This window comes from Arthrobacter sp. NPDC056493 (assembly GCF_042795115.1).
In the GTDB taxonomy this organism is placed as follows: domain Bacteria; phylum Actinomycetota; class Actinomycetes; order Actinomycetales; family Micrococcaceae; genus Arthrobacter.
The window spans coordinates 1-56,434 of the sequence record NZ_JBHTSL010000006.1 but is presented as its reverse complement, the minus strand read 5'-3'; the positions used below and the strand labels follow the sequence as shown (position 1 = coordinate 56,434).

At 65.2% G+C, this 56,434-nt stretch carries 54 protein-coding genes (1 of these 54 cut by a window edge); 32 read left to right on the top strand and 22 right to left on the bottom strand.

Annotated features, from left to right (window positions below; all coding sequences use genetic code 11):
- The 5 genes from ACFQ50_RS04200 to ACFQ50_RS04180 form a co-directional block, all read left to right on the top strand.
- A protein-coding gene (locus ACFQ50_RS04200) for a DUF222 domain-containing protein (RefSeq protein ID WP_377994259.1) crosses the window boundary here: on the top strand, positions 1 to 1,661 show its 3' portion. It extends 16 nt beyond the left edge of the window; 1,661 of the gene's 1,677 nt are visible here — the last part of the coding sequence; the start codon falls outside the window, past its left edge; the stop codon is at positions 1,659 to 1,661.
- Between the two features lie 133 nt (positions 1,662 to 1,794).
- Positions 1,795 to 1,980, top strand: a complete 186-nt coding sequence (locus tag ACFQ50_RS04195; protein WP_307103089.1) for a hypothetical protein — start codon at positions 1,795 to 1,797, stop codon at positions 1,978 to 1,980.
- Between the two features lie 368 nt (positions 1,981 to 2,348).
- Positions 2,349 to 3,161, top strand: coding sequence for a helix-hairpin-helix domain-containing protein (locus tag ACFQ50_RS04190; protein ID WP_377994258.1), 813 nt, complete (start codon positions 2,349 to 2,351; stop codon positions 3,159 to 3,161).
- A 154-nt stretch (positions 3,162 to 3,315) separates the two neighbouring features.
- Positions 3,316 to 5,130: a ComEC/Rec2 family competence protein gene (locus ACFQ50_RS04185; RefSeq protein ID WP_377994257.1), complete on the top strand. Its 1,815-nt coding sequence runs from the start codon at positions 3,316 to 3,318 to the stop codon at positions 5,128 to 5,130.
- The gene (locus tag ACFQ50_RS04180) at positions 5,120 to 5,305 is read left to right on the top strand and encodes a hypothetical protein (RefSeq protein ID WP_377994256.1); all 186 of its coding nucleotides are present in this window, start codon (positions 5,120 to 5,122) and stop codon (positions 5,303 to 5,305) included. The genes ACFQ50_RS04185 and ACFQ50_RS04180 overlap by 11 nt, the downstream gene beginning before the upstream one ends.
- Before the next feature lie 469 nt (positions 5,306 to 5,774).
- On the opposite strand, the gene ACFQ50_RS04175 is transcribed toward ACFQ50_RS04180, so the two are convergent.
- The 6 genes from ACFQ50_RS04175 to ACFQ50_RS04150 form a co-directional block, all read right to left on the bottom strand.
- Positions 5,775 to 6,638: an aldo/keto reductase gene (locus ACFQ50_RS04175; RefSeq protein WP_377994255.1), complete on the bottom strand. Its 864-nt coding sequence runs from the start codon at positions 6,636 to 6,638 to the stop codon at positions 5,775 to 5,777.
- 457 nt (positions 6,639 to 7,095) lie between these two features.
- Positions 7,096 to 8,073, bottom strand: a complete 978-nt coding sequence (locus tag ACFQ50_RS04170; protein ID WP_377994254.1) for an ROK family protein — start codon at positions 8,071 to 8,073, stop codon at positions 7,096 to 7,098.
- 1 nt (position 8,074) lies between these two features.
- Positions 8,075 to 8,914: an alpha/beta fold hydrolase gene (locus ACFQ50_RS04165; RefSeq protein WP_377994253.1), complete on the bottom strand. Its 840-nt coding sequence runs from the start codon at positions 8,912 to 8,914 to the stop codon at positions 8,075 to 8,077.
- A complete protein-coding gene (locus ACFQ50_RS04160) occupies positions 8,914 to 9,750 on the bottom strand; it encodes a sugar phosphate isomerase/epimerase family protein (protein WP_377994252.1) in 837 nt (278 codons plus the stop codon). The genes ACFQ50_RS04165 and ACFQ50_RS04160 overlap by 1 nt, the downstream gene beginning before the upstream one ends.
- On the bottom strand, positions 9,750 to 10,817 hold the full coding sequence (locus tag ACFQ50_RS04155; RefSeq protein WP_377994251.1) for a Gfo/Idh/MocA family protein: 1,068 nt from the start codon (positions 10,815 to 10,817) through the stop codon (positions 9,750 to 9,752). Before ACFQ50_RS04155 ends, ACFQ50_RS04160 begins: the two co-directional genes overlap by 1 nt.
- Positions 10,818 to 10,911: 94 nt before the next feature.
- Positions 10,912 to 12,912 carry a glucose PTS transporter subunit IIA gene (locus tag ACFQ50_RS04150; protein WP_377994250.1) on the bottom strand — a complete coding sequence of 667 codons (2,001 nt, stop codon included), beginning with the start codon at positions 12,910 to 12,912 and terminating at the stop codon, positions 10,912 to 10,914.
- 193 nt (positions 12,913 to 13,105) lie between these two features.
- On the opposite strand from ACFQ50_RS04150, the gene ACFQ50_RS04145 reads away from it, so the two are divergent.
- Positions 13,106 to 14,251: a glycerate kinase gene (locus ACFQ50_RS04145; protein WP_377994249.1), complete on the top strand. Its 1,146-nt coding sequence runs from the start codon at positions 13,106 to 13,108 to the stop codon at positions 14,249 to 14,251.
- A gap of 82 nt (positions 14,252 to 14,333) precedes the next feature.
- Positions 14,334 to 14,612 (top strand): HPr family phosphocarrier protein, encoded by a 279-nt coding sequence (locus ACFQ50_RS04140; protein WP_377994248.1) that lies wholly within the window; start codon positions 14,334 to 14,336, stop codon positions 14,610 to 14,612.
- Between the two features lie 51 nt (positions 14,613 to 14,663).
- Here the strand turns inward: ACFQ50_RS04140 and ACFQ50_RS04135 are convergent, their stop codons facing one another.
- Both ACFQ50_RS04135 and ACFQ50_RS04130 read right to left on the bottom strand, forming a co-directional pair.
- Positions 14,664 to 15,866: an ROK family protein gene (locus ACFQ50_RS04135; protein WP_377994247.1), complete on the bottom strand. Its 1,203-nt coding sequence runs from the start codon at positions 15,864 to 15,866 to the stop codon at positions 14,664 to 14,666.
- A gap of 120 nt (positions 15,867 to 15,986) precedes the next feature.
- Positions 15,987 to 16,835: an HAD-IIB family hydrolase gene (locus ACFQ50_RS04130; RefSeq protein WP_377994246.1), complete on the bottom strand. Its 849-nt coding sequence runs from the start codon at positions 16,833 to 16,835 to the stop codon at positions 15,987 to 15,989.
- A 413-nt stretch (positions 16,836 to 17,248) separates the two neighbouring features.
- Between ACFQ50_RS04130 and ACFQ50_RS04125 the strand changes: the two genes are divergently transcribed.
- Together ACFQ50_RS04125 and ACFQ50_RS04120 are read left to right on the top strand one after the other, a co-directional pair.
- A complete protein-coding gene (locus ACFQ50_RS04125; RefSeq protein ID WP_377994245.1) occupies positions 17,249 to 17,404 on the top strand; it encodes a DUF4177 domain-containing protein in 156 nt (51 codons plus the stop codon).
- A 100-nt stretch (positions 17,405 to 17,504) separates the two neighbouring features.
- Positions 17,505 to 17,918: a hypothetical protein gene (locus ACFQ50_RS04120; RefSeq protein ID WP_377994244.1), complete on the top strand. Its 414-nt coding sequence runs from the start codon at positions 17,505 to 17,507 to the stop codon at positions 17,916 to 17,918.
- Positions 17,919 to 18,059: 141 nt separating this feature from the next.
- Here ACFQ50_RS04120 and ACFQ50_RS04115 read toward each other — a convergent pair whose 3' ends face one another.
- The 3 genes from ACFQ50_RS04115 to ACFQ50_RS04105 all read right to left on the bottom strand — a co-directional run bounded on the left by ACFQ50_RS04115 (position 18,060) and on the right by ACFQ50_RS04105 (position 19,300).
- Positions 18,060 to 18,302, bottom strand: coding sequence for a hypothetical protein (locus ACFQ50_RS04115; RefSeq protein ID WP_377994243.1), 243 nt, complete (start codon positions 18,300 to 18,302; stop codon positions 18,060 to 18,062).
- 91 nt (positions 18,303 to 18,393) lie between these two features.
- On the bottom strand, positions 18,394 to 18,774 hold the full coding sequence (locus ACFQ50_RS04110) for a hypothetical protein (RefSeq protein WP_377994242.1): 381 nt from the start codon (positions 18,772 to 18,774) through the stop codon (positions 18,394 to 18,396).
- A gap of 202 nt (positions 18,775 to 18,976) precedes the next feature.
- A complete protein-coding gene (locus tag ACFQ50_RS04105) occupies positions 18,977 to 19,300 on the bottom strand; it encodes a hypothetical protein (RefSeq protein WP_377994241.1) in 324 nt (107 codons plus the stop codon).
- A gap of 302 nt (positions 19,301 to 19,602) precedes the next feature.
- Between ACFQ50_RS04105 and ACFQ50_RS04100 the strand changes: the two genes are divergently transcribed.
- Positions 19,603 to 20,043 carry a hypothetical protein gene (locus tag ACFQ50_RS04100; RefSeq protein ID WP_377994240.1) on the top strand — a complete coding sequence of 147 codons (441 nt, stop codon included), beginning with the start codon at positions 19,603 to 19,605 and terminating at the stop codon, positions 20,041 to 20,043.
- A 97-nt stretch (positions 20,044 to 20,140) separates the two neighbouring features.
- Positions 20,141 to 20,764, top strand: coding sequence for a hypothetical protein (locus tag ACFQ50_RS04095; RefSeq protein WP_377994239.1), 624 nt, complete (start codon positions 20,141 to 20,143; stop codon positions 20,762 to 20,764).
- 137 nt (positions 20,765 to 20,901) lie between these two features.
- Here ACFQ50_RS04095 and ACFQ50_RS04090 read toward each other — a convergent pair whose 3' ends face one another.
- The 3 genes from ACFQ50_RS04090 to ACFQ50_RS04080 form a co-directional block, all read right to left on the bottom strand.
- Positions 20,902 to 22,230, bottom strand: coding sequence for a hypothetical protein (locus ACFQ50_RS04090; protein WP_377994238.1), 1,329 nt, complete (start codon positions 22,228 to 22,230; stop codon positions 20,902 to 20,904).
- Positions 22,231 to 22,389: 159 nt separating this feature from the next.
- Positions 22,390 to 23,001 carry a hypothetical protein gene (locus ACFQ50_RS04085; protein WP_377994237.1) on the bottom strand — a complete coding sequence of 204 codons (612 nt, stop codon included), beginning with the start codon at positions 22,999 to 23,001 and terminating at the stop codon, positions 22,390 to 22,392.
- Positions 23,002 to 23,549: 548 nt separating this feature from the next.
- On the bottom strand, positions 23,550 to 23,822 hold the full coding sequence (locus ACFQ50_RS04080) for a DNA gyrase subunit A (RefSeq protein WP_377994236.1): 273 nt from the start codon (positions 23,820 to 23,822) through the stop codon (positions 23,550 to 23,552).
- 758 nt (positions 23,823 to 24,580) lie between these two features.
- Between ACFQ50_RS04080 and ACFQ50_RS04075 the strand changes: the two genes are divergently transcribed.
- The gene (locus tag ACFQ50_RS04075; protein WP_377994235.1) at positions 24,581 to 25,516 is read left to right on the top strand and encodes a ComEC/Rec2 family competence protein; all 936 of its coding nucleotides are present in this window, start codon (positions 24,581 to 24,583) and stop codon (positions 25,514 to 25,516) included.
- Entirely contained in the window at positions 25,453 to 26,466 is a 1,014-nt protein-coding gene (gene holA, locus ACFQ50_RS04070) for a DNA polymerase III subunit delta (RefSeq protein WP_377994234.1), read from the top strand. The genes ACFQ50_RS04075 and holA overlap by 64 nt, the downstream gene beginning before the upstream one ends.
- A gap of 148 nt (positions 26,467 to 26,614) precedes the next feature.
- On the opposite strand, the gene rpsT is transcribed toward holA, so the two are convergent.
- Together rpsT and ACFQ50_RS04060 are read right to left on the bottom strand one after the other, a co-directional pair.
- Complete coding sequence (gene rpsT, locus ACFQ50_RS04065; protein ID WP_111903413.1) at positions 26,615 to 26,875, bottom strand: 30S ribosomal protein S20; 261 nt, start codon at positions 26,873 to 26,875, stop codon at positions 26,615 to 26,617.
- Between the two features lie 185 nt (positions 26,876 to 27,060).
- Positions 27,061 to 27,642, bottom strand: a complete 582-nt coding sequence (locus ACFQ50_RS04060; RefSeq protein ID WP_377994233.1) for a type II toxin-antitoxin system PemK/MazF family toxin — start codon at positions 27,640 to 27,642, stop codon at positions 27,061 to 27,063.
- A 182-nt stretch (positions 27,643 to 27,824) separates the two neighbouring features.
- On the opposite strand from ACFQ50_RS04060, the gene lepA reads away from it, so the two are divergent.
- Complete coding sequence (lepA, locus tag ACFQ50_RS04055; RefSeq protein ID WP_377994232.1) at positions 27,825 to 29,678, top strand: translation elongation factor 4; 1,854 nt, start codon at positions 27,825 to 27,827, stop codon at positions 29,676 to 29,678.
- A gap of 36 nt (positions 29,679 to 29,714) precedes the next feature.
- On the top strand, positions 29,715 to 30,944 hold the full coding sequence (gene hemW, locus ACFQ50_RS04050; protein ID WP_377994231.1) for a radical SAM family heme chaperone HemW: 1,230 nt from the start codon (positions 29,715 to 29,717) through the stop codon (positions 30,942 to 30,944).
- A 22-nt stretch (positions 30,945 to 30,966) separates the two neighbouring features.
- Here the strand turns inward: hemW and ACFQ50_RS04045 are convergent, their stop codons facing one another.
- Positions 30,967 to 31,386 carry a DUF4870 domain-containing protein gene (locus tag ACFQ50_RS04045; protein ID WP_377994230.1) on the bottom strand — a complete coding sequence of 140 codons (420 nt, stop codon included), beginning with the start codon at positions 31,384 to 31,386 and terminating at the stop codon, positions 30,967 to 30,969.
- Positions 31,387 to 31,520: 134 nt separating this feature from the next.
- Positions 31,521 to 32,375: a DUF3097 domain-containing protein gene (locus tag ACFQ50_RS04040; RefSeq protein ID WP_377994229.1), complete on the bottom strand. Its 855-nt coding sequence runs from the start codon at positions 32,373 to 32,375 to the stop codon at positions 31,521 to 31,523.
- Between the two features lie 213 nt (positions 32,376 to 32,588).
- On the opposite strand from ACFQ50_RS04040, the gene hrcA reads away from it, so the two are divergent.
- Genes hrcA through ACFQ50_RS04025 form a run of 3 tightly spaced genes read left to right on the top strand, consistent with a single transcriptional unit; the run spans position 32,589 to position 35,558 of the window.
- Complete coding sequence (hrcA, locus tag ACFQ50_RS04035; RefSeq protein WP_377994228.1) at positions 32,589 to 33,602, top strand: heat-inducible transcriptional repressor HrcA; 1,014 nt, start codon at positions 32,589 to 32,591, stop codon at positions 33,600 to 33,602.
- A 58-nt stretch (positions 33,603 to 33,660) separates the two neighbouring features.
- A complete protein-coding gene (gene dnaJ, locus ACFQ50_RS04030) occupies positions 33,661 to 34,785 on the top strand; it encodes a molecular chaperone DnaJ (protein WP_377994227.1) in 1,125 nt (374 codons plus the stop codon).
- A 2-nt stretch (positions 34,786 to 34,787) separates the two neighbouring features.
- Positions 34,788 to 35,558: a 16S rRNA (uracil(1498)-N(3))-methyltransferase gene (locus ACFQ50_RS04025; RefSeq protein ID WP_377994226.1), complete on the top strand. Its 771-nt coding sequence runs from the start codon at positions 34,788 to 34,790 to the stop codon at positions 35,556 to 35,558.
- A gap of 122 nt (positions 35,559 to 35,680) precedes the next feature.
- Here ACFQ50_RS04025 and ACFQ50_RS04020 read toward each other — a convergent pair whose 3' ends face one another.
- Positions 35,681 to 36,598, bottom strand: a complete 918-nt coding sequence (locus ACFQ50_RS04020) for a GerMN domain-containing protein (RefSeq protein WP_377994225.1) — start codon at positions 36,596 to 36,598, stop codon at positions 35,681 to 35,683.
- A gap of 345 nt (positions 36,599 to 36,943) precedes the next feature.
- On the opposite strand from ACFQ50_RS04020, the gene ACFQ50_RS04015 reads away from it, so the two are divergent.
- The 5 genes from ACFQ50_RS04015 to ACFQ50_RS03995 all read left to right on the top strand — a co-directional run bounded on the left by ACFQ50_RS04015 (position 36,944) and on the right by ACFQ50_RS03995 (position 42,514).
- On the top strand, positions 36,944 to 38,044 hold the full coding sequence (locus ACFQ50_RS04015) for a PhoH family protein (protein WP_377994224.1): 1,101 nt from the start codon (positions 36,944 to 36,946) through the stop codon (positions 38,042 to 38,044).
- Positions 38,028 to 38,501 (top strand): rRNA maturation RNase YbeY, encoded by a 474-nt coding sequence (gene ybeY / locus ACFQ50_RS04010; protein ID WP_377994223.1) that lies wholly within the window; start codon positions 38,028 to 38,030, stop codon positions 38,499 to 38,501. Before ACFQ50_RS04015 ends, ybeY begins: the two co-directional genes overlap by 17 nt.
- Positions 38,498 to 39,841, top strand: a complete 1,344-nt coding sequence (locus ACFQ50_RS04005) for a hemolysin family protein (RefSeq protein WP_377994222.1) — start codon at positions 38,498 to 38,500, stop codon at positions 39,839 to 39,841. Before ybeY ends, ACFQ50_RS04005 begins: the two co-directional genes overlap by 4 nt.
- Entirely contained in the window at positions 39,825 to 40,784 is a 960-nt protein-coding gene (era, locus tag ACFQ50_RS04000; RefSeq protein WP_331569399.1) for a GTPase Era, read from the top strand. Before ACFQ50_RS04005 ends, era begins: the two co-directional genes overlap by 17 nt.
- Positions 40,785 to 40,930: 146 nt before the next feature.
- Complete coding sequence (locus ACFQ50_RS03995; protein ID WP_377994221.1) at positions 40,931 to 42,514, top strand: LCP family protein; 1,584 nt, start codon at positions 40,931 to 40,933, stop codon at positions 42,512 to 42,514.
- Between the two features lie 92 nt (positions 42,515 to 42,606).
- Here ACFQ50_RS03995 and ACFQ50_RS03990 read toward each other — a convergent pair whose 3' ends face one another.
- Positions 42,607 to 44,559: a M13 family metallopeptidase gene (locus ACFQ50_RS03990; protein ID WP_377994220.1), complete on the bottom strand. Its 1,953-nt coding sequence runs from the start codon at positions 44,557 to 44,559 to the stop codon at positions 42,607 to 42,609.
- 250 nt (positions 44,560 to 44,809) lie between these two features.
- Between ACFQ50_RS03990 and leuA the strand changes: the two genes are divergently transcribed.
- The 3 genes from leuA to ACFQ50_RS03975 all read left to right on the top strand — a co-directional run bounded on the left by leuA (position 44,810) and on the right by ACFQ50_RS03975 (position 48,214).
- Positions 44,810 to 46,549: a 2-isopropylmalate synthase gene (gene leuA / locus ACFQ50_RS03985; RefSeq protein ID WP_377994219.1), complete on the top strand. Its 1,740-nt coding sequence runs from the start codon at positions 44,810 to 44,812 to the stop codon at positions 46,547 to 46,549.
- A 76-nt stretch (positions 46,550 to 46,625) separates the two neighbouring features.
- Positions 46,626 to 47,390, top strand: a complete 765-nt coding sequence (gene recO / locus ACFQ50_RS03980) for a DNA repair protein RecO (protein WP_377994218.1) — start codon at positions 46,626 to 46,628, stop codon at positions 47,388 to 47,390.
- A 2-nt stretch (positions 47,391 to 47,392) separates the two neighbouring features.
- A complete protein-coding gene (locus tag ACFQ50_RS03975) occupies positions 47,393 to 48,214 on the top strand; it encodes an isoprenyl transferase (protein WP_377994217.1) in 822 nt (273 codons plus the stop codon).
- Between the two features lie 53 nt (positions 48,215 to 48,267).
- On the opposite strand, the gene ACFQ50_RS03970 is transcribed toward ACFQ50_RS03975, so the two are convergent.
- Entirely contained in the window at positions 48,268 to 49,239 is a 972-nt protein-coding gene (locus tag ACFQ50_RS03970; protein WP_377994216.1) for an alpha/beta hydrolase, read from the bottom strand.
- Positions 49,240 to 49,327: 88 nt separating this feature from the next.
- Between ACFQ50_RS03970 and ACFQ50_RS03965 the strand changes: the two genes are divergently transcribed.
- Positions 49,328 to 50,392 (top strand): quinone-dependent dihydroorotate dehydrogenase, encoded by a 1,065-nt coding sequence (locus tag ACFQ50_RS03965; protein WP_377994215.1) that lies wholly within the window; start codon positions 49,328 to 49,330, stop codon positions 50,390 to 50,392.
- A 99-nt stretch (positions 50,393 to 50,491) separates the two neighbouring features.
- Here the strand turns inward: ACFQ50_RS03965 and ACFQ50_RS03960 are convergent, their stop codons facing one another.
- Positions 50,492 to 51,082: a DUF3043 domain-containing protein gene (locus tag ACFQ50_RS03960; protein WP_377994323.1), complete on the bottom strand. Its 591-nt coding sequence runs from the start codon at positions 51,080 to 51,082 to the stop codon at positions 50,492 to 50,494.
- Between the two features lie 129 nt (positions 51,083 to 51,211).
- On the opposite strand from ACFQ50_RS03960, the gene ACFQ50_RS03955 reads away from it, so the two are divergent.
- The 5 genes from ACFQ50_RS03955 (at position 51,212) to ACFQ50_RS03935 (ending at position 56,392) form a co-directional block, all read left to right on the top strand.
- Entirely contained in the window at positions 51,212 to 52,654 is a 1,443-nt protein-coding gene (locus ACFQ50_RS03955; protein ID WP_377994214.1) for a dipeptidase, read from the top strand.
- A gap of 160 nt (positions 52,655 to 52,814) precedes the next feature.
- Positions 52,815 to 53,204 (top strand): iron-sulfur cluster assembly accessory protein, encoded by a 390-nt coding sequence (locus ACFQ50_RS03950; protein ID WP_306923786.1) that lies wholly within the window; start codon positions 52,815 to 52,817, stop codon positions 53,202 to 53,204.
- Between the two features lie 185 nt (positions 53,205 to 53,389).
- Complete coding sequence (gene coxB, locus ACFQ50_RS03945) at positions 53,390 to 54,262, top strand: cytochrome c oxidase subunit II (RefSeq protein WP_377994213.1); 873 nt, start codon at positions 53,390 to 53,392, stop codon at positions 54,260 to 54,262.
- Positions 54,263 to 54,272: 10 nt separating this feature from the next.
- The gene (gene ctaD, locus ACFQ50_RS03940; protein WP_377994212.1) at positions 54,273 to 55,994 is read left to right on the top strand and encodes a cytochrome c oxidase subunit I; all 1,722 of its coding nucleotides are present in this window, start codon (positions 54,273 to 54,275) and stop codon (positions 55,992 to 55,994) included.
- Positions 55,991 to 56,392 (top strand): cytochrome c oxidase subunit 4, encoded by a 402-nt coding sequence (locus ACFQ50_RS03935; RefSeq protein WP_307028704.1) that lies wholly within the window; start codon positions 55,991 to 55,993, stop codon positions 56,390 to 56,392. The genes ctaD and ACFQ50_RS03935 overlap by 4 nt, the downstream gene beginning before the upstream one ends.
- Positions 56,393 to 56,434: the final 42 nt, after the last annotated feature.

Genomic DNA, 56,434 nt, shown 5'->3' with positions numbered 1-56,434 from the left:
CTGCTGCGGAGGTGTTGGAGGCTATTGGTGCCTCTGCCTTAGCGCTGGCCGCCGAGCTCCGCGGGCTGGCTGATCCTGCCCCGGACGCGGTTCCGCTGCAGGATCATGTGGACCCTCTTGGGGAGCAGGCGGATACGTTCCTGGGCGGCCTGACGAAAGTGGCCGGGTTGGAAGCCCGGCTTGCGGCGGTGAAGGTGCAGTTTGCCGCAGGTTACGCCACGGCGGATGCGGCGATGGCGCCCCCGGCTCAGAAGCCGCAGGACGTTGCCGTGCGGCAGATGTCCGTGACGGCGGAGGTGGCCGGTGCGCTGACCATCAGCGAAGGAGCGGCAGCGCGGTTGCTGGTTGAATCGAGCATGCTGAGCACGGATCTGCCGCTGACGCTGGCGGCTTTGCGGGCGGGGAGCATTTCCTGGCAGCACGCCCGGGCCATGTGCGACGAAACCGACGGGCTGGATCGGGCGGCTGTGGCGGCGTTGGAGGCGCACTTCCTGGATCCGGATGCTCCCAACCGGGCCCGGGGTTGCCCGGCCGGGGAGCTGACCCCGGCGAGGTTCCGCGCCAAGGCACGGTATTGGCGGGAACGGCATCATCAGGACAGCATCGAAACCCGGCACCGCAACAGTGTGAAGGACCGGCGCCTGGAGTACCTCCCGGCCCGGGACGGCATGGCCTGGCTCTCGGCGTTCCTGCCCGCGGACCAGGCCGCCGGGATCTGGAACCGCTCCACCGCCGCCGCGCGCGCAGCCCAGGGCCCGACCGAGACCCGGACCCTGAGCCAGCTGCGGGCCGATGTCTTTTCCACCGGCATGCTCGGTCCCGTTTCGGGGATTGACGGCACGGGCGCAGCATTCTTCGCCGGCCCGGTGCCCGCAGGTGTTGGGGCCGCAAGTCTTGGGGCGGCGGGGGACGGGCCCGCTGCTGATGTGCCGTCCCCGAGGGCGCAGGTCCTGGTCACAGTGCCGGTTTTTTCGCTGCTCGGCGTGACCGACGAACCAGCCACACTCGACGGCTACGGGCCGATCCCGCCGTCGATGGCCCGCCGGCTCGTCGCCGACGGCGCGACGTCGTTCCTGCGCGTCCTGACCGATCCGCGGGACGGGGCTCCGCTGGAGATCGGACGCACCAGCTACCGGCTCACCAAGCCGATGCGTCAATGGCTGCGGCTCCGCGATGCGCGGTGCACGTTCCCGGGCTGCAACAACCACTCCCTGGACAACGACGCCGACCACATCCTGGCCTGGGCAGCCGGCGGCGGCACCGGCGTCGCCAATCTTGGCCAGCCGTGCCCGAAGCATCACCGCCTGAAACATACGACGGCGTGGAGACCGGTCGGCGCCACGCGCGAGAGCCCGCCCGGCTGGATCTCACCCGCGGGACGGTCCTACCCGGCCGAATACCAGGACTGGGAACCACCCCACTGGCCAGACAGCCTCGGACCGGACAGCCTCGAACCAGACAGCTACGAGCCCGACAGTCACGAGCCCGGCAGGCCCGACGGCTTCGACAGCTACCCAGACGTGGGCGGTTACCAGTGCCCCGAACCTTCGGAAGCTCCAGATGACATTGACGGTGGTGAGAGCTCGACGGCCTTCGACGGCGTTGAACCACCGCTGCCCGTGGATCCGTGGCCCTACTGGTCATCGTCAGCAGCAGCCTAAGAGGACGCCTGCCTTGTCAGGCCCGCGGCCCCAACACCCCGGCAGGCGGGGCATCCAAACTGTTGCCGCATGCCACGGCTAGCAGTGTCTGCTCGCCGGTAGTACAGTCTCCCCACCGAGCAAGGAGGCTCCCATGTCCATGCAAGTCCACCACGTCGCCCAGCTGGACCGGGATGTGGCCGACGAAGTCACAAAATGGCTGAAGTACCTGAAGGGCCAGGTGACCAGCGTCCAGTTCCTCACCACCACCATTCCTGATCCCAAGGAGCCGGAGAAGTGGCGTGTGCAGTACGAGGCGTACATCACCTACCAGCGGTAACGGCGCTGTGCACATGGCGCAATCCACATAGGGCATCACGGGACTGTCGGAAGGACTGACCGTTTCCTAGCGTGGTGAATATGTCACGCCGGACCGCTGGAGCCTCAGCCAGTGCTCAGCCGCGCGCTGGCGAGAGACGCCCAGGCGAGGGGCGCTCCAGGAGTGGACTTGGCTCCGTGCAGGCGAGTTCAACAGATGGGCGGGCGGCCAGAAGGCTCGCCGCCACCCTCGGACCGCCTACCACGTCCTGCCCTACCGGTGATGGAGAGCCCACACTGCAGCCGGACGGTGGCACCACGGGACTGCTGGACGCGGGAACGGCAGGCGGCTTTACCTATGGCCGCCAAGCCGGTTCCGCCGGGTCTGCGGTGCCAGGCGAAGTAGCCGAACCTCGGTTCCGGTGGCGCCTGGGCATCCGTGCAGCGGCATTGGTGAGCGTGCTGTCGCTGATTGCAGGGGCCTTGATCTGGTGGCAGGTGGCTGCCAACGGACCCGAAGTCCTTCCGCTCAGCACCGTGACCCACGGTGGGGCCGAGAATCCGGCCGCCGGTCCCTCTGACCAGGGGAGCAAGCCGGACAGCGGCGGCCCGGACAGCAGTGCGCCGGACAGTGACGGGAACGATTCCCACGGGAAAGATGCCGAGGGGACCGACAGCAACGGGACAAAGAGTGCCGGAGCGGCCGGGATCGTCGTGGTGCATGTCGCCGGGGCGGTGAAGAAGGCCGGAGTGGTCCGGCTCCAGCGGGGAAGCAGGGTACATCAGGCCATCGCCGCCGCCGGGGGAGCCCGCCCAGAGGCCGACCTCGATCGCCTCAACCTCGCCTCCCTCTTGGAAGATGGCCAGAAAATCTCCGTACCACGCCGCGGTGAGCCGTCGCCGGCCGGCACGTCCGGTGCTGCACCAGCTGACAAATCCGCCCCGGCCGGCACATCAGGATCGGCCGCCGAAGCCGATGGAAACGGCGGGTCTGCAGGCGACGGTGCCGGCGGCAAGATCAACCTCAACACCGCCACCGTGGAAGAACTCGGCGAGTTGCCGAGGGTTGGGCCGGTGCTGGCCCAGCGCATCGTCGACTGGCGCACACAGCAGGGCCCCTTCAAGTCCCCTGAGGAACTGGACGCCGTCGACGGAGTCGGCCCCAAAATGCTGGAAACGTTGCTCCCGCTGGTGACCGTCTGACATGGAGGGCAGGAACGGACGACCGCCCAGCCGATGGCACCGCTATGTCCAGGCGGCCGTGGACTTCCCAAGGGCCGACTCGGCGCCCGCTGATTCCGGCTCCGGCGATGCTGCCCCTGCTGAATCCCTACCGTCACAGCCGCCGTCCCGTCCTATGCCAGGGGGTGCCCTCGCCCAGAAGATCCGCGCCGACATCCGCCGTCGGTTGCTGCCGGACGGACAGGACACGGCCGCAGCCGAACCGAACCGGCGCCGGACCGACCTTCGCCTCGCCCCGGCCGCACTGCTCGTGTGGGCGGCGACCGTCTCGGGCCCATGGCTGACACCAGGCATCCTTTTGCTTGTGTGGGGCAGTCTCGCCGCGTGCGCCGGAGTGCTGCTCGCCATGCTTCTGCGGAGGAAGAAGGCCGGAGGACACTGGCGGCGCAGTTTCCTGACCACCCTGACGGCATCACTCATGCTTGCCGCAGCATCAACTGCCCATTCTGCAGTGTCGGCGGCCCAGCGCCACGACGAACACATGGCAGGACTGATCGCCGCGCGTGCATCAGTTGTGGCGGAAGCCGAGATCACCGGAGCTCCGCGAGCCCTCAAGACGCCTGGCCCCTCCGGGCGTGCCGAACGCTGGGCTGTCGGGGCGGTAGCCCGGTCATTGACGTCGGGAGGTCAGGTTACGCATGCCCATCTGCCGGTGGTTATCATCGGCGGCCAGGAGTGGCAGCGCGTCGGCGCCGGCCAGCTGCTCCGGGTCACCGGAAAGCTCCGGCCTCCGGACGCCGGCCGGGTGGAAGCGGCGATGTTGAGTGCGTCATCACCTCCGGTCCGGCTTGCAGCAGCGCAGGACTGGCAGCAGGCACCGGCCGTCCTGGGCAAACGGTTCGCCTCGGCGTCGGCCTGGCTGGCCCCTGACGCGCGGGGACTTCTCCCCGGTATGGTCACGGGCGATACCGGCGGCCTCAACGAAGAGCTCGAGACAGCCATGAAAACCGTGGGCCTTACTCACCTGACGGCGGTGTCGGGCGCCAACTGCAGCCTGATACTCGGCGCACTGCTGTTGGCGGCACGTTCGCTGCGCCTGGCCAGGATTCCGGCGGCGGCCGTCGCCCTCGCAGGCCTCGGCCTGTTTGTTCTCATGGTGGGTCCCGACGCCAGCGTGCTCCGGGCGTCGCTCATGGGAGCGGTCGCTGTGGCGGCCTTGGCAGGCGGCCGGGCCGGCCGCGGACTGAGTTTCCTTTGCCTGGCGGTGATTGCCCTGCTCCTCGTTGCGCCGGAGCTGGGCGTCAGTTTCGGGTTCCTCCTGTCCGTCCTGGCCACGCTGGGAATTATTGTGCTGGGCCGCAGCGTCATGGGCTGGATTCCGGCGAGGGTGCCGCGCTGGGCGGCTGCAGCTGTAGCCGTGCCGCTTTCAGCCCAGGTCCTGTGCGGCCCCGTCATGGTGGTGCTGCAGCCACAGTTCTCCACCTACTCACTGCTGGCCAACGTGCTTGCCGCCCCGCTCGTAGCGCCGGTTACCGTCCTGGGTACGGCTGCCGTGGCCATCCTGCCCATCGCGCCGTGGCTGGCAACCGTCCTGATCGGCGTTGCCGGCTTCTTTGCCGGGGGTGTGGCAGCCATCGCCCGGTTCGCCGCCGGTCTTCCCGGTGCCGCGCCGCCCTGGCCGGAAGGGGTGTTCGGGTTGCTGACCATGCTGCTGTTCTCCGTTGTGACATTGCTCGCCGTGTGGATGGCTGCCCATCCCGCCGGAACCATCCGCCTCGTGTTGACCACCCACCACCTGACAGCCTGTCTGCTTGACCGGGTACTGGACGGGAAGCCCCAACGGCCCGGCCCTCCTGGCTGGACTGTCCGCGGCTTGGTGCAGCCGGTGCCGGTGCGCCGTGGCAGGCTTAGAGTCTGCAATTCAAATCCGGGGAGGTCCCAGGTTCCTCCAGAACCTCGATCCGCTTCAGCCAGGCCAGGTGGCCCCTGATCCCGAGCCTGAGTGCCTTACGTTCTGCGCCTGTGGTGTCGTCGTCCTGAGGCAGGCGGGGCATCCGGAAGCCGGGCTCCCGGATGCGCGCCAGCACGGCACCGACGACGACCTGATCCAGATGCTCTGGTCGCATGCTGACGTGGAAACCTCCAGCCCCGCTGCCAGGCGGTAGCGGGGAGCGGAGGTTTTCCTGGGACCGATGCCGGTCTTGCGCTTGCCGGGGTTCTGCGCGCCGATCCTGACACCTGCACCGCAGATGCCGCAGACGGCGAGTGCGCTGAGCAGGTGTCGCGGCGGACGGCCCCTGCCTCGTCCCTCCGGTACCTGCGCTCCGCTGTGCATGCAGTCAAGTTTCGCCGATGAGGTGAGAACCCTGCGCCATAGGCGGCGCGATCCAGAGCATTCGTTCGTCACGTGCTGTGGGTCATGCGCGCTTTCTTTTTCCGTTTCCCCGGACGGAACTCTATTTCTGGCCGGGGACCACGTCCTCGTGCCAGCCGGACTCGACCAAGCCCTCGCCTCCGGAAGCTTCCCAGTCAAATCCGCGACGGCGATGGCCGACGAATAGGCGACGCACGTTTCGGATTACTGGTTGGGGACCCTGTGGGTGCTATTGGGCGACTCTGGTGGCTTGGTTGCCGTCAGTCAGTGAGGTTGTTGATGGCTGTGTATTCCTCCGGGGCGAGGACTATTTTTGCGGCGGCCATGTTTTGTTCGAGGTGTTTTGTTGAGGTGGTGCCCGGGATGGGCAGGACTTTCGGTGACCGGTGCAGTAGCCAGGCGAGGGCGAGCTGGCTCGAGGCACGGCTGTATCTTTTGGCCAGTGTATCCAGTGGGCCGCCTGGTGATGTGAGCTTTCCTGTGGCTAGCGGATACCAGGGGATGAATGTGATGTTGTTCTGTTCGGCGTAGTTGAGGACGTCTTCGGAGCGGCGATCAAGCAGGTTGAACTGGTTCTGTACGGTGGCGATGGGAGCCACGTGTCTGGCGGCCTCGATTTGTTCAACGGTGACTTTGCACAGGCCGATGTGGCGGATCTTTCCCTCACGTTGAAGCTCTGAGAGAACCCCGACTTGGTCTTCGAGCGGCACTTTGGGATCGATTCGGTGAAGCTGTAGAAGATCAAGGCTATCCAGTCCCAGGAAGCGGAGACTGAGTTCAACTTGCTGGCGAAGATATTCGGGCCTTCCCAGTGCTGTCCACTGGCTGGGTCCTTGTCTGGATTGTCCGACCTTTGTCGCAATGATGAGGTCATTCGCGTAGGGCGAGAGTGTCTTATGTATGAGCTGGTCCGTGGCAAAGGGACCGTACGAGTCCGCAGTGTCGATAAACCTGACGCCCAATTCGACTGCCCGGAGGAGTACTTGGGCTGCGGCCTCGGGGTCGGCAGGCGGTCCCCACTCGCCGGGTCCCGTGAGTTGCAGCGTTCCGAATCCGATACGGGGCGTGACGAGGTCGCCGCCGATCGACACAATCTGTGGGGCAGCTACGGTCTGTTGCGGCATGGGGTGTCCAATCTAATCGGTGGCTCCTGCCCGTGTGAGTTGAGGTCTTGGGGGGCGGCGACCGCCGGCCTGTCGGGGCCCACGGTTCTGGCAGAGCATGACGGCATCGTTGAGGGAATGATGGGGTGCGGCTACTGAAGGTATCGGAAAGCGCTCCACGTTGAAGAGACAACTTTGCAGCCGGCAACATGACGTGCCCCGAAGCTCGGAAGGGCGCCCCGTCCGGCCTTGCGGAAGAAAGCCTTGCCGCCGCATGCGATGCATACGAGGTGTGACCGCCGTTGATTGATGCCCTGTTGTCCCAGGGCTTTGAATTCGTCGACCTTCCACTCTCTCTTGTCGGCCAGGCACAGGACCAGTCTCATGGCGGCTCCTCCTCCTTCAATGCGCTGGCGGGGCCAGCGTCCGCGTGTTTCTTTTGCAGGGCTGGAAGGGTGTCACGCTGTGGCAGTTCCCTTCAGGTCGCGGGCTCGCCGGCGTCAGCTGTGGTCCCGATCGCTGCCTTCCTTGCCGTGATTGCGGCGCCGTGCAGCCCCGCGTCGTCGCTGAGTTCGGCGTGCACGATGCGCGGGATGGGGTAGCCGTCGCGGGCGAGCGAGCCGTTCAAGGCCCTGGTGAGTGGGCACCAGAGCGGTTCGCCTGCCTGGGACACACCGCCGCCGATGGCTATCACTTCGGGGTCGAGCATCCTGACCAGGTTGGCGACGGCTTCGCCCACCATGGTTCCGGCGTCGTGCATCAGTTGGAGGCAGATCGGGTCCCCGGCAGCAGCGAGTTCCGCCACGAGTCTGGCGGTGACTGGGTGGTTCGCTGCCGCTGCTGTAAGGCGGGGTGAGCTTGTGGTGCGCAGCAGTTCCGTGGCGTGTGCGGCGATGGCGGTTCCGGAGGCGTAGTGTTCCAGGCTGCGGGACACCCCGTGGCCTGGTGCCCGGACTTGGATCCTGCCGAATTCGGTGGCGGCGCCGCGGTGCCCGGTGATGAGTTGTCCTCCGGCGATGATCCCGCACCCGATTCCGGTGCTGATGGTGACGTAGCAGAAGTCCCGGGTGCCGCGTCCGGATCCCAGCTGCCATTCGCCGATGGTGGCGGCATTGGCGTCGTTAACGATCCCGATAGGAAGGGCAATTCGTTCCTGGAGCTGTTGGCGCAGTGGAAATGCATCGAAGACGCCGATGTTCGGGGCGTCCCTGATTGCTCCGGTTGCCGGGTTGACGGGGCCCAGCGCACTGATGCCGATCGCCCGCAACTGTCCGTCCGCGAGCTTTTGGGCGCGTTCGATCTGGTGGACCATTTCGTTGACCACCGCGGCGGCACCCCTGGGCGTTGGCACACTCCACCGTTCCAGCAGCACGGATCCGCTGAAGACGGCGGTGCGCAGTTGTGTACCGCCCAAGTCCAGCGCAACGACGTCCGGCACGCCCCCCAAGGCTGTCATCTCAGACGTTCTCCCAATCGGTGCTCTCGACGAAACCTGAAATGGCCGCGTTGACCTCAGCCATGAACGACTCGGAGCTGCGGTCCTTGCTGGTCACCTCAACGAGCCGGGCCGCCGGGATCACATCGGCGTAGGCCTTGGCGATGTCCCACGGATGGAAGGGGTCGTCCAGATGCCCCACGACCAGCGTGGGCGCCGCGATGCCGGCCCAGTCATCCCGGCTGCTTGACGGCGCCCCGACGGGAAAGCGCCGGAGGACCGCCGCGTTGATGGCCGCGCGGGGACGGGTGACCTGGTGGCGGAGGGACTGGGCGGCGGATTCGGATTCGGCTTCCACGCCTTGGTAGAGCTGGCTGGCAAGGAGCCGGCTGAGTGCCTCGTCCGGCTCGTGCTGTTCCAGCAGGTCGGCGATCAGCTGGTAGGCGGTGACGTTGCGCTCTGCCTGGCGGTGTTCCAGCCAGGCCGGGCGGCACAGTACCAGCCCTGCGACCCGCCCGGGGTACCGGAGGGCGACGTTCAGTGCGGTGCCGGCGCCAAGGGAGATACCGCCGACGATGAACTTGCTGAATCCGAGTTCGTCTGCCAGGGCGACCACGTCGTCGGCGAAGGCGTCGAAGGAGCATCGCCCGTCACCGACGATGTCGCTGCTGGACCCGTGGCCGCGCGCGTCCATAGAGACCAGCGTCGTGCGTTCGAGCTGCCTGATGTAGCCGAGGGGCTGGCTCCGGTCCCCGCCCATGCCGTGCTGGAAGATGAACGGGAGGCGGCCGGGGGAGGGGGTGGCCGCCTGGACCGTCTGGTGTTCGAGTCTGGCGCCGTCGTCCCGGATGAGTCTGGGCATCAGACGGTGACCTCCAGTTGCTGGCGGAGCAAGCCGACGCCGGAACTGACTGCGGACTCGGGGAGGCCGTGCATGACCAGTGCCCCGTTGTACCCGGTGGCGGCAAGACCGGTGAGGATGGCCTTCCACGGCAGGGCGCCCTGGCCAGGTGCGACGGCGTCGCGGCCGGGGACGAGTTCCTTGGCGTGGGCCAGTACGATATCGGGGCCCAGGACCTTGAGTGCGCTTACGATGACCGGAACGGTGGTGGCCACGGACAGGTCGGCTGTGTCCAGGATGTTCGCGGCATCGAAAACAATTTTCAGCGCCGGAGAACCGATCTCGTCCAGCATTTTGCGGGCAAGGTCAGCGTTGGACACCACGTTGGTGTGTTCCGGTTCGAAGGCGACAACGATGCCCGCAGCCTCGGCGAGCCGGGCAAGCTGCGTGAGAGAATCGCGTGAGTCTGCCCAGGCTTCCGGGGTCGCATTGTCCGGGTGGTGCCGCCACATGTCCTCGGCGTCGCGGCTGCCACTGCACAGGGTGATCACCGGGATGCCGAGTTCGACGGCGACGCGGACGAGTTCCGGGAACCGGCTGATGCCCGTGCTGCGGACGGCCGGGTCCGGGTGTGCGGTGTTGAAGGTGCCCGAGATCGCGGCAAGCCGGACGTTGTGGTCAGCTGCGGCGGACCGGATCCGTTCGATCGTGTCCGCGCCCACTTGTTCCGGCACGGTTGGAACGCCCGCGATGGAGAGGTTGTACTGGACCGCGGTGATGCCGGCTGCCGCGACCGCAGCCATGTTCTCCTCGATGCCGGCGGCTTCGAAGGTCTTGGCGAAGATTCCGATTTCCATCAGACGGCTCCCGCGACATCGGCAAGGCGGACCCAGTCGCCGGATTCGACGGAGCGGGCCAGGGCGACCATGCCGCGTACGCTGGCGAGGCCGTCGACGGCCGTGGCGCCGCGGGGGGTTGATCCCGTGCGGGCGGCGTGGGCAAGGTCTTCGAGCTGAAGGCGGAACACGTTCGCGTCGGCGCCGATGGGCTGGTGGAACATGTCGTCCTTGGCTGAGAAGGCCTGGACCTCGGCCGCCTTGAAGTACCAGGGGTTGTGGATCTTACCGATGACGCTGCCTTCGCTGCCGTAGACCTGGAAGCCTTCCCACCAGTCCATGCGCACGGCCAGGGTGAGGTCGAGCTGCCCGAGGCAGCCGTTTTCGAATTCGACGTCGAGGAACCAGCAGTAGGTGCCCGCCTTCGTGGACAGGCGCGCGCGGATCGCGGCGATGGGGCCGCCGAGGTAGCGGGCGGTGTCCAGCAGGTGGCTGCCGTGCCCGAGGACGTAGTAGCGCTGGCGGTTTGCCTTGGGGTCGCCGGCGGGGCGGCGGGCCGAGGCGCTGTGCTCGATGAGGGGACGGATGGTGTCGGTGACGGCGTAACGGTAGGTGGAGTCGCAGTACCAGTGCTTGAGGCCGATCAGCTCGCCGATTTCGTCGCGGATGAAGTCGTGGGCGTAGGCGATGCCCGGGTCGTAGCGCTTCTCGTGCCCAACCAGGAGAACCTTGCCGCTTTGCTTCTGTGCGGCCACCAGCTCTTCGGCTTCCTCGACGGCGACGCCCATGGGCTTTTCGACGAGGACGTGTTTGCCGGCTTCCAGTGCCCGGATGGCCAGCGGCACGTGGAACTGGTCGGCCACGGCAACGACGACGGCGTCGACGTTTTCGTCGTTGAGCATCTTGTCGTAGTCGTCGAAGGAGGTGGTGGGCTGGTGGATCAGGGTCATGCGGTCGCGCAGGTCATCGGCGGCGTCGCAGATTGCGTAGAGCTCAACGTCTTTGGACTTGCGGGCGGCGGGGAAGTGCGCGGCCTGGGCGATGTCGCCGGCGCCGAGGACGCCGATCCGGAAGGGATTCTCAATCATGGATTTTCCTGTCTTCGGGAGGGGTTGATGGATGATGTCCCGGAGGAAACCGGCGCCGTCGCGTCGGGCGCTTCGGCGCCGGTTCCTTGGGTGGTCAGACGGCGACCGGGGCCGCGAGGCTGTAGCGGCCGGCGGGGGTGGTTCCCGCTTCGGCCGGGCCTGAGATGACAGAAAGTCCCTCGGCCGCCTTCTTGGTCGTGATCACCACCGGAGTCACCGTGGAGTATCCGGCTGCTGTGATCACGTTAAGGTCCACGTCGCAGAGCAGGTCGCCTGCGGCTACCTGGTCGCCCTTGGACACGTGGGCGGTGAAGCCCGCGCCCTTGAGGTTGACGGTGTCCATGCCGATGTGGATCAGGACGTCCACCCCGGCCTCGGTGCGGATGCCGTAGGCGTGGCCGGTGGGGAAGACTGTCACGACTTTGCCGGACACTGGGGATACGAACCGGCCGTCGGTGGGATCGATCGCGAAGCCGTCGCCCAGTGTTCCGGCGGCGAAGACCGGATCGGGGACCTCGGAGAGCGGGATGACGGTTCCATTGGCCGGGGCAAGGAGTTCCTGCTGTTCAGCGGCGGGGGAGTCCGCAGCCGCAGCGGGGTTCTCCGGTGTCTGGAGGTGGTTGCCCTTGGATTTGCGGCCGAAGATCCCCGAGTTCGGGCCTTCGTACCCGAGCGTCGTGATCGTCAACATGGAGACGAGGAACGCGACGCCGATGCCGATGGCGTACAGGGGGATGTTGTTGAAGGCCGGGATGGTCAGCAGGGAGGTGAAGAGGAAGGCGTTGGTGGTGACGCCGCCGCCCAGGCCCATGATGAACGCGCCGGCGATGCTGCCGGCGAGGATCGCGGGGATGGTGCGCTTGGCGAAGCGCAGGTGGACGCCGTAGAGGGAGGGTTCGGAGATTCCGCCGAGCAGGCCCGCCGTGAGGGCGCCGCCGGCCACCTGTTCCATCTGGGCGTTCTTCCGGCGGACCGAAATCAGGAGCACACCGGCGGTAACGCCGAAGCAGCCGAAGTTCCATGCGCCCATGGGGCCCTGGATGAAGTCGTACCCGAGGGTGGAGATGTTCAGGAACATGATCGGCACCACTGACCAGGCCGTACCGGTGATCACCAGGAAGGGGTAGAGGGCGCCGACCAGCACGGCGAAGATCAGCGGAGAGAAGCCGTTGACGGTGACGAAGAGGTTGCCGATGCCGCTGCCGGCGTAGACGCCCAGGGGCGCAAGGATGAAGGCGGTGACGGGGATCATGACGAGCATCGAAAGGAACGGAACGAAGATGACCTGGAGGTTGCTCGGGATCACCTTGCGCAGGAGCGTGTAGAGCGGTCCGAGCAGCAGCGCCATGAGCAGCGGCGGGAAGACCTGGGAGCTGTAGTTGAAGATCGTCAGCGGCAGGCCGAAGACGTTCACCACGGCGGGAAGCTTGGCGCCGGCCCCTGCCAGTTGGGTGAAGGCTGGCAGCATCATGACGGCCATGATCGAGAAGCCGACCCACGGGTCGGCCCCGACCTTCTTCGTGGCGTTGTAGGCCACCATGAGGGGCAGGAACACGAAGACGGCCTGCCACGCGAGGTTGACGAAGCTCAGCGACGCATCCAGCGTGACACCGGGGGCGTTCCACGCCGGAATGACTTTAAGGGTGGCCAGGAGCGCCATGACCGTGATGAAGATCGACGCTCCAAGCATCGCTCCCAGGACAGGGCGGAAGGAGTCAGCGAGGAATTCGAAGAACCAGTTGAGCCAGGCGAATTTACCCCGGGGTCCGCGGTCCTGCAGTTCGGCCTTGAGCTCGCGCATCGCGTCCGGGTCGGTATCCGCGCCGCCCTTGCCGAGCTGCGGGAAGGCCCTCGTCATCTCGACGTACAGGTGGTTGACGGCGCCGCCGACAATCACCTGGTAGCGCTGTGCATCCTGCCGGACAACACCCATGACTTCGGGGATTGCATCGACGGCGTCGTCGCTGACGACGGACGAATCGCGGAGCTCGAAACGCAGCCGGGTTGCGCAGTGAGTCAGATTGGTGATGTTGTCAACACCGCCCATCTGGTCGATGATGCGCGATCCAACGGATCCGCTTGCGGGTATGGCCATCATGTTCTCCCTTGAAAAGTGATGTTCGTTCGGTGAATGAATTAATTAGCTCAGGACTAGCCCATGTTCCAGGGGTTCTGAATGGGTTTGTTCGTGTGATGAATTAATCAAAGCGTAGAAGCGACATCGGTGCCTGTCAATACTTTCCGGGTAGATTGTTCATGTCGCGAATTAAAGCTACGGTGTTCGTTCTATGACACAAAACCAAGAGCCCGCGGCACCGGTCCGGATCCTGATTGCCCCCGACTCGTTCAAGGGGACCCTCACCGCACGGCAAGCGGCCACCGCCATTGCCGGAGGCTGGCGATCCGTCAGGCCCGGCGATGATTTGGAACTCCTTCCGCTCGCTGACGGAGGGGAGGGCACACTGGACGCCATCGAGGCCGTAATGCCCGGCAGTGTCCGATGCAGCGTGGAAGGCGTCACAGGTGCGGACGGGACGCCCCGCCGCGGCGAATGGCTTCGGCTCCCGGAAGGGGTGGCCGTCGTCGAACTGGCTCAGATCGCCGGGTTGCCGTCCGTAGTCGAACCGTCTCCGCTGACGGCAACCACGCGCGGTGTAGGCGAACTGATCCGGGCGGCCGTGAACGCCGGGGCCCATGAGGTCTGGCTGGGACTTGGCGGCAGCGCATCCACCGACGGCGGGCTGGGCGCCCTGCGTGCGCTGGGCGCGGTGGCGTTGAACGCCACCGGCAAGGAAATTTCCGACGGCGGAGTTGGCCTGACACGCGTTGCATCCATTGATTTTTCCGGATTGCTGCCGGTCCCGGGCGGAATCAAGCTGCTCTCTGATGTCACGGCGCCACTGACGGGACCGCAGGGGGCCGCTTCTGTGTTTGGTCCACAAAAGGGCGCAACTGGCGCGCAGGTTCACTTGCTTGACCAGGCGCTGGAACGCTTTTCCGTGCTGGCCGGAGTCGATCCCGCTACGCCCGGGTCCGGTGCCGCAGGCGGCGCGGGATACGGATTCATGGCCGCCTACGGGGCGAACATCTCCTCGGGAGCCGACCGGATTGCAGAACTCGTGCAACTGGATGAGCGCATCCGGAAAGCTGACCTTGTCATCACTGGTGAAGGCTCATTTGACGGCCAAAGCCGGATCGGAAAGCTTGTGGGGAATGTCCTGCAGCGGGCCGCTGATGCCGGCACTTCGTCCGCCGTGATCGCTGGCCGCGTCCGGGCCGACGCCGGTACCTGGGCGCTCGGTCTCGACCAGCTTGCCGGTGACCCGCAGTCCGCCATGGAACAGCCGGCCCGCTGGGCGGCCGCCGCCGGACGGCTTGCAGCGCAAACGCTGCTGTCGGACGGCAGCCCGGGGGCCGCCGTCGTCCTTGCCTGACACGCCGCCCTCGCACAACGCTCCACCTGTCCGGCTCCGGACTCCAGAAGACAAGACCATAACCTCATCAAAGGAGAACACCATGACCGAACGAACGGCCGTCGTTGCCAGCCGATCCGGTCTGCACGCCCGCCCTGCGGCGATTTTCGCCGACGCCGCTGCCCAACTCGACATCGACGTGACCATCGCCCTGCGCGGCACCCGGGCGGACGAAGCACTGGATGCATCGAGCATCCTGTCCCTCATGACCCTCGGAGCGGCCTATGGTGACACCGTGGTGCTGCGCGCCGATGATGCATGCGCCGGGGATGCACTCGAGAAGCTGGCCGTCCTCCTCGAAACGGACCTGGACGCGTCATAGCACCCGGGCGAGCGACGCAACTGCGGCCGGTGGGGACCATGGAACAGGGCGTCAGGCGCTAGAGCCGTCTGAGGTCCCGGTGCGCCCGTACGCAGGTTCCTGCTCCGGACGCAGGGCGGGAAGCGAGAAAAACTCGCTCATGGGAAGCGCTGCCGCCCCCATGGCGATGGCATCGGCGCCGAAGGCGGAAACGGCAAACTGCGTCCGGTCCGGGTCTGCTTCGGTGCCATGAACCACAGCCGACATCGCCTCGTTATTGCTGAGGATGGCAGACGCCCGTCCGCCAAACACCACCAGTTGGGGGGACAGCATCCACACCAGAGTGGACGTGAACCACGAGAGGTGCTGTTGCCATTCGGCCGCAGCGCTGGCGGCTGCCTTGCCGTCAGCTGCCAGGTCCTGCAGAAAACCGGCGAAGTCCGTGGCCGTCCCGCCCAGGGCGGTGTAGCTCTTCCGCAGTCCCGAGAGGCCGATAACGTCTTCCACGCTGGGCCACTTGGCTGCCGGTGAACCGTCACCCCGGGGGATACGGATGTGGCCAACTTCGCCGACCTGGCCGAGGCTGCCACGGTAGATCCGGCGATCGAGGACCAAGCCGGAACCCACCCCGGTGTCCAGGAGGATATAGAGGAGGTCGCTGCTGTCACGTCCGATTCCAAACTGCGCCTCGCTGATCGCCGCAGCGTTGGCATCGTTGTCGATCGAAACCGGCACACCGGTTCCGCGGGCTATCAGGTCGCCGAAGGTGACATGGCGCCAGCCGAGGATCGGGGCCCGCTGGATCTTGCCTTCCACCACAGTGCCGGGCACGGTGATGCCGATGCCCTGCAAACGGGCACGCACACCAGCATGCTTTGTCAGAACAGTCTCAAGCAGTGCCAGCAGGTTCTTTTCCGCGGCAGCCGGATCCGTGCGGTCGGTGGCCGCTGACGCCCGCCCTACTTCTGAACCGCTGAGGTCCACGACGATGGCGGTGGAGGTCTCGTTGCCGAGGTCCAAACCGGCGAAGTATGCGCCCTCAGGGCACAACTCCAGTGTGACGCGGGGGCGGCCGGCGCCTTTCGGTGCGGGTCCGTCGGCGTGCATCTCGCGGACAAGGCCGTCGTCGATGAGTGCGCCTGTGATGACTGTGATTGTTGATCGCTGCAGTCCGAGAAGTTCCGAGAGCCCGATGCGTGAACGGGGGCCGTGCCTCCTGAGGGCGTCAAGTACCCGGGCCTGGTTTATGTGGCGGAGCGTTGAGCTGGAAGCCATGGTCACTTCCTTTCGGCGTCTCCACAATGCTAGATGCGCTTGCGTTCGTGAGTCGAATTTATTCGAGGCGAGTCGCTCATTCTTCCATCACAGGACTCGCAGAAGCCGCTGAAGGCCGGATCAGATGAGGCCGAGTTCGGCGAAGGCAGCAACGAGGCCTTCGTCCCGCGGACGCGCAGCGGTGCGGTCCGCGATGGCCATAAGCTCGGGCGCGGATCCTTCGATGGCGACACCGACGCCTGCATAGGCGATCATTTCCAGGTCGTTGGCTCCGTCGCCCATCGCGATCGTGTCTTGGCGGTCAATGCCCAGATGGGCGATGGCTGCCGCGACACCATCGGCCTTGCTGATGCCGCGATGGTATAGTTCCCCCGCGTGCCGGCCCTCGTCGGCCACCGAATTCGCGACCACGGCAATGGCGCCGCCGATCTCCCTGACCAGGTGCTCCATTGAAACTGGGGAGTCAAAAACGGAGACCTTGGCGAAAGCTACTTCGGCACGGTCCAGCGTGGGGCGCACCGCGTCGAAAATGTCGGAAGCACCCACTGGGCCTTCCGGTGCCTGGCTGAAATGGGCGTCAAGGATGGCCCGCAAACGTTCCAGGGCCGCCGGGGGAGCGTGCAGATCCTCCTGCGCCTCCAGGATGTATACGGCGTCGTGCGCGTCGAGCGCCCTGACTGTTCTGGCCGCAAGGTCCGGCGGGAAGCGCCGGTCCACGAGCACTCTGCCGGCTACCTCGACGTAGGCGCCGGCACTGGCCACGAGGCCATCAAAACCCGCAGCGAGGATGCTTTCGGGCAACATGGCCACGGGACGCCCGGTGCACAGCAGAACACGGTGTCCGGCCTCGCGTGCTGCCCGTACGGCGCGCACATGACCGTCGGGGACGACGCCGTAATCCGCGTAGGTGCCGTCCACGTCAAGGAAGACAGCCCGGATGGTTCCATTGGTGCTCGGCGTTGCGCTCATGCTCCGGGATCATATCCATTCACGCCATCCCAACCCAATTGGGTTCACGGGCAGGTGCTGCTCGGGCAGACGTCGTGTTCGTGACCCTTGCGATGCAGAATTAGGAAATTGCCGCCAGGCTGCCTATGCGCGCCCGGCCATTAGCGCATAGGAATGACCCACCCCTGTTTTAAATGATGTCTGGGGAACTCTCAGGGGTGGGTCTCGTGGCCCTGCCGGGCCTCTTGCCTAAGCAAAACGGCTGGTCGGAGGGATTTTCGCTACCCACCTCTATCTTGAAGATGGTACGGATTTGAAGTCTTCAGGCCGTGCCTATGCAAGGAGCACAGCCCCATCGCGGCGCCCGAGGAGCGGTCCCGACCCATCGCGTAGCATTGCTGCCAGTTGACCAGTAAGGGGGAGGAAACAGCGTTATGCAGTACGTCGTCCTACACGTAATCCTCAAAGAGAAACTGTGGGGAACAGGTTCAGGCGACCTGACCCCCCTGGAAAAGGCGATTAACGATCAAGCCGCGAAGGGCTACCGACTCCACACCATAACCACCGCGAGCAGCGGGAGCAAGGAATGATTGGCGGCGGTGACCGCATCCAGGCAACCATGGTGTTCGAGCGCCTCGGATAATTGCAAATGCGAAACGATCTCGTGATGGCTGGATAGCCGGCTCCCGCATGCGACAGTTCGCCGACCGGTATGCCCGCAGTGCCCGCCCACGATGGACTGGAACCATCGCCTGGATCCTGCTCGTCCTCGCCTCGATGGTCCTGATTGGCTACGGGATCGCGCGCGCCAACTGGCATATCGGGTTGCCAAGTCCGGCCGAGCAGGAAGAGGTCTGGATCGGTGGCCGCTACATCCTGGCCGGCTGCGCACTCTCCCTCGCGGCCGGTGCCTGGTCGCACCTCCGCGGCAATCCCGTATGGGTGACGGTGTGCGTGGCACTGCCAGGGATCCTCGTGGGCTGGGCGGCTTGGGTGAACCCCTACAATCTGATGCGTCACCTGGCCGCCCTAGTGGCATTCCCCTTCGCTCTGGGCGGGGTCGTCGGGGTCATCCGCGTTCGCGGCCAGCGGCAGAAGGACTAGGTTTCGAGGCCTATGAGGAGTGTTTCCCTTGCCGCGTTGACGACTTCGGGTGTGAGTGCGCCGAGGTGGTTGAGCGTTTGTACCCTCCGTACTTGTGTGAGCGGCCTGTCCACGCGACGGAAGATTCCGCATGTAACGAAGCTAAGGCTGCTCCGGCGTGCCACGTTCTGCTGAGTGCGGGGATCTCATGCCGAGAGCGACGACGATCAGCCAGAGTGCCAAGGCGGCAGCTCCGACGAGTGTGACGGCGGCGCTTACCGCTGCCATGTCAGACCCGGGCTCGTTGAGCCTCCACGGCGTGCCGGGCGTTACCGGTTCGAACCCCATGCCTTGGAGCGCTTCCACGATATGACCAAGCTGCCTGCCGGCTTGAAGCATCGTCATGGCGGCTACTTCTTCTACCTCTGCCCGGCGTTCTTGCGGCACTGGACGCAGCCGCCGGATCTCATCCCAGACTTGGGTCCATTCACCAGATTTATATCGACGCTTCCGTTCTCGTAGCTGAGCCCGTGGAGGCCCTGCCAAAGAGCTTTTTGAGGCCTCGGCGCAGCATCCCTCGGTAAGAGTTATCGTCCGAAAGGTGCGCACGGAGGCCAAAAACATAATCTTCGAGCCGCTCCTCTTCTGCGCTTCGAGCAAGCCACACGATCCCAAGTTCCGTCATGACCTCGTCGGCTGCTTGATCGTTCAGCGGGTAGAAATCGAAGTCCCCTTCTCCAGGACTCGAACTCGCCACGAATGCCCAGGTTTCCAAAGTGTCCGGGTAAACGAGAATGAGCCGATTGGTCCAATCTCCTTGTGTGGTGACACCGACGCGGCCGTTGCGGCCCCAGAAGTCAGCGGTTGGAAGGACCACGGCTGGGACCAACTCCTTGTGGTTGATGACACTGGCAGTAGATACATTCTCCTCGCGTATTCCACGCTCGGCATGGTGGAAGCGGGATGCCACTAGGCAGAACGGCCACGGCGAGAGCATGCAATGCTGTCGCTTCGATGCCCTCGCCTGCGGGCCTCCTCAAAAAGGTTGGCGCGGGAACCTTCACTGACCGCTACCTGAATCACTGGAAGAGCCTTACAGTCAGAGCAACCAAATGGAGGGTCCCATTGAGTAAACGGCAGATTCTACTCATATTTGCCAGTCTGGTCATCGCCGCCCTGGTCATGAGCGGATTTCTGGCACTGACGATAGGAACATTCAACGACAGGTTCTGGCCGACGTTCGCGGCCGCTTTCACCCTCGTGGCAACCATCACGGTATTTTCACAAATGACTAATAAGAGGAAATGACGACATCCGCTGAGGAACGCCGTGCGGCGCACTTCCTGGATGCTGTGGATTTTTTCAAGCGCATGAGCGTTGGCCGTATCTGACAAATCGGTCATGATTTGAGCAGACGACGAGGCTAGAGGATTATGACGATCCCAGTGTTGCACTTGCGGAGGAGGATCATGGGCTGAATTGAGTACTTGGCTGCCGGCTCCGACGACCTGTGGGCAAAAGTCACCAGAAGGGCCCAAGGGCTGGTGGATAAAGGCCTCGGTCAGGCTGTCACGGCATACTACGCGCGCTACCTCCCACTAGGATTGTTCGTTCTGGTCGTCGTCATCGCTTTGGGCGCATTCTTCGCCCCCAGAGGATCTGACCGGACTGGCCTCTGTACCTGATGATTGGCTGTGGCCTCGCCGTGGTTGCTGTATTGACCGGAGGCCTCATCTACAACTCAAAGCACGTGGTCCCAGCCGCCAAATACGGCAATGTCGTTGTGCTGCTTTCCCTGGAATCTGAAGAGCGAAAACAGATCAGGCAACAGATTGCAGGAAAAATCCCTGCTGAGCGGGAACATCTTGCGGTAGCCCGGGGTGCGGCGGTGCAGATGCGCAAGGGGTTAGCCACGCAGCTACTGTTCGCTCCGTTATACCGGCTTGTCTTCCTTCCGCAAGCACTGCGACTCGCCATTCGAGGTGATGATCTGTTCGCTTGGTTCATGCTCATCGCCGTCGGTCTACTGGTAATCGGTATTGCATTCGTCGTCCGGGACTTCCGGCGTGCCGGCCGCTTTCTCACCCGTACGACAGAACAACCCCTCCCAAGAGGCCAGGCGCACACCGCGCCTGAGGGTCTGTGAGGGACATATAGTGTGGGCGAAGGCTTTGCCTGCCCTTGACAGGCCTCTATAGCGGGTCAATAGTCCGTTATAGGGACTCACGGACGAGGCACGGTGGATGGAAGTCTTCAGACCCTTGGTGCTGGCCGTACTTGGTTGCGCCCTTTGCGTTACCGGGTGCGCGGGCGCGGACGGACCGGCCCCAGGGCCAACGGCGCTAACGAACGATACAACCCAAACCGCTGACAACATCCGCATCTACTCCGACCCCGTTTTCAAGGGCGCCCCCACCGGGGTACTGAACGTTTTGGCGGGTAAGGTAAATGAGTATGCGATGGCTCACCCCAAGGTTTTCTCTGGCTCCTATTTCGCCTCGGATTACTCGAAGGTATATGTCGGGGTGGCCAAGCCGGATGATCCGGCCGCGTCGGCGTACGAAGAGCTGGCGACGAAACTGGATCCCGGCCGCCACCGAATTGTCACGGCGGACGCTCGCTGGTCCTGGTACGAACTTGATGCCCTCAAAGATCTCCTCGCGAAGAAGTATCTTATGCAGGGCAAGGGCGGCATCCAGTCGGTGGGACTCAATACAGCAATAGATTCAGTCGTCGTCGGGGTACTGAGTAAACCGTTGGACCCGACTCTGACGGACAACCGGACAGTAATCGAAATCGCCCGTCGCTATGGGGACATGGTCGTGTTCCGCGAATCGTTGGGCCGGATAACCCTCGACGCGAAGTAACAAGTAATTCCCCGCCTTTCCAGCAGGCAAAAGGATCAGCAGTTGCCGGTGCACCTTCCTCCGACGACTGTCACGAATCAGAGCCGTCGTTCGGCAAGCGGTTCTGCTCTCCACTGCGCGCACCCCCGGGAAACTTTCTACGGCATGGTTTTGTCTGTAGGAGTCGGATTGGGGTCGTGCCAGGCTCGTCCGTGGCGGTATCGCGTTGCTGTCCCGGGCAGGTCGGCCGGGGTGAGGTCCACGATGTCGAGGATTCCGCGCTCCGGGGGAGGCAGAAACTCCGGTTCGGCCCACTCCGGGACGACAGCGTCAGTGGTTTTCAGCTCTTCGGCTGCTTCAACCCGTGGGCTTGTTGCATCCATCAGATCGCCGTTCCTCCGGACCGGGATTCCGCCGAATGTGTGTCCGGCGAAGGCAAGAAGACCCGCGGCGGTGTCAGGAGCGTCAGACCCTGTGGACGGCACCATCGAGCTCTTGTCCCATAGCCAGGCGGCGCGCGCAAGGGCGCGAAACGTATCGTGGTCCAGCGCATTGATCGCATCGATTCCGTGCACCGGGCAGTAGTCATCGGCCGGAATTGTGCCGCTGCTCCAATCTTCTTCGCCGTCAATGTCACGGCTTTGGGCTTCGGCCAGACAGGAGCATCCTTGAGTTTCACTGTCTTTGGGGTCAATCCCGTCGCCGTATGCAGGGTCGAGGCCAGGTGCCCAGACAGGTCCGCCGGCACCGGGCACTATCCATACTGTTAGCCGTGCCTGCCTATGAGCCCACCACCGCCAAACATTCCGACCAGCGGAAACTACCGTCAGCACGGTCGCCACAGCAGCAAACTGGGCAACGACGGGCTCGAAGAAATTCCCGTCCGGCGGTGGAGCCTGGTTGCCTGCAATGGACCACTGAACCGAGAACCACCCCCAGAGCACAACCGACACGGCCACCAGCCCTGCTGTGATCCAACGCCCTTGCATCAGGGCACGCCGTTCAGACGACAGCGCGTTCGCTCCTACCCGCACCGCCGAGCCGTCCTTCAATCGGGCCGCGAGCTGCTGGACCGCTTTCAACTGCCGCGACGATGCCCAGGCTTCCGCAGCAGCTAGGACAACAGCTACCAGGGCCTCTGTTGCCCAGACAGGAACAGACGCAGCACCCGCAGAACCATGCAGCCATGCGCAGGCCGCAAGAACAATCACCAGCCCGAAGGCGCATGCCCTGCCCAGCGCCCACCCCAACAGGGCAAACGCGACCGTGCAAGCCCCCGCGGCCGCAGTGAAGACTTTAGTTGGCAGGAGCGATTCCTCCCAGGTGAGTGCCGGTTCGTCCCAGCCCCGATCGACGATGAACGCTAACCCAATGGTGACCACGCCGGTCAGCCATGCGGTCAAAACGATCCGGGACCCGGACTTCCGTCTGGGCACGCCGATCCACTCTGACTTGCTGGGCCGGACCAGATCGCGGAAGTTTTCCATGGCATCATCCTGCCGGGTCAACCCCGCATTCCACGAAACCTACGCCTCATAAAGCGCCTGCACATCGGAACGAGACTGCCTTTCCAATGAGCAACCCTTCACGGCACGATTCGTAAGGTCTGGTCTCCATTTTTCCTGCGGGAACCTGAGGTGGCACAGCTACCGCGTGCTTTCGCGCAGGGCCCGGCTGTAGCCAGCTGGGTTATTCCTGGTGTCCGCAGACACCACGAGGTGTTGGTGGCTGAGGCGATGGGCGAAATAGCCGCGGTATGGCAGGACGATAATGGTATCGATCCCGCTCTTCCATGCAGGGATAAGTGCTTGAAGGCTTCTGCGTTCGGCATTGTGTGGAAAATTGGGTATCAGGCGTTGTTCCCAAGCCTGGTATGCGTCTCGGTCAAGGCCTTCCCATTCGTACTGCTGCGTCCAGAAGGGTGGGATGAACGGGTTCAAACCCTGACTTGGATCCTGGGAATCGCGCATCTCGGCAGGCGTGGGATGGTGGTCCCTCTCTTCGATCTCATACCAACTCAATGCATGGTTCCAAGCCGTTTTCCAGCGCTTGTCCCATGTGGAGGTATCTGATGCGTTAGGCATTTGCGAACGCCCGCAATCGGGTGCGGGCTCCAATGGGGGGATGTCCAGGTCACCGGCTAGGGACCATGCCTCCCGGACAAAGAGCAAGAGCGTCAGGTGGTGCGGAAGATCATTCACTCGGATCACCATGTCGCGCGGCCACGGATTTCCCGGTACCAGCTTGCTCCATTGCATGTCGCTCTACCCCCCGATTCAAGGAACTGCCCGAGCGCCGCCCGTGCGCTTAAACAATGCACGCGCTTAAGTCGCCTGTAAACGCATCCGGCTCCATTGGGGCAACGCTCTGCGAGACCCTAGAGCATCCTGCTCCAACGGAACTAGGGTTTGTAGTTATCCAGAAGGAATTTGTCGACTAGATATTGTATTCCTGCGACGGCGGAGACAAGGATCAGCATGACGAATGCCTCTATCGAGGTTAATCCCTCAACGAGTAGCACAACGAAAAGGGAGACGACCACGACTCCCACGAGCCAAAGTATGGTGCGTTTGCTTCTCCTGCTGGGGGTAGCATCCGAGAACCCATCTGCTGAGAGTGCTGTAAAGGAATTTTATCCCTGGTGTGGCACAGCTATCCTCTCCGGCCGAGCGTCAGAGAAGCAACCTCAACCGGGCCAGTTTCCCTGGTCTACTCCAAAAGGGGGGAAGCCGGAAGTCGGATCGCTGAGGAGCAGCAACTCTGTCGGAGGACGAGGAACTAGTGATCGACGGAGAACGGGAGGTCCTTAGCGGTCGTCAGGCAACTTTGATCTAAGTTCTTCTGCCTCGGAAGCGAGCCTCTGACGGTGGTCTCGGCTGAATCTCCTAACCTGCATGTCTAGGACAGCCCGGCTGCCCAACTCTCCCACACCCAACAGCTGACCAATCCGACGTCTTGCTTCGTCCTCGTCCGCTGAATCCTCAATCATCTGAAAGACCTCGTCACGCCGATCCACCGCCCGCACCAGGGCATCGACGATCATCAAGTGGTCCCTTATCCGCCGCTCATCCCCATCCATGCGGCGATTCTTGCACGAACCCTTGATGAACCTATTAGCGCTGTCACCCCGGTAGAAAGGCTTCTACAGCTGCCTTCCCCGCTGGTTCCATCGTTCGCGTTCGGCATCCTCCTGGTCCCAAAAGGGTGAGTCATGACGACGTACGTAGAGCAGTCTTCCAACAAATCCGGCTGTAACCAGAATCACGGCTATGTACAAGTAGTTCACGCCCTACCAAGGAAGGGACAGTCGCAGGGACAGAACGACCACCTGTAGAACCAACATTATGAACGCCATCGTCATCATGAATCGAAAGCCGGCGCGAGTCATCTTCGGCTCGAGTCTTTTGCCGCCTTCGCTTCGTGACATGGACAAAGGGTATTACCGCTCAGCAGCATCGAGAAGGGTTTAACGCGTTGCTTTAGTACTTCGACGTCCCGAAGAGGGCCAGTCCGCAAATCGTCCCGTAAGTCGGTCCCATCTTTGAAGCCCGCGGATCTGACCTGGCACGTGGGTCCTTCGCCTCTCGCGGGCACTCCATTGGATCGGACCCATTACCGTCTGGAGAGGGGGCCGCAAACGGTCAGTGTCAAAGGCGCAGTGCGACATCGTGCTCTTCGTCGATAAGCGTCTCGCCCGGGCTGGGCGTGCCCGTATCGGGCTCCGGCAGTAGGCGTGTCCGTGCCGGTTGTGATGCAGGAGGTTCCGCAACTGCCGCCAGGGTGCCTATGCGCGCCCGGCCATTCGCGCGTAGGAGTGACCCACCCCCCTTTTGAACGATGGCTGGCGCCAACTGCAGCCTGATACTCGGCGCACTGCTGTTGGCGGCACGTTCGCTGCGCCTGGCCAGGATTCCGGGGGCGGCCGTCGCCCTCGCAGGCCTCGGCCTGTTCGTCCTCATGGTTGGGCCGGATGCGAGCGTGCTCCGGTCGTCGCTCATGGGTGCGATTGCTGTGGCGGCCTTGGCAGGCGGCCGGGCCGGCCGCGGACTGAGTTTCCTTTGCCTGGCGGTGATTGCCCTGCTGCTCGTGGAGCCGGAGCTGGGCGTCAGCTTTGGGTTCCTGCTGTCCGTCCTGGCCACGCTGGGAATTATTGTGCTGGGCCGCAGCGTCATGGGCTGGATTCCGGCGAGGGTGCCGCGCTGGGCGGCTGCAGCTGTAGCCGTGCCGCTTTCAGCCCAGGTGCTGTGCGGCCCCGTCATAGTGGTGCTGCAGCCACAGTTCTCCACCTACTCACTGCTGGCCAACGTGCTTGCCGCCTCGCTCGTAGCGCCGGTTACCGTCCTGGGTACGGCTGCCGTGGCCATCCTGCCCATCGCGCCGTGGCCGGCAACCGTCCTGATCGGCGTTGCCGGCTTCTTTGCCGGGGGTGTGGCAGCCATCGCCCGGTTCACCGCCGGTCTTCCCGGTGCCGCGCCGCCCTGGCCGGAGGGGGTGTTCGGGTTGCTGACCATGCTGCTGTTCTCCGTTGTGACATTGCTCGCCGTGTGGATGGCTGCCCATCCCGCCCGGACCATCAAACTGGTCCTCGCCGCTCACGCCGGCACCGTGCGGTTACTTGACCGGCTGCCGGAGGCCACGTTCCGCCGCGCCGGCCCCGGCGATCATGGGAGACTTAGAGTCTGCAATCTGAACTCCGGGAGGAATCACCAGTGGCCGCTGCCCAGCAACGACCGAAGACGCCGGCAGCCAATTCGGCATCGTGGCGGGACGTAGCCCCTGCGGCGGTCGTCCTGATCACAGGTCCAGAGGAGTACCTCGGCATCCGGGCGATGGACCGTGTCCGGACACAAGTACGTGCGGCCGCACCGGATGTGGAAGTCAGCAGGCTGACTGCCGGCTCGTACGAGGCCGGGGCGCTGGCCATGAATGTCAGTCCGTCACTGTTCGGTGAGAGCAAGCTGATCGAGGTGGACGGCCTCGAATCGATGAACGACGCCTTCCTGGCGGACGCACTGACCTACCTCAAGCACGTGGAACAGGATGCCGTCCTCGTGCTCCGCCACGGTGGCGGAACCCGCGGCAAGAAGCTCCTCGATGCTGTGAAGGCCGGCGGATGGCCGACTGTCGACTGCCAGCCGCTAAAAAAAGATGCGGAAAAGACCGCCTTTGTCACGGCGGAGTTCAAGGCCGCCGGGCGGCGGATCACTCCGGAGGCAGTCCAGTCCTTGGTCAACGCGGTCGGCGCCAACCTGTCCGAGCTGGCGGCGGCCTGCAGCCAGCTCGTTGCCGACGCCTCCACTGCCGTTGATGCCGACATGGTGGACCGCTACTACGGCGGCAGGGTCGAGGCAACGGCCTTCAAGGTGGCCGACGCCGCGATGGCCGGCAATGGTCCTGTGGCCCTGTCCACACTCCGGCATGCGCTGGCCACCGGCGCCGATCCGGTGCCGCTCGTGGCGGCGTTGGCGGCGAAGCTGCGGACGGTCGCCAAGGTGGCCGGGGCCAAGGGCTCGGCGGCGCAGATCGCCAGGCAGCTGGGCATGCAGCCGTGGCTGGTGGAACAGGCGCAGCGGGACGTCCGGAGGTGGACGCCGGAGGGCCTGGCTCGGTCCATCCAGGTCACGGCCGAAGCCGACGCGCAGGTCAAAGGACTGTCGCGTGATCCTGTCTACGCCGTGGAACACGCCGTGACGGTGATAGCAGCCGCTGCACGCGGGCGCTAGCCCGTCGATCCGGAAGCGGGCGGCGGCTGGCTGACGCAGAGGGGGGGCGTGACCCCCGTTCGGAAGTCCCGCCGTCGGAAGTTAAAAGAGAAGTGGCCGGCACCATCGGTGCCGGCCACAAGCATCAGTTCAGATGAACTGGAAAACCTTAGAGTGCGTTGACCTTTTTGGAGATCGCCGACTTGCGGTTTGCAGCGTTGTTCTTGTGCAGAACACCCTTGCTGACAGCCTTGTCCAGCTTACGGCTGGCAGAAACGAGCGCAGTAGTAGCAGCGTCCTTGTCGGAGGACTCAACGGCGGTGTTGACGGCGCGGATGGCCGTCTTTAGCTCGGACTTGACTGCGTTGTTGCGCAGGCGAGCCTTTTCGTTGGTGAGGATGCGCTTCTTCTGGGACTTGATATTTGCCACGTGTGAACTCTCTTTGTAATGCGGAAATGGTCTAGAGGGCTTTCAAGCTGGCCTTGACTGAGCGGCGTGGGGATACCTATGGCGGCCAGCCATCAGTGACCGTCGACCTGCACGGACACACAGCTATACATATTAGCAGGTCGGGGCCATTTGTGGCCATTCCGGGCGCGGACGGCGCGCCGGCGTCATTTCCAGCCGTGCAACCGCCGCAACTCGTCCGCCACCAGCCTAAACTTCTTCCGGTCCAGCACCGAGCCCTCGCGCCGGATGTCGGCCGGGTGGATCTGCAGGACGCGGTCCAGTTTGGCCTCGCTGGGGCGGCCCTGCTTGTCCCACGGGCCAGTGCCGATATCAACGTAATCGAGGCGGGCCTGCGGGTGGCCGTCGTGGTCCTTGCTGGTCAGCATCAGGCCCAGCAGATACCGCCCGTGGCTGCCAACCAGCAGGACCGGCCGGTCCTTGCCGCGCGAGTGGTCCTCTTCGAAGGGAACCCAGGTCCATACGATCTCGCCGGGGTCCGGGCGCCCGTCGGGCGAGGGGAAGTAGCGCAGGGTCGCCGTGCCGGTGAAGTCGCCCGGGTATGTCCCCGTGACTCCGGCCGGGAGCCGCGCTGCGTTTCCGGATCTGCCCGGGGCGGCAGCAGGACGGCGGGTGGCCCCAGACGGACGTCTGGGTGCCGGAGTGCGGACCGCCGGGCGCTTCAACACGCCGAGGAAACGGAGCGATGCACGGACGGCGCTGCCTATTGAGGAGAAGTTCAAAGCCATGCGGGCCACCATACCGGCGCGGGTTTCGCGGCGGCTGGACATCCGGCCGTGCTGGCCGCGCAAAATGTACTGCCAGCGCCCTGGACGTGGGAGACTAGAGGTTCAGATATTGCGGCAGGCAGCAGGATGGCCAGAGTTCAGCCTGAACAACGCCGCTGAAATGCCAACAGTAAGGACCCTGCGTGTCTCCCATGGCCCGCACCGCCCCGGTGCCCGCCGCGACAGATCCGGCCATTATTCGGAATTTCTGCATCATCGCGCACATTGACCACGGTAAGTCCACCCTGGCCGACCGCATGCTGCAGTTCACCGGCGTCGTGCAGTCCCGCGACATGAAAGCCCAGTATCTGGACCGCATGGATATCGAGCGGGAGCGCGGCATCACCATCAAGTCCCAGGCTGTCCGCATGCCCTGGGAGCTCGATGGCATGAGCTACGCCCTGAACATGATCGACACGCCGGGCCACGTGGACTTCACCTACGAGGTGTCCCGGTCGCTCGCAGCCTGCGAAGGCGCTGTTCTCTTGGTGGACGCCGCGCAGGGCATCGAGGCCCAGACGCTGGCCAACCTGTATCTGGCGATGGAAAACGATCTCACCATCATCCCGGTCCTGAACAAGATCGACCTGCCGGCCGCCCAGCCGGAGAAGTACGCCGCCGAACTGGCCAGCCTGATCGGCGGCGATCCCGAAGATGTGCTGCTGGTCTCCGGGAAGACCGGCGTCGGTGTCGAGGCACTGCTGGACAAGATCGTGCGCGACCTGCCCGCACCCGTCGGCGACCCGGATGCACCTGCCCGGGCCATGATCTTCGACTCCGTCTACGACACGTACCGCGGCGTGGTCACCTATGTCCGCGTGGTTGACGGCATGCTGCACCCGCGTGAGCGCATCCAGATGATGTCCACCAAGGCCAGCCACGAACTGCTGGAAATCGGCGTCAGCTCCCCGGAGCCCATACCGTCCAAGGGCCTGGGCGTCGGTGAGGTGGGATATCTCATCACCGGCGTGAAGGATGTCCGCCAGTCGAAGGTGGGCGACACCGTCACCAACCTCGCCAAGCCAGCGGCGGAATCGCTGAGCGGCTATGCGGATCCCAAGCCGATGGTGTTCTCGGGCCTCTACCCGCTGGACGGCACCGACTACCCGGTGCTCCGCGACGCGCTGGACAAGCTCAAACTGAACGATGCCGCCCTGATCTACGAACCGGAAACCTCCGCCGCACTCGGCTTCGGCTTCCGCGTGGGCTTCCTCGGCCTGCTGCACCTGGAGATCGTCCGTGAGCGCCTCGAACGCGAATTCAACCTGGATCTGATCTCCACAGCGCCGAACGTCGTATACGAGGTCACGCTCGAGGACAAGAACGTGGTCACCGTGACCAACCCCAGCGAGTTCCCCTCCGGGAAGATCAATGAGGTCCGCGAACCCATGGTGGCCGCGACAATCCTGGCACCCAACGAGTTCGTCGGTGCCATTATGGAGCTCTGCCAGGGCCGCCGCGGTGTCATGCGCGGCATGGACTACCTGTCCGAGGACCGGGTTGAGCTGCGGTACTGGATGCCGCTGGCCGAAATCGTCTTCGACTTTTTCGACCTGCTCAAGTCCAAGACGCGCGGCTACGCCTCGCTGGACTGGAAGGCCGACGGCGAACAAGTCGCCGACCTGGTCAAGGTGGACATCCTGCTCCAGGGCGAACAGGTGGACGCCTTCAGCGCCATCACCCACAAGGACAAGGCCTACGCCTACGGCGTCATGATGACCGGCAAGCTCCGCGAACTCATCCCGCGCCAGCAGTTCGAGGTGCCCATCCAGGCCGCCATCGGGTCCCGGATCATCGCCCGCGAGTCCATCCGCGCCATCCGCAAGGACGTTCTGGCCAAGTGCTACGGCGGTGACATCTCCCGTAAGCGCAAACTGCTGGAAAAGCAGAAGGAAGGCAAGAAACGCATGAAGATGGTGGGGCGCGTGGAGGTGCCGCAGGAGGCCTTCATCGCAGCCCTGACCACCGACGAATCCAAGGACAAGGCCAAGAAGTAGTGATGATCGTGGCCGGAACCTCCGCAGGCCGCACGCATGCCTAGCGTTCTTCCCCTGGGTGACCCCGCGCCGGCAGACGGCCTGCTGCCCCAGCAGGCGGCCGCCGGTGCAGCGGACCGGGCCTTCGGGCTCTATGTGCACATCCCGTTTTGTGCCGTGCGCTGCGGTTACTGCGACTTCAACACCTACACCGCAACCGAGCTCGGAGGCGGCGCGTCCCAGGACGCGTACGCCTCCACGGCCATCTCCGAAGTGGACTTAGCCGCGCGGGTACTTCGGGACTCCGGCCTGCCTGCCCGCAGGCTGAGCACCGTGTTCTTCGGCGGCGGGACGCCGACGCTCCTGCCTGCCGGGGACCTGGCGCGAATCCTCCGTGCCGGCATAGACACGTGGGGGATCGAACCCGGTGCCGAGGTGACCACGGAGGCCAACCCCGATTCCGTCACGCCGGAGTCCCTGCAGCTGCTCGCCGACGCCGGCTTCACGCGGGTTTCCTTCGGCATGCAGTCCGCGGTGCCCCACGTTCTTAAGGTGCTCGACCGCACCCACACGCCGAGCCGTGTCCCGCTCGTGGTGCAGTGGGCCCGCGACGCCGGACTCGCCGTCAGCCTGGACCTCATCTACGGCACGCCGGGCGAATCATTGGAGGACTGGCGCTTTTCGCTCGAGACGGCCCTGTCCTACAAACCGGACCACATCAGCGCCTACGCGTTGATCATTGAGGACGGAACCAAGCTCGCCGCCCAGATCCGCCGTGGCGAAGTTCCGGGAATCGACGACGACGACCACGCCGACAAATACGAACTCGCCGACAAGATGATCTCCGACGCCGGCCTGAACTGGTACGAGGTCAGCAACTGGTCCGCGATGCCCGAGCAGGCGTGCCGTCACAACCTCGCCTACTGGCGCGGCGACGACTGGTGGGGCATCGGACCCGGTGCCCACTCGCATGTGGGCGGGGTGCGCTGGTGGAACGTGAAGCACCCCACCGCCTATGCCGGCCGGCTCGGCTCAGGCGTCTCGCCGGCGGCAGGACGCGAGACGCTCGACGCCGGGACCCGGGTCGTCGAAAAGGTCATGCTGGAGGCCCGGCTTTCCTCAGGCCTCGAAACCGATGCCCTTGCGCCATCAGGAAGGAAGGCCGTGGCCGGGCTGATCGCCGACGGCCTCGTGGTGCCCGAGGAGGCCTTCAGGGGACGCCTGGTGCTCACGCTGAAGGGCCGCCTGCTGGCTGACGCCGTGGTCCGCCGGATCCTGCCGGACTAACGGCCGAAACAAGAGCTGCAGGCTACTTGATCCAGCGGAGGTTGTACTGGTACCGGTGCGGCTGGCCCTTGTTGACGTGGACGCCCGCGGACACCGCGAAGCAGGTCAGCGCAATCCAGATGAGCGTGGCCACGACGGCGAACAGATTGCCGACGACGGGAAGCAGCACCAGCAGGTTGGCCACGAAGGCCGCAATCGTCGGCGGCAGGGTGAAGTTGAGGGCCTCTTTGGACTCCTGCGCGGTGAACGGGCCGCGGTCGCGGAAGATGAGGTAGATCAGCAGGGCCGGAACACAGCCGAGGATGCCGCCGAAGTGAGCCAGCGTGGCCCACTGCCGGTCCTCGCCGGCGGTCAGCGGAAGCGCGTTGGCCGGAACGCCATGGTACTGGGGCAGGTCCTGGCCGGACTGTGTGTCCCTGCGGTCGCGAGCGTCTTCTGCCACGGTGTCTTCCTTTAGCTTGCGTTGGTGCGATAGTGCTTTGATACGGCGCCCGGGCCGCAGTGCGGTGACGCCCTACCAAGGATACCGGGCCGTCAGGGCAATCGCGGGCTCAACGCCCAATCGCGGGGCAGTAGCTATGGAACTGTTAGGAAATCGATGACCTCTTCCACCCGGCCCAGCAGGGCCGGCTCAAGGTCAGCGTAGGTGCGCACGGCGCCCAGGAGTTTCTGCCAGCCGAGGCCGATGTCCTCCTTGGTCGCGTGCGGCCAGCCGAAGGCGGCGAGGATGCCGGTTTTCCAGTCCGTGCCGCGCGGCACCACCGGCCACTGCGGAATGCCCAGCACCGACGGCCGGATCGCCTGCCAGACGTCGACGTACGGGTGGCCCACGATCAGCACGTTCCCGGCGGCGCCGGGGGACGACATGACGGCGTCGGCGATCCTCGACTCCTTGGAGTCGGGAACCAGGTGGTCCACCAGGACGCCCAGCCGGCGGCCGGGTCCGGGGCGGAACGAGGCAACGGCCGCCGCCAGGTCATCGATGCCGTGCAGGGGTTCGACGACGATGCCCTCCACCCGGAGATCGTCGCCCCAGACTTTTTCCACGAGTTCGGCGTCATGCTTGCCTTCGACCCAGATCCGGCTGGCCTTGGCCACCTGTGCGCGCTGCCCTTCCACCCGCACCGAACCCGACGCCGTCCGGCCGGTCGTGCCCGGCCCTGCGGGCTTCGCTTTGGGCGCCGGCGGCATCAGGCGTACCGGCTGACCTTCCAAAAGGAATCCGAAACCCAGCTTGAAGGACCGGGACTTTCCGCGGCGGTCCTCAAGCGCCACCACGTGCATGCCGCCGGACTTCTCCACCCGGGTCACCGCACCCACCCAGCCGGACTGGACGTCCTCGAGCACCATGCCGCGCTCCACAGGAACCTCAGGCAGGCTGTTCTTGGCGGGCGCTGCGATCTCCTGCGGGCCCCAGGTCTGGTACTGCATTTCGTTCACCGCTCTGCACTAGGAGGGAGCCGCTCCGGCCGCGGGCATACCGCCGGGGGACAGGCGCCCGGAATTTCGCCCGGAGCGGTACCAATGCTAACAACGCGGCGACTCATATTAGACTTGTTAGCACTTAGGCATGTCGAGTGCTAACCACAGCGTTTACGGGCAGGATCAACGCCCGGCGCGGTCAAGGCCAAAAGGAGGTGGACTGTGAGCGAACCACGGAAGCTTGAGGTGCTGCGCGCCATCGTGGAGGACTATGTCCATTCCCGCGAACCTGTCGGCTCCAAGGCCCTGGTGGAACGGCACCATCTGGGCGTATCCAGCGCCACCATCCGCAACGACATGGCGGCCCTTGAGGACGAGGGCCTTATCACTGCCCCGCACACCAGCGCGGGCAGGATTCCGACGGACAAGGGTTACCGTCTGTTCGTCGACCAGATTTCAGCCGTCAAGCCGTTGTCCCCGGCGGAGAAGCGCGCCATCCAGACCCTCCTCGAGGGGTCAGAGGACCTTGACGACGTCCTGGACCGGACGGCGCGGCTCCTGTCCCAGTTGACCAACCAGGTCGCCGTCGTGCAGTACCCGCACCTGAGCCGCGCCGTGGTGCGGCACATTGAATTTGTGCTGCTGGCGCCGCGGAAGGTGCTGATCGTGCTGATCGCCGACTCCGGCAAGGTTGACCAGCGAGTGGTCGACGCCGGACAGGACCTGTCAGACGACACGCTCGCCGCACTCCGCACCCGGTTCCTGACCGGTGTGGCCGGAACGCCGGTGGCCATCCTGCCCCAGCACCTGGCCGCCGTCGTGGCCGGCTGCACGCACGCCGAGCGCCCCATTGCCATGGCCCTCGGCAAGGGGCTGGAGGGCCTGGCGCACAACAGCCGGGAAGACCGTATGGTCCTCGCGGGAACGGCCAACCTCGCGCGCTCCAACGTGGACTTTCCGCTCAGCATCGGACCTGTTCTGGAGGCCCTCGAGGAGCAGGTGGTGATGCTGCGGCTCCTGAGCGACATGGCCCAGGACCCGCGGGGCGTGGCCGTGAGCATCGGCCGGGAAAACCCCTACGACGGTCTGGCCGAGGCATCGGTGGTGGCCACCGGCTACGGCCCCGACGCCAGCGCCAAGGTGGGCATCCTTGGCCCCACCCGGATGGACTATCCCACCACCATGGCCGCCGTGCGCGCGGTGGCCCGCTACCTTTCGAGGATTCTGGGCCCGTGACCGCACGACCCGGACATCCTCTGACCACAGGCAGTACAACCAGGAAGAGATACGAACTTTGAGCAGCCACTACGACGTTCTTGGAGTCTCCGCTGAAGCCACCGGCGAGGAGATCAAAAAGGCCTACCGCAAGCTGGCCCGCTCCCTCCACCCGGATGTCAACCCCGGGGAAGACGCCGCCGAACGCTTCAAGGCCGTCACCCACGCCTACGAGGTGCTGTCCGATCCGCAGAAGCGCAGGATCTACGACACCACCGGCAATGAGAACGGCACCGACAACGGCTTCGGCGGCGGCTACGCCGGCCAGGGCTTCGCGTTCCAGGACATCTTTGACACCTTCTTCGGCGCGGGCGGAACATCCGGGCCCGCGTCCCGCGTCCGCCGTGGGCAGGACGCGCTGATCAGCGTCCGGATCGACCTGCGCGATGCCGTCTTCGGCGTCAACAAGAAGCTGGAAGTGGACACAGCCGTCACCTGCCCCACGTGTGAAGGCTCGTGCTGCCGCGAGGGTAGCCACCCGGAACGCTGCGATATCTGCGGCGGCAGCGGCCAGGTGCAGCGGGCGGTCCGTTCCATCCTCGGCCAGGTCATGACCGCCGCGCCGTGCGGTTCCTGCGAGGGCTTCGGGACGGTCATCAAGGACCCCTGCAACGAGTGCAGCGGCCAGGGCCGTATCCGCAGCCGCCGCTCCCTGACCATCAAGGTGCCGGCCGGCGTGGCCACCGGAACCCGGATCCAGCTCTCCGGGCAGGGCGAGGCGGGCCCCGCAGGCGGCCCCTCCGGCGACCTTTATGTGGAAATCCGGGTCAACAACGACTCCACCTACATCCGCGAGGGCGACGACCTCCACGCGACTTTGAACATTCCCATGACGGCCGCCGCCCTCGGCACCGAACTGAGCCTGGAAACGTTCGACGGCAAGCAGGAGATCGACGTTAAGGCGGGCACCCAGTCCGGCGAGATCATCACCCTCCGCGGCCTGGGAGTTACCCATCTGCGGGGCTATGGCCGCGGTGACCTCAGGGTCCACCTGCAGGTGGAAACGCCGTCCAAGCTCGACCCCGCCCAGGAAGACCTGCTCCGGCAGTTGGCCAAGCTCCGCGGCGAGCAGTTCTCCGAGGGCAAGCTGGCGGCCAGCGGCGGCGTTTTCGCCAAGCTGCGGGACCGCCTCGGTAACCTGTAGCGGTGAGCAACGCCGTATTCTTCACCCCTGCCGGCGCGCTGGACGGCACCGCTCCCGGTTCGCTGTTCGTCCTCGACGGCGCGGAGGCCCGGCACGCGGTCACAGTCAAGCGTCTGGCGGTGGGCGAACAGGTGGACATCGCCGACGGCGCGGGCAGGCGTATCACCGGAACCGTGACTGGTGCCGCTCCCGCCCAGTTGACGGTCGAATGCACCTCCGTGAGCGTGGAACCCCGGCCCGACGTCCGCCTGGTCCTCGTGCAGGCCCTCGCCAAGGGGGACCGGGACGAGCTGGCGATCGAGACCGCCACCGAACTGGGCATCGACGCCGTGATTCCCTGGCAGTCGGAACGCTCCATCGTCCGGTGGAAGGGTGACCGGGCAGCCAAGGCGCACGGGAAATGGCAGTCCGCCGTGACGGCGGCGGCCAAGCAGGCCCGCCGCGCCTGGATCCCGGAGGTGCGTCCCGCCGTCGATACCCAGGCGCTGGCCAGGGAAGTGGCGGAGGCCGGCCTTGCCGTGATCCTGCACGAAGACGCCGTCACGCCGCTGCGGCGGGTCCTCGGCAAATGGTCCGGGGAGCGTCAGGAGGCGTCCGGCCCCGGCGAGATTCTCCTCATCGTTGGTCCCGAAGGGGGCATCAGTGCCCGCGAGGTCACCCGGCTGTGCAGCGCCGGGGCGGTTACGGCACTGTTGGGACCGCACGTGCTGCGGTCATCGACGGCGGGACCGGCCGGCGTCGTGGTGGTCAGCGACGTCCTGGGCCGTTGGTAACCTCAGGCCGTTGGTAACGTCAGGCCGCTGGTAACGTCAGGCCGCTGAGTTTTGGCCAGGGCCGGTTCGCTGGCGGACGGTGAACCGCTGGCGGACCTGAACCTCTAGCGAACGTTGAATCTCTACCGAACCGTGAACCCGCGCGAGTCCACGTTGAGTTCGTCCCCCGGCTTGCCCGCGTCGATCTGGGAAACGCGCACCTCGTAGTTCCCGGGCGCCAGATTCACCGTGATCCCGAAGATCCCGGAGGCGGCGGGATCCGCCGAGGCCCTGGCTTCCCCAGTCAGGTAGCTTTCCTTATCGCCGTTGTCCTGGACTTTGAGGATGCGCCAGTGGAGTTTGCCGTTGGGGACGGTGCTTCGCCCGGAGATTTTGACCCGGCCGTCGCCGACTCCGGTGCCTTGCTGCGGATCGATGATCCACACCGGCGCCACCATTCCCGCGCTGCGGGACGTCGGGGCGCCGAGCTTGACGTGCTTGAACGCCAGATAGTCCGTGTGCCCGTCCACGAGGATGACTACTTCGATTTGCTGCCCGGCGTCAATCAGCCCGGAGCTGGCACCGGCCGCCGTTGCGGTGTACACCAGCTGCTGGATGGCCCGCTGGGCCATGTCCGCGTCGAGGTTGCTGTTGAAGGCATCCGCGGAAACGTCCACGGTGATGACATTGGTGCCCGAGATCGAGGTCGCGAGGTTCTTGGGGTTCTGCCACGGCGTGAAGTAGTCAGGATCCAATGGCGTCTCGGACATCATGGCGCGCAGGGCCCGGGTGATCGGGTTCTCATCGTCAGGCACGTCGCGGAACTCGCGGTAGAGGAAGACATTGCTGTTGCTCCGCCCGATCCAGTAGACCGGCGCTTTGTTGGACGACTGCGTTGTTTCCAGCGGTGCGCTGGTGGTGGGGACACCGTCCGTGCCGGCGGCCCGGCGCGACGAGGACGTCGGCGAGTTCGCGGAGGTCACCGAGGGGTCGGGAGCGGCGATGCACCCTGACAGCAGCAGGGCAGCCGGAAGCAACGCGGACAGCAGCACGGAGCGCATCCGCGGTACTTTCCGGCCCGGAGTTCCTGGCTGACTGATGCTGGCGATCCCTTCGAATAAGCAGTTGTGTGCGGGCACGCCGGACCGTTGCCGGCAAGCTCCTTTTCCAGCATTACACGAGACTTTGGAGCGCCGGGCGCCTTTCGGGGCAGGCGGCCGAACTGCAACGGGAACGATATGAGGCCGATACAAAGTTGATACCTAATGGCGGGAACGCGTTACAGAAATGCGGTCCGCCGTGACCTTCCGGGACAGCAGGCCGGGGCGTGCGCTGGCGTAAGATGTAAAGACACAAACGAGTTATATTCCGAACTGGAGGGAACCGAAGGCCCGAGGGCCGTCACCATGACTGAATCAGCAAACGGAAAGCGCCGCCTCAACACGGGGGACCGAACCACGGGCGAATTCCCCCATACTCTTCCCGGTGTCCGGACGGAGGTGGTCATCTTCGATAACTCTGATCAGATGGTGCAGTCGCTGGGAAGCCACGACGAGGCCCTTCGCTTCATCGAGGACCAGTTCCCGGCCGTCAGTTTCCACGTTCGCGGCAACGAACTCTCCATCAACGGACCCGCGGCCGATGTTCCGCGGATCATGCGGCTGCTCCACGAGGTCAGGGGTCTCGTGGCCCGCGGCACCGTTATCACGCCGGCAGTTCTCCAGCAGCTGGTGTCGCTGCTCCGCAGCCAGTCGCTGCAGAATCCGGTGGAGGTGCTGACGCACGACATCCTGTCCAGCCGCGGCAAGACCATCAGGCCCAAGACGCTGAACCAGAAGAACTACGTGGACGCCATCGACGCGAACACGGTGATCTTCGGGATCGGTCCGGCCGGTACCGGCAAGACCTACCTCGCGGTGGCCAAGGCCGTTCAGGCCCTGCAGCAGAAGGAAGTCAGCCGGATCATCCTCACCCGTCCCGCCGTCGAAGCGGGCGAACGGCTGGGGTTCCTTCCGGGCACCCTCAGCGACAAGATCGACCCGTATCTGCGGCCGCTGTACGACGCGCTGCACGACATGATGGACCCCGAGTCGATTCCCCGGCTGATGGCGGCCGGCACCATCGAAGTGGCGCCGCTGGCCTACATGAGGGGCCGGACGCTGAACGACGCCTTCATCATTCTCGACGAGGCACAGAACACCACGCCGGAACAGATGAAGATGTTCCTGACCCGTCTGGGCTTCGGTTCCAAGATGGTGGTCACCGGCGACGTCACGCAGGTGGACCTTCCGTTCGGGACCCGTTCCGGCCTGCGCATTGTCGAGGAGATCCTCACCGGAATCGACGACGTCAGCTTCTCTGTTCTGGACGCCGCCGACGTCGTCCGCCACCGCCTGGTGGGGGACATCGTCAACGCCTACGGCATCTGGGACGAAGCACAACGCAACCGGGTCAAGCATTCCGTTCCCCGGGAACGACGGGAGAGCACGCATGAGCATCGAAGTTAACAACGAGTCCGGCATCCAGGTGGACGAAGCCCGTCTGGTGGCGTTGGCACGCTTCATCTTCGAACAGCTGTACATCCACCCGCAGGCGGAGCTGTCCATCCTGCTGGTGGACGAGCCGGCCATGGAAAAGCTGCATATCGAACTGATGGATGAGCCTGGCGCCACGGACGTCCTGTCCGTGCCCATGGACGAGCTGACCCCGGGCACCCCGGACAAGCAGACGCCGCAGGGAATGCTGGGCGACATCGCAATCTGCCCGCAGGTGGCCGAGGTGCAGGCCCGCAATGCCGGGCACTCCACGCAGGACGAGATGCTGCTGCTGACCACGCACGGAATCCTCCACCTGCTCGGCTATGACCACGCCGAACCCGAGGAGAAGGCAGAAATGTTCGGCCTGCAGCGCGAACTGCTGACGGCATTCACCGGCAAAGAAGCACCGGCCGAGACCACCCAGTGACCTCCCTGCTCCTTGTCTGCATGGCGCTGGCGTTTCTCGGTGCCGCAGCGCTGCTGACCGCTGCCGAGGCAGCGTTCAGCTTTCTGCCGCGCCACGACGCCGAGCAGGCCTTGCAGGGGAGCCAGGGCCCGGCGCTGCGGAGGATCCTGGATCAGCCGATGACGCACATGCGTGCCCTGCGCTTCTGGCGGATCTGGTTCGAATCGGCCTCCGCCGTAGCCGTGGCTGTGCTGCTTTACAGCTGGCTGGACAACGTCTGGCTGGCAGGCCTGGCCGCGACGGGCATCATGGCGGTCCTCGGGTTTGTGCTCGTGGGCGTCTCGCCGCGCCAGCTTGGCCGCTCGCATCCGGCCGCGGTGGCGCGGAATTCGGCGTCGCTGGTCCGGTTCCTGGCCTGGATACTGGGGCCAATCCCCGCCTGGCTGGTCCGGCTGGGCAGCGCCGTGGCTCCGGGTTCGCCCAACGGTGACGACTCCTACTTCAGCGAGGAGGAGTTCCGCGAGCTGGTTGACCGGGCCACCGAATCGGACATGATCGAGGACAACGAGGCCGAACTCATCCAGTCCGTCTTCGAGTTCGGCGACACCCTGGTCCGCGCCGTGATGGTGCCGCGGACGGACATCCTGACCATCGACGCCGGTTCGAGCCTGCACAGCGCAATGGCGCTGTTCCTGCGGTCGGGGTATTCCAGGATCCCCGTCATCGGGGAAAACACAGATCAGATCCTGGGCATCATCTACCTCAAGGATGTGGCCGCCGCGATTCACGGCATGGACCCGGAGGCCGAACCGCCTGTGGTGGATGTGCTGGCCCGGGAGGTGCGGTACGTGCCGGATTCCAAGCCGGTGAGCGACCTCCTGCGGGAACTCCAGAAGGAGTCCACGCACGTCGCCATCGTCATCGACGAATACGGCGGGACCGCAGGGCTGGTAACGCTCGAGGACCTGATTGAAGAGCTCGTCGGCGAAATCGTGGATGAGTACGACTCGGAAAGCGCCGCCGTCGTCGATCTGGGCGACGGAACATTCCGGGTGAGCGCCCGGATGGGGATCGACGACCTCGGCGAGCTGTTCGGCATCGAACTGGAGGACGACGAGGTGGACACCGTGGGCGGCCTGCTGGCCAAGGCCCTGGGCCGGGTCCCGATCGTGGGGAGCGCCGTGGATGTCGACGGCGTTTCGCTGCGCGCCGAGCGGCTCGAGGGCCGCCGGAACCGCGTCAGCCACATCATTGCGGGGGCCGCGCCGAAAGGGGCCGTTCCAAACAATACTGACCTTGAAGAACTACTCGACGAGGCCGAATCAATGCAACAGGGAGTTCCACGTGAGCAAGCAGAATAAGGCCGACGGCGGCGAACCGTTCGGCGGATACCATGCCGGATTTTCGGTGCTGGTGGGCCGGCCCAACGCGGGCAAATCCACTCTCACCAACGCCCTGGTGGGCAAGAAGGTGGCCATCACGTCCGCCAAGCCGCAGACCACGAGGCATACCATCCGCGGGATCGTCCACCGCGAGGACGCCCAGCTGATCCTCGTGGACACCCCGGGCCTGCACCGGCCCCGCACCCTGCTGGGCAAGAGGCTTAACGACCTCGTCGCCGACACACTCTCAGAGGTGGACGCGATCGGGTTCTGCATTCCCGCCAACGAGAAGATCGGGCCCGGTGACAAGTTCATCGCCGCCCAGCTCGCGGCCGTAGGGCGCAAGCCGGTGATTGCCCTCGTTACGAAGGCAGACCTGGTGGACCGGCAGGCACTGACAGAGCAGCTGCTGGCCGTCGCCGAGCTCGGCAGGGAAGTGCTGGGCGAGGACGGCTGGAAGGACATCGTTCCGGTCTCGGCCGCGGACGGGTTCCAAGTGGGCACGGTGGCGGACGTCCTGATCAGCCACATGCCGCCGTCGCCCCCGCTCTATCCGGACGGCGAGCTGACCGATGAGCCGGAGGCAGTCATGGTGGCCGAACTCATCCGGGAGGCTGCGCTGGAGGGTGTGCGCGACGAGCTGCCGCACTCACTGGCCGTGGTAGTGGAGGAAATCGTACCCCGCGAAGGCCGGACCGAAGACAACCCGCTCCTGGACGTCCGCGTCAACCTCTACGTGGAGCGTCCGTCGCAGAAGGCGATCATCATCGGCAAGGGCGGAAGCCGCCTGCGCGAGGTCGGCACCAATGCCCGCAAGGGCATCGAGGCGCTCCTGGGCACCCGCATCTACCTCGACCTGCACGTCAAGGTGGCCAAGGACTGGCAGCGCGACCCCAAGCAGCTGGTGAAGCTCGGGTTCTGACCCGCTGCCGCTTGCCCGCCGGACCGGCGCCCGCAAATCGGGGCTTCCGGCTGCCCGCCGGGCCGTGAACGCCGGATTTCCGGCGTTTTCCCAGAAACGGCTACTAAAATAGGCCGGATCCCATTTTTTCGAGGAAGGTACACCCTGTGGTGCGACGCCGCGACAACCGCGCCCAAGGACCGGGCACACCCGCCCGTTCCGAGCCAGCTGCCCGGCATGCCGAGGACTCCCGGCTGGGCGCTGCCCGGCACCTGAATGTCCGCCACATGCCCACGTGGCTCAAGGTGACCACCGCCGTCGTCGCCGTGGTCCTGGCCGGCGGCCTGGCCTTTGCCGGCTACTGGTACTTCAGGTTGCAGTCCAACATCTCCACGGCAGCCCTTGGTGCCGGCAGCAGCCGCACCGACACCACGGACGATGCCACCGGCCGGCTGCAGATCCTGATCCTGGGCTCTGACACGCGCGACGGCAAGAACTCCAATTACGGCAGCACCGAGGATTCCACCGGCTACGGCAACTCCGACGTCATGATGCTCATGGACATCTCGGAGGACAACAAACGGGTCAATGTCATCAGCTTCCCCCGCGACCTGCTCGTGGACATCCCCAAGTGCACGGACCAGAAGACCGGCAAGCAGTACCCGTCCCGCAGCGGCATCATGATCAATGAGGCCATGAAAGAGGCCGGCATTGGCTGCGCCGTGGACACCGTCAACAAGCTGACCGGCATGGAGGTGGACCACTTCATGATGGCCGACTTCAACGCCGTCAAGGAGCTGTCGAACGCCGTGGGCGGCGTCTCGGTGTGCATCAGCGACGCCGTCTATGACCCCGACTCGCGGCTGCGGCTGCCCAAGGGCACCTCCCAGGTGCAGGGCGAACAGGCCCTGGCGTTCCTCCGCACCCGCCATGCGTTCGGCGACGGCGGAGACCTCGGCCGCATCAAGGCCCAGCAGGGCTTCCTGTCCTCCCTGACCCGGAAGATCAAGGATGACGGCACCCTCTCCAACCCGGCGAAGCTGCTGAACATCGCCGATGTCATCACCAAGAACCTGACGGTCGACGACGGATTGGCCTCCGTGCCGTCGATGATCACCATCGCCAACCGGCTGAAGACGATCGACGTCGGCAAGGTCGCCTTTGTGGCGATGCCGACTGTCCCTGCCACCAGCGATCCCAACCGGTTGGAAGCCGCGCAGCCCGCCGCCTCACAGCTGTTCGCTGCCTTGCGCAAGGATGTCGACCTGACCGACCCGGATGGCAAGGAAACCCCGTCACCGTCGGCGACGCCCAAACCTTCGGCCAGTTCCACTCCGAAGGCCACGCCGAAGCCCACCGCGACGGCGGCACCGTATGACAAGGCCCTGCAGCCCATCACCGTGGCCAACGGAACCGGCTCGGCCACCCGGACCCAGGAAATCGTGGACGCCGTTGTTGCGGGCGGCTTCACCCAGGTGGGGCAGTTGGAGGCCGACCCCACGGCAAAGACCATGGTGTACTACGGGCCCGAGTTCGCGGACGTCGCCGCCGATGTGGCAGCCCTGTTTGGCATTCCGGCCGCCCAGGTGGCACCGTCGTCCGGCGTCGCGGGAGTGCAGCTGTACCTCGGCTCCGACTTCCCGTCCGGGACCAAGTTCGGCAAGACGACCGTGCCCAAGGACATCGTCAACCAGACAGCCAGCGACACCGTTTGCCAGCAGGCAAACCCGGAGCTGGTCGTCCAGCAGTAATCCGCCTACAGGCCGCAATCAACTGTAGGCCGGACAAAAAATGCCGGGCCGCCCCGAACAGGGTGGCCCGGCATTTTGCGCTCACCAGACGCTCACCAGATGCTGACGCGCTCCGCAGGGGGCATCCACATGCCGTCCTTCTCCGTTACGCCGAACGCGGTGTGGAAGGAGTCGAGGTTCTTGGCAATGGCGTTGGTACGGAACTCGTTGGGGGAGTGCGGGTCCGTGGCGAGGCGCCGGATGGCCTCCTCGGTTCGGATCACCTGGCGCCAGCCCGCAGCCCAGGAGGCGAAGAAGCGCTGTTCACCCGTCAGCCCGTCGAGCACCTCGGGTTCTTGGCCGTCGAGGCTGAGGCGGTAGGCCTTGTGCGCAATGGTGAGCCCACCCAGGTCGCCGATGTTTTCGCCCAGCGTCAGCTTGCCGTTGACGTTGTGGCCGGGCGCGGCGTACGGGGACAGCGCGTCGAACTGCTCCACGAGGCGTCCGGTCAGGGCTTCAAAGGCCTTGCGGTCATCTTCGGTCCACCAGTTGCGCAACTCGCCCGTGCCGTCGAACTGGGAGCCCTGGTCATCGAAGCCGTGGCCGATCTCGTGTCCGATCACGGCCCCGATGCCGCCATAGTTCACGGCGTCGTCCGCTTCGGCGGTGAAGAAGGGCGGCTGAAGGATGGCGGCCGGGAAGACGACCTCATTCAGCATCGGGTGATAGTACGCGTTGACGGTCTGCGGCGTCATGAGCCACTTGTTGTGGTCCACCGGCTTGCCCACCTCGTCGAGATGACGGTCGACGTCGGCGTTGTGGGCCCGTTCGACGTTCCCCAGCAGGTCTGCGGGGTCGATCACCACTGCGGAGTAGTCGATCCACTCGTCGGGGAAGCCGATCTTTGCCCGGAACGCCCCCAGTTTCCGGAGTGCCTCGGCCTTGGTGTCCTCGCCCATCCATTCCAGGCCGCTAATGCTCTGCCGGTAGGCCTCGATCAGGTTCCCCACCAGCGTCTGCATGCGTGCCTTGTGCCCTCCGGGGAAGTGCCGGGCAACGTAGATCTGGCCAACGGCTTCGCCCAGTGCGGCCTCGACGACGGCGACGCCCCGCTTCCAGCGGTCCTTGTTCCGCGGCGTGCCGCTGATGGTGGTGCCGTAGAAGGCGAAGTTCGTGTCCACATAAGCTGATGAGAGATACGGGGCCGCCGAGTTGATGACCCGCAGGGCAAGCCATTCCTGCCACACCGGCAGCGACTCCGAGGCCAGCAGTGCGGCGGCGCCGGCGAAGAAGTCAGGCGTGCTGACCACGATCTCCTGGCGCTTGTCCGCGGCGATGTCCGCTGCGTCAAACCACGTGTCCAGCAGGGGAAACAGCTGGTGTGCCTCGTCTGCCGACTTCAGGTTGTACGTCTTCTGCGGGTCGCGGAGCGTGACCTTGTCCCAATGGTGCGAGGCGAGGGAGGTTTCCAGTGCCACCACCCGGGCCGCGGCGTTTTCGGGATCGGCCACTCCGGCCAGGCCGAACATGGTGCCCACGTACTCCCGGTAGGACTCCACCACCGGGGCGAATTTCTCCTCGCGGTAGTAGGACTCGTCGGGGAGCCCGAGGCCGCCCTGGCCCGTGTACAGGAGAACGCGGTCGGGGTTGCCGGCGTCGGGTGCCGGGTAGATGTAGAAAAGTCCCGACACATCGGCGCGGAAGAGCCGGCCGGCCAGTGCCAGGAGCTCAGAAATGCTGGCCGTGGCGAAGACCTCGGCCAGGCGTCCGCGGATGGGGTCCAGGCCCTTCGCCTCCACGGCGGCCTCATCCATGAAGCTGCTGTACAGGTCGCCTATCTTTCGCTCGATGCCGCTCGCCTCGGACCCCTTGGCAGCGGCTTCCTCGATGATTTCCCGGACTGCCAGCTCGGAGCCGTCGCGAAGGGCAGTGAAGGTGCCTTCCAGCGGACGGTCGTCAGGGATGGTGGTGTCCTTCAGCCAGGCCCCGTTCACATGCTGGTAGAGGTCGTCCTGTGGCCTCACGCTGTGGTCGATGTTTGACTGGGCGATCCCCGAAATTGGCACATGAGCTCCTTCGATGACGGGCTGCGGCCGGCACTTTCACCGGTGCAGCGTCTGCATGGTGGACGTTGCTGGAGGTGTTGCCCCTTCATCTTACGCACCCGTGTTACTGTGAAATGGTGCGTGCAGAGCTCCTTCTTCTTAGCTGCCGCGGCGAGGCCTCAGACGCGATCTAGCGCAAGGCCCACCCTCGTCGCGGAGTTTGTGTTGCCCGGCCACCCTTTCACTCAGAATCACAGAAAAGGCCAGATTAATGCGAAACGCACAGAAGCCCTCCGGAATGCCGATCCACCGCTACATCCCCTTCCAGGACCAGATCAAGGTCGATCTGCCGGACCGCACCTGGCCGGATAAAACAATCACCACGGCCCCGCGCTGGTGCGCAGTGGATCTGCGCGACGGAAACCAGGCACTGATTGACCCCATGAGCCCGGCCCGCAAGATGAAGATGTTCGACCTGCTGGTCCGCATGGGCTACAAGGAAATCGAGGTCGGCTTTCCCTCCGCGTCCCAGACCGACTTCGACTTCGTCCGCCAGCTGATCGAAGGCAACCACATCCCGGATGACGTCACCATCCAGGTGCTGACCCAGGCCCGCGAACACCTCATCGAGCGGACCTATGAATCCCTGGTGGGTGCCAAGCAGGCCATCGTGCACCTGTACAACTCCACCTCCGTCCTGCAGCGCCGCGTGGTGTTCAACCAGGACGAGGACGGCATCCTGGACATCGCCCTGCAGGGCGCCCGCCTGTGCAAGAAGTACGAAGAAACGCTGGGCGACACCCACATCACGTACGAGTACTCGCCGGAGTCCTTCACCGGAACCGAGCTGGAGTACGCCCTCCGCGTCTGCAACGCCGTCGCCGACGTGTTCGAGGCGTCCGCCGACCGTCAGGTCATCATCAACCTGCCGGCCACCGTGGAGATGGCTACCCCGAACATTTACGCGGACTCCATCGAGTGGATGAGCCGCAACCTGCACCCGCGCGAAGGCATCATTCTTTCGCTGCACCCGCACAACGACCGCGGCACCGGCGTGGCCGCAGCCGAGCTGGGCTACCAGGCCGGCGCCGACCGCATCGAGGGCTGCCTGTTCGGCAACGGGGAGCGGACCGGCAACGTGGACCTGGTGACCCTCGGCCTGAACATGTTCGTGCAGGGCGTCGACCCGATGATCGACTTCTCCGACATCGACGACGTCCGGCGCACCGTGGAGTACTGCAACCAGCTGCCGGTTGCGGAGCGTGCACCCTACGGCGGCGACCTCGTCTTCACCGCATTCTCCGGGTCCCACCAGGACGCCATCAAGAAGGGGCTCGAAGCCCTGGAGAAGGACGCGGCGGCCGCAGGCAAGGACGTCAGCGACGTCACCTGGCAGGTTCCGTACCTGCCGGTGGACCCGAAGGACCTCGGCCGCAGCTATGAGGCCGTGATCCGCGTCAACTCCCAGTCCGGCAAGGGCGGCGTGGCCTACCTGCTGAAGAACGAGCACAGCCTGGACCTGCCGCGGCGGGCGCAGATCGAATTCTCCGGCGTCATCCAGAAGCAGACTGACACCGTGGGCGGCGAAGTCAGCGGCGCCCAGCTCTGGCAGGTTTTCCAGGACGAGTACCTGCCCTCCGCCAAGACGGAAAGCCAGTGGGGCCGGTACTCGCTCGGCTCGGTGAAAACCGAAACCGACGAGGACGGTGCCATGACCCTGCTTGCCTCGCTGGGCGTCGACGGCACCCACGCCAGCCGCACCGGCACCGGCAACGGTCCCATCGCCGCGCTGCTGGACATCCTCGGCCAGGACGGCGTGGACGTTCGGGTGCTGGACTACAGCGAGCACGCCCTGTCTGAAGGCGGCAGCGCCCTCGCCGCAGCGTACGTCGAATGCGCCGTGGGGGAACGTGTCCTGTGGGGCGTCGGCATCGATTCCAACACCAGCACCTCGGCGCTGAAAGCAGTCATCTCTGCCGTAAACCGGGCCATCCGGGACGCCCAGGCCTGAGCTTCCTGACAGCTGCGCCGCCGGTCCGTACCGGCGGCGCAGCTGTTTCGGCGGCTCACCTGTTTTCATTGAGTCAATGGGAAGATTAAGCGTGGTCCAATCATTTGCAGCGCGCAGCTACCGCGATGACGCGGTGGTGTTGCGCACCCACAAGCTGGGCGAGGCGGACCGCATCATCACCCTCCTGACCAAACACCACGGCCAGGTCCGGGCGGTTGCCAAGGGAATCCGGCGGACCACCAGCCGCTTCGGTGCCCGCCTGGAGCCCTTCATGGTGGCAGACCTGCAGCTCGTGTCCGGCAAGACCCTCGACATCGTGACGCAGGCGGTCGCGAAGGGGGTGTACGGGGGCAACATCGCCGCGGACTACGGTCGGTACACGGTGGCAGCGGCCATGACCGAGACCGCCGAAAAGCTTACCGACGTCGACGGTGAAGCCGGAACCGCGCAGTACAACCTGCTGGTCGGCGCTTTGGCGTCGCTGAGCCGGGGGGACCACGCGCCGGAACTGATCCTGGATTCCTACCTGCTGCGGGCCCTGTCAACCGGCGGCTGGGCGCCCAGCTTCACCGACTGCGCACGCTGCGGCGCGACCGGACCACACACCGCCTTCTCCGCACCGCTGGGCGGCATGGTCTGCGGCGACTGCCGCCCGCCGGGCTCTCCAGCGCCCGCCCCTGAAACGGTGTCCCTGCTGGGCGCGCTGCTCACCGGGGACTGGACGACGGCGGACGCCTCACTTCCGGTGCACCGCAGGGAATCCGCGGGCCTGGTGGCAAGCTATCTGCAGTGGCACCTGGAACGTGTCCTGAAATCCCTCAAACATGTGGAGCGTACCTAACAGTGTCCTTGGGAAAGAAGACCAGTCCTGCCCGGCGCCGCACGGCCCCGGTGGTGGCCCCGTACCCGCACGAATCGGGCGCGGTTCCGCCCTCCATTCCGGCCGAGTTTGTGCCCCGGCACGTGGCCATTGTGATGGACGGCAACGGCAGGTGGGCCAACCAGCGCGGCCTGCCCCGCATCGAAGGCCACAAGGCAGGGGAGCCGGCACTCCTGGACGTGGTGGCCGGCGCCATCGAGCTGGGCATTGAATATGTCAGCGTGTACGCCTTCTCTACGGAGAACTGGCGCCGGTCTCCCGAGGAAGTCCGGTTTCTGATGGGATTCAACAAGGAGGTGCTGCGCAGGCAGCGCAACCAGCTGGACGACTGGGGCGTGCGGATCCGCTGGTCCGGCCGCCGTCCCCGGCTCTGGGGTTCGGTCATCCGCGAACTCGAGGAGGCGGAGGAGTACACCGCCGGAAACAGCACCTGCACGCTGACCATGTGCGTGAACTACGGCGGCCGGGCGGAAATTGCAGACGCCGTGTCCGCCATCGCCCGGGATGTGGCCGACGGAAGGCTCAAGCCCGGCGCCATCACCGAGAAGACGATCCAGAAATACCTTGACGAGCCGGACCTGCCCGACGTCGACCTCTTCCTCCGCAGTTCGGGTGAGCAGCGGCTGTCCAACTTCATGTTGTGGCAGTCCGCCTACGCGGAGTTCGTCTTCCTGGACACCCTGTGGCCCGACGTCGACCGCCGGACCCTCTGGGATGCGGTGGAGATCTACGCCCGCCGGGACCGCCGGTACGGCGGCGCCGTGGACGCTGCCAGGGCCCTCTAGGCCCCGGCAGTCCGGGGCCCTGGAAGCGCGCTACTGGATACGCTGCACCCGGATTAGGCGGCGTAACCCCTGATCCACCTGGCCAGGCGCCCGTATGCGTCGGCGCGCACGACCGCCCGTGAAAGGAACACGTCGTGCAGTGCGCCGTCGATGCGCTCCACGGTGACGCTCCTGCCCAGCGACATGGCTCGGGCGGCGATGGTGTTGACGTCCAGCACCGCGTCCGTCCGGCGCATTTCCTCGTTCCATACCATCCCGTTCTCACTCGCGGCAGACAGCAGGACCAGGATGGGCGCCCCGATGCCCAGTCCGCGGGCCACCCTGGCCTGTCCGGCAAGGATGGCACTGAGCCAGGCGGCGCGCACCGGAAAGGCCATGGGCGGCCGGTAGGCAGCGTCCACGGTCCACTCGCCTTCGGCGGCACTGCTGATGCTCCGCCAGTAGAATCCGCGCTCCGGCAGCCTGAGCACCGCCTCCGGACGCAGGCGGGCGATCGGCTCCACCATCGTCCAGGCCGCGCGCCGGACCAGGGCGCTGCCGTGCATTTCGAGCCATGGGCTGTTCAGGATCAGCTGGGAAACCGCGCCGGGATTGCGGCTGGCCCACAGGGCGGCCACGAGGCCGCCCGTGGAATGGCCCATGAGCGCCAACTGCACGGGTCCTGCACCGCCGGATCCGGCGATCATGCCCACCGCGGTGCCGATCTCGGCGTCGTAGTTTCCAAGGTCTGCGACGTAGCCGCCATGGGTGCCTGGCTGCAGGCTGCGTCCGTGGTTGTGCATGTCCAGGGCGAAGAACTCGAAGCCCTGCGCGTCCCAGAACCGCGCCAGCTCAACGTTGAAGAAGTAGTCGCTCCAGCCATGCAGGAACAGCACCGCCCGGCGCGGCCCGGCAGGCTGGACGTGCCAAGCGTCCGGGGGAGTGAAGCGGACCAGCGTCGCCCGGCGGCGGACGCCGTCCGGGCCTGCGGCGTCGAAAGCGCAGGACTCGAAGCCCGGGCCCAGGATGTCGCTCTGCCACTCCATGGCACCAGCGTAGGCTTTCCGGTTCCAGCAGGGCGGTGTTGTGTCGTTCCAGTTTGGTCTGCACCGCCGAAGACGGAAAACTAGAGGCATGCGCGTATACCCCACTTTCTTCAGGCTGGCCTTTTCATGGATGGACGCCGAACGCGCCCACAAGATCGGTTTCAAAGGAATCCGGCTGGTCCATTCCGTGGGCGCGGGACGAGTGCTGGAACGGTTTACGGCTCCGCCGGCCTCGCTTCAGACGAATGCCCTCGGCCTGACCTTCCCGTCGCCGTTCGGGCTGGCCGCCGGTTTCGACAAGGAGGGCCACGGAATCGAGGCCCTGACGGAGCTCGGGTTCGGCCACGTCGAGGTGGGCACCATCACCGGCCAGGCCCAGCCCGGCAATGAAAAGCCCCGGCTGTTCCGGCTGATTGAGGACCGGGCCGTCATCAACCGCATGGGATTCAACAACGACGGCGCCTCTGCCGTGGCTCCGCGGCTGAAGTCCGCCCGGGCCGCACTGCAGCGGCGTCACGCCAAGGTGCGGCCCGTGATCGGCGTCAACATCGGCAAGACCAAGGTTGTGGAGCTCGAGGATGCCGTGGAAGACTACCTCGTCAGTGCCCGCGGCCTTTCCCCGGCGGCGGACTACCTCGTGGTGAACGTCAGCTCGCCGAACACGCCGGGCCTGCGGCTCCTGCAGAACGTGGAAACCCTCCGGCCGCTGCTGAAGGCCGTGGGGGAGGAGGCCGACAAGTCAGCAGGCCGGCACGTCCCGCTGCTGGTCAAGATCGCACCCGACCTCACCGATGAGGACATCGACGACGTCGCCCGGCTGGCGATGGACCTCGGGCTCGACGGCATCATCGCCACGAACACCACCATTGGCCGGGACGGGCTCAGTTCCGCCGCGGACAAGGTGGGGGCCTGCGGCGCCGGAGGCCTCTCGGGGGCTCCGCTGAAGAGCCGTTCGCTGGAGGTGCTGCGCCGGCTGAAGTCTGTCACCCAGGACCGCCTGACGCTGATTTCCGTGGGCGGCGTGGAGACCGGCCAGGACGTCCAGGACCGCCTGGACGCCGGCGCCACCCTGGTCCAGGGCTATACGGCGTTCCTGTACGAGGGGCCGTTCTGGGCCGCCCGGATCAACAGGGAACTGGCCCGGAAGCGCTAGTACCCGATTAAACACAGCAGCCCGGCGGTTCCACCGCCGGGCTGCTGTGTTTAGGTCCGGGACCCCCTGGCTGGCTGTGCCGCAGGCTAGGACGAGGAATCAGGACGGGTACTGCCCGCGGCGGACCAGGGGCTTCGGCAGGCGAAGCTTCCGGAACTGCAGAGAACGCATGGAGCCATACCAGACGGTGCCGCGTTCTACTTCACCGAATTTTTCGGCGAGGCGCTTGCGGAGCTTGCGGGACAGGATGAACACGTCCACGAAAACAGCCAGGAACATCACCCAGAAGCCGCCGAGCACGTAAACCATCATGTTGCTGCTGGCAGGCACCAAGAGGGAGATGATGACGAACACCAGGGCGCCGAACATCAGGTACTCGCCCAGGCTGAAGCGGGCATCCACGTAGTCACGGGCGAACCGCTTCTGCGGGCCCTTGTCACGGATCGGCAGGAACCTTTCGTCGCCCGTGTCCAGTGCCTGGCGCATCTTCAGGCGCTGCTCCTGGGCGGCAACACGCTCCGCTTCCTTGGAGGCTTTGCGGTCCTCCGGCACGAGGGGGCGCCTGCGGGCCGCTTCCTGTGCCTTGCGCTTGGGCGTGGGTGCGCCTTTGCCTGCTACTGCGGCTGCCTCGGCAGCCTGCTGGTCAACTACATCCTGCGCCGCTGGCGCTTCCTTTTTACGTCCGAACACCACAACAGAATACCTTGGTGGGCTGTGCCCGAGGTCATGCCCGGCCACCGAGGGGTGCGGTGCTGTGGCGCCCGGCGCCTCCGCGGCGGCGAGGTTTGTTGTGGTGTGTGACACAGGTAGTGTTTGGCCATGACTACATTGCCTGCGGCGACCCCGCAACAGTACGACGCCCAGTTTGGGGGGACAGTGGCCGGCATCGACACCGACGCCCTGCGGGCCGCCGTTGACGCTGCCTTCGACACCACAGTTGCACAGCTGAAGGATCTGGTGGCCTTACCCGGCATCGCCTGGCCCAGCTTTGATCCTGCCCCGCTGGACGCCAGCGCCGAAGCCGTCGCCGAACTCGTGCGCGCGGCGGGCATCGGGGATGTCCGGATCCTGCGGTGCGACAAGGAGGACGGCACCCCCGGCGGGCCCGCCGTCGTGGCACGCCGCGAGGCCGCGCCCGGCAAGCCGACCATCCTTCTTTACGCCCACCACGACGTCCAGCCGCCCGGCGATCCGGCGCTGTGGGAGTCCGAGCCGTTTACCGCCGTCGAACGCAACGGGCGCCTCTACGGGCGCGGCGCGGCCGACGACAAGGCCGGGATCATGGCCCACGTCGCTGCGTACGGCGCCGTCACCCGGGTGCTCGGTGACGAATTCGGGCTGGGTGTCACCCTGTTCTTCGAAGGAGAGGAAGAGGCCGGTTCGCCCACCTTCAGGCCGTTCCTCGAAACGCACCGCGAACTGCTCCGCGCCGACGTCATTGTCGTGGCGGATTCCAGCAACTGGAAGGTCGGCGTGCCGGCCCTGACCACGAGCCTGCGCGGACTGGTCGACGGAACCATCGAGGTTCGGGTCCTGGACCACGCCGTGCATTCGGGAATGTTCGGCGGGCCCGTGCTCGATGCACCCACCCTGCTCTCGCGCCTGATCGCCACTCTCCACGACGACGACGGCAGCGTGGCCATTTCGGGGCTGGTGAGCCGGGACGAAACCGCAGTTGACCTCACCGAGGCCGAGTACCGGGCGGACGCCTCAGTGCTCGACGGCGTCAAGCTGGCAGGCACGGGAACCATCGCCTCACGCCTGTGGACCAAGCCGGCACTGTCGATCATCGGCTTTGATGCACCAGCCGTCAGCGTTGCCTCCAACACCCTGCTGCCCCACGCCCGCGCCAAGTTCAGCCTCAGGCTGGCGCCCGGCCAGGACCCCGCGGACGCCATGGAGGCCGTGCGCCGGCACGTGGAAACCCACGCGCCGTTCGGCGCCCAAGTGACCTTCACGCCGGGGGAGAGTGGCAACGCCTTCCAGACGGATACGGGATCCGCAGCTGCCGGCCTGGCCATGTGGGCGCTCGGCGAAGCCTGGGGCGTGCCCGCCGTGGAAATGGGAATTGGCGGTTCGATTCCGTTCATCAGCGACCTGACCGAGCTGTACCCCGAGGTTCAGATCCTGGTGACGGGCGTGGAGGACCCCGATTCACGGGCGCATTCAGCCAACGAATCGCTGCACCTGGGGGACTTCCGTAACGCGGTGGTCGCCGAGGCGCTACTGCTGGCGCGGCTGAACTCAGAGGGCCTCCGCTAGCAGCCCGCGCAGGGAACATTCAGGGGCCGGGCAGGGTTACGCCTGAAGTTAGAGCTCCGCGCCGGATCGACGTAGCATGTAGCTATAGCCCGTACCGTTTCCGTAGGGGCAGGCACCGTGCAAGCGGGGCAGCCACAACCGTCGTTAGTAAGGTAGGCCAATGAGCACTACGACCAATGAAAACAGCACCGAACCCACCGGCACGGCCAGTGAGGAACTGGCGAGCCACGAGGTTCAGCTGACTGACGTTGCAGCAGGCAAGGTCCGCAGCCTCCTGGAGCAGGAAGGCCGCACCGATCTTCGCCTCCGCGTAGCCGTGCAGCCGGGTGGCTGCTCCGGCCTCATTTACCAGCTGTACTTCGATGAGCGCCTCCTTGAAGGTGACGCCGTACGCGACTACGACGGTGTCGAGGTCGTCGTCGACAAGATGAGCGTGCCGTACCTCAGCGGTGCCAGCATCGACTTTGAAGACACCATCTCCAAGCAGGGCTTCACCATCGACAACCCGAATGCGGGCGGCTCATGCGCCTGCGGTGATTCGTTCCACTAAAGGGTAAGTAAGCCCTTCCTGAACCTCTTGGCGGCGTCGGTGAAAACCGGCGCCGCCACACGGTGGGGACATGTGGGCGAAAACCTGCGGGGAGCGGTAAGCTCTACACCGAGTAGTAAAACTTTTAGTGTGCCCGGGAAGCTTTTTGCCGCCCTGGCAACAGCAACAAGTAGGAAGGGCCGTCTGTGAGTTCGCAGAACCGAACCGGCAGCCGACGCAAAACGATCACTACGATCACTGGCTTGGCAACTGCCGGCGCGTTGGTTTTGACTGGATGTTCGCCAGAGGTAGAGAAGGGGTGGCTGCCCACCGAGCGTGGCACCACCAATCACACTGACCGCATCATGGACCTCTGGGTCAACTCATGGATTGCCGCCCTCGTGGTGGGCATCATCACTTGGGGCCTGATCGTCTGGTGCCTCGTTGCCTACCGCCGCCGCAAGGGCACCGTGGGCTTCCCGCGGCAGACCAGCTTCAACCTGCCCCTTGAGGTTTTCTACCTGACGATCCCGCTCTTCATGGTCCTGGTGTTCTTCTACTTCACCGACCGTGACCAGCAGGCGATCGATGACCGCTCGCAGCCGGCCGACGTCGTAGTGGACGTCCGCGGCAAGCAGTGGGCATGGGACTTCAACTACAAAAAGGGCGACGTCATCACCGAAGACGTCCACGAAGCCGGCGTCCAGGCGCACCTGACCGGTGAGGCAGTGGACAAGGAGAAGCTCCCCACCCTGTACCTGCCCATCAACAAGTCTGTTGACCTGGAATTGAACTCGCGCGACGTCATCCACTCCTTCTGGGTTCCCGCGTTCCTGCAGAAGCGGGACATGATCCCGGGCAAGACCAACTACATCCGGTTCACCCCCACCAAAGAGGGCACCTACGACGGCAAGTGCGCCGAGCTCTGCGGTGAGTACCACTCCGAGATGCTGTTCCGCGTCAAGGTTGTTTCCGAGTCCGAATTCCAGGCTCACATGAACCAGCTTCGCCAGGACGGCAACACGGGCCTGCTTGGTGACGAGTACGACCGCAACCCGAACCTGAACGCAACGAAGTAAGGGAAGCGAAGTGGCTACTTACACCCAGACCCCCGGGATCCTCGAGGCTCCCGTAGTTCCCAAATCCAAGGGGCGCATCGTCGTCAACTGGATCACCTCCACCGACCACAAGACCATCGGGTACATGTACCTGATCGCGTCCTTCGTGTTCTTCTGCTTCGGCGGCGTGATGGCGCTGCTGATCCGCGCCGAGCTCTTCGAACCCGGTATGCAGATCCTGCAGACCAAGGAACAGTACAACCAGCTGTTCACCATGCACGGCACCGTCATGCTGCTGATGTTCGCCACACCGCTTTTTGCCGGCTTTGCGAACGTGATCATGCCGCTCCAGATCGGTGCACCGGACGTCGCGTTCCCGCGACTGAATGCATTGGCCTTCTGGTTCTTCCTGTTCGGCTCCACGATCGCCGTTTCCGGCTTCATCACCCCGCAGGGTGCTGCATCCTTCGGCTGGTTCGCCTACGCACCGCTTTCCAACACCACCTTCAGCCCCGGCGTGGGCGGTGACCTGTGGGTCTTCGGCCTGGCGCTGTCCGGCTTCGGCACCATCCTGGGCGCGGTCAACTTCATCACCACCATCATCTGCATGCGTGCCCCCGGCATGACCATGTGGCGCATGCCGATCTTCACCTGGAACACCCTGGTCACGGCCATCCTGGTCCTGATGGCGTTCCCGCCGCTGGCCGCAGCCCTCTTCGCCCTCGGTGCGGACCGGCGTTTCGGTGCCCACATCTTCGACCCGGAGAACGGCGGCGCCGTCCTGTGGCAGCACCTGTTCTGGTTCTTCGGCCACCCCGAGGTGTACATCATCGCGCTGCCGTTCTTCGGCATCGTGTCCGAGATCTTCCCGGTCTTCAGCCGCAAGCCGATCTTCGGCTACAAGGGCCTGGTCTACGCGACCATCGCCATCGCCGCCCTGTCCGTGACCGTGTGGGCGCACCACATGTACGTCACCGGTTCCGTGCTGCTGCCGTTCTTCTCCTTCATGACCATGCTCATCGCGGTACCGACCGGTGTGAAGTTCTTCAACTGGATCGGCACCATGTGGCGCGGTTCGCTGACATTCGAAACCCCCATGCTGTGGAGCATCGGCTTCCTGATCACGTTCCTCTTCGGCGGCCTGACCGGCATCATCCTGGCCTCCCCGCCGCTGGACTTCCACGTCTCCGACTCCTACTTCGTGGTGGCGCACTTCCACTATGTGGTGTTCGGCACCGTGGTGTTCGCGATGTTCGCCGGCTTCTACTTCTGGTGGCCGAAGTGGACGGGCAAAATGCTCAACGAACGCCTCGGCAAGATCCACTTCTGGCTCCTGTTCCTGGGCTTCCACGGCACGTTCCTGATCCAGCACTGGCTCGGCGTCGAAGGCATGCCCCGCCGCTACGCCGACTACCTGGTCGAGGACGGCTTCACCTGGATGAACCAGTTCTCCACCATCGCCTCGTTCGTCCTGGGCGCGTCGCTGATCCCGTTCTTCTGGAACGTGTACATCACCGCACGCAGCGCCGAGAAGGTTCAGGTCGACGATCCCTGGGGCTTTGGGGCTTCCCTGGAGTGGGCCACGTCCTGCCCGCCGCCGCGGCACAACTTCACGTCCTTGCCGCGCATCCGCTCGGAGCGTCCGGCACTGGACCTGCACCACCCTGAGCTCTCCCAGTCACACACCGTTGAGTCGCCGGCACCTGCAGCAAGCGTGCTCGGTAACGCCGATCAGAAGGACACCGCGCAATGAGAATCGAGTCTTGGATTTTTGGAGCAGGAGTTTTCTTCTTCGTTCCGATTTCCATCATCTACGGCTTCCTCACCAACTGGTCTGAATGGGTCGGCACCCTGGGTATCCTCCTGGTGGGTGGCCTGGCGGGCATGATCGGTGCCTACCTGGGCTTCACTGGCAAGCGCGTGGGCATGCGTCCCGAGGACCGTGCGGACGCCGAAATCCACGAGGGCGCCGGCGAGCAGGGCCACTTCAGCCCCTGGAGCTGGTGGCCGCTGGTTCTGGGCCTCTCCTGCGCTGCAGGGTTCCTCGGCCTGGCCGTAGGCTTCTGGATCGTCTTCATCGCCGGCGGTATGGCGCTGGTCGCCCTCGTGGGCTGGGTCTACGAGTACAGCCGCGGAGACCACGCGCACTAGGCGTTCCAGTACCAAGAACGACGGCGGGCCCCACCTTTATGG

Excerpts from the sequence above, each read along its gene's own strand:
- ACFQ50_RS04195 (WP_307103089.1), top strand. The coding sequence starts at position 1,795 with ATGTCCATGCAAGTCCACCACGTCGCCCAGCTGGACCGGGATGTGGCC.
- ACFQ50_RS04185 (WP_377994257.1), top strand. The coding sequence starts at position 3,316 with ATGCCAGGGGGTGCCCTCGCCCAGAAGATCCGCGCCGACATCCGCCGT.
- ACFQ50_RS04175 (WP_377994255.1), bottom strand. The coding sequence starts at position 6,638 with ATGCCGCAACAGACCGTAGCTGCCCCACAGATTGTGTCGATCGGCGGC.
- ACFQ50_RS04170 (WP_377994254.1), bottom strand. The coding sequence starts at position 8,073 with ATGACAGCCTTGGGGGGCGTGCCGGACGTCGTTGCGCTGGACTTGGGC.
- ACFQ50_RS04165 (WP_377994253.1), bottom strand. The coding sequence starts at position 8,914 with ATGCCCAGACTCATCCGGGACGACGGCGCCAGACTCGAACACCAGACG.
- ACFQ50_RS04160 (WP_377994252.1), bottom strand. The coding sequence starts at position 9,750 with ATGGAAATCGGAATCTTCGCCAAGACCTTCGAAGCCGCCGGCATCGAG.
- ACFQ50_RS04155 (WP_377994251.1), bottom strand. The coding sequence starts at position 10,817 with ATGATTGAGAATCCCTTCCGGATCGGCGTCCTCGGCGCCGGCGACATC.
- ACFQ50_RS04150 (WP_377994250.1), bottom strand. The coding sequence starts at position 12,912 with ATGGCCATACCCGCAAGCGGATCCGTTGGATCGCGCATCATCGACCAG.
- ACFQ50_RS04145 (WP_377994249.1), top strand. The coding sequence starts at position 13,106 with ATGACACAAAACCAAGAGCCCGCGGCACCGGTCCGGATCCTGATTGCC.
- ACFQ50_RS04140 (WP_377994248.1), top strand. The coding sequence starts at position 14,334 with ATGACCGAACGAACGGCCGTCGTTGCCAGCCGATCCGGTCTGCACGCC.
- ACFQ50_RS04135 (WP_377994247.1), bottom strand. The coding sequence starts at position 15,866 with ATGGCTTCCAGCTCAACGCTCCGCCACATAAACCAGGCCCGGGTACTT.
- ACFQ50_RS04130 (WP_377994246.1), bottom strand. The coding sequence starts at position 16,835 with ATGAGCGCAACGCCGAGCACCAATGGAACCATCCGGGCTGTCTTCCTT.
- ACFQ50_RS04125 (WP_377994245.1), top strand. The coding sequence starts at position 17,249 with ATGCAGTACGTCGTCCTACACGTAATCCTCAAAGAGAAACTGTGGGGA.
- ACFQ50_RS04120 (WP_377994244.1), top strand. The coding sequence starts at position 17,505 with ATGCGACAGTTCGCCGACCGGTATGCCCGCAGTGCCCGCCCACGATGG.
- ACFQ50_RS04115 (WP_377994243.1), bottom strand. The coding sequence starts at position 18,302 with ATGACGATGCTTCAAGCCGGCAGGCAGCTTGGTCATATCGTGGAAGCG.
- ACFQ50_RS04105 (WP_377994241.1), bottom strand. The coding sequence starts at position 19,300 with ATGACCGATTTGTCAGATACGGCCAACGCTCATGCGCTTGAAAAAATC.
- ACFQ50_RS04095 (WP_377994239.1), top strand. The coding sequence starts at position 20,141 with ATGGAAGTCTTCAGACCCTTGGTGCTGGCCGTACTTGGTTGCGCCCTT.
- ACFQ50_RS04090 (WP_377994238.1), bottom strand. The coding sequence starts at position 22,230 with ATGGAAAACTTCCGCGATCTGGTCCGGCCCAGCAAGTCAGAGTGGATC.
- ACFQ50_RS04085 (WP_377994237.1), bottom strand. The coding sequence starts at position 23,001 with ATGCAATGGAGCAAGCTGGTACCGGGAAATCCGTGGCCGCGCGACATG.
- ACFQ50_RS04080 (WP_377994236.1), bottom strand. The coding sequence starts at position 23,822 with ATGGATGGGGATGAGCGGCGGATAAGGGACCACTTGATGATCGTCGAT.
- ACFQ50_RS04075 (WP_377994235.1), top strand. The coding sequence starts at position 24,581 with ATGGCTGGCGCCAACTGCAGCCTGATACTCGGCGCACTGCTGTTGGCG.
- ACFQ50_RS04060 (WP_377994233.1), bottom strand. The coding sequence starts at position 27,642 with ATGGCTTTGAACTTCTCCTCAATAGGCAGCGCCGTCCGTGCATCGCTC.
- hemW (WP_377994231.1), top strand. The coding sequence starts at position 29,715 with ATGCCTAGCGTTCTTCCCCTGGGTGACCCCGCGCCGGCAGACGGCCTG.
- ACFQ50_RS04040 (WP_377994229.1), bottom strand. The coding sequence starts at position 32,375 with ATGCAGTACCAGACCTGGGGCCCGCAGGAGATCGCAGCGCCCGCCAAG.
- ACFQ50_RS04020 (WP_377994225.1), bottom strand. The coding sequence starts at position 36,598 with ATGCGCTCCGTGCTGCTGTCCGCGTTGCTTCCGGCTGCCCTGCTGCTG.
- ACFQ50_RS04015 (WP_377994224.1), top strand. The coding sequence starts at position 36,944 with ATGACTGAATCAGCAAACGGAAAGCGCCGCCTCAACACGGGGGACCGA.
- ybeY (WP_377994223.1), top strand. The coding sequence starts at position 38,028 with ATGAGCATCGAAGTTAACAACGAGTCCGGCATCCAGGTGGACGAAGCC.
- leuA (WP_377994219.1), top strand. The coding sequence starts at position 44,810 with ATGCGAAACGCACAGAAGCCCTCCGGAATGCCGATCCACCGCTACATC.
- recO (WP_377994218.1), top strand. The coding sequence starts at position 46,626 with ATGGGAAGATTAAGCGTGGTCCAATCATTTGCAGCGCGCAGCTACCGC.
- ACFQ50_RS03970 (WP_377994216.1), bottom strand. The coding sequence starts at position 49,239 with ATGGAGTGGCAGAGCGACATCCTGGGCCCGGGCTTCGAGTCCTGCGCT.
- ACFQ50_RS03965 (WP_377994215.1), top strand. The coding sequence starts at position 49,328 with ATGCGCGTATACCCCACTTTCTTCAGGCTGGCCTTTTCATGGATGGAC.
- ACFQ50_RS03955 (WP_377994214.1), top strand. The coding sequence starts at position 51,212 with ATGACTACATTGCCTGCGGCGACCCCGCAACAGTACGACGCCCAGTTT.
- ACFQ50_RS03950 (WP_306923786.1), top strand. The coding sequence starts at position 52,815 with ATGAGCACTACGACCAATGAAAACAGCACCGAACCCACCGGCACGGCC.
- ACFQ50_RS03935 (WP_307028704.1), top strand. The coding sequence starts at position 55,991 with ATGAGAATCGAGTCTTGGATTTTTGGAGCAGGAGTTTTCTTCTTCGTT.